The sequence below is a fragment of the Simiduia aestuariiviva genome (assembly GCF_014192475.1).
GTDB lineage: Bacteria > Pseudomonadota > Gammaproteobacteria > Pseudomonadales > Cellvibrionaceae > Simiduia > Simiduia aestuariiviva.
In genome coordinates this window covers 1,022,795-1,080,465 of sequence record NZ_JACHXZ010000001.1, presented here as the reverse complement: position 1 = coordinate 1,080,465, position 57,671 = coordinate 1,022,795, and the positions used below count along the sequence as shown (strand labels likewise).

Sequence of the window (57,671 nt, the reverse complement as noted above, 5' to 3'; positions counted from 1 at the left end):
TCGATATTTTCCACTGCTCGACCCGCCGCTTTTGGGAAACTGAATTCGAGGGCTCAGACCTGAACCTCGCTGGCTGGACCCGCAAGCTCACGGGCAAGCCCGCCATCACCGTCGGGAGTGTCGGTTTAGACAAGGCCTTTGTGGACGACGAAAAGAAAGGTTTCTCCGGTGGACAACCCGCATCGCTCGACAAGTTACTGGAAAAATTAAATAGTAATGAATTCGATTTAGTGGCTGTAGGTCGTGCATTAATATCAAATCCGGACTGGCCTTTGCGCTTAAAGGAAGGCCAGACAATGGCGGCCTATGATCTCGAACAGTTAAAACAGTTGGTTTAACCTGCCTGACAAAAAAGCCCCGAAGCGCGGGGCTTTTTCATAACAACTTCATAACAACGTCATTACACCTTTAAAACGGTTATACGTACACCTGCCTCACCTGACACTCGCCCGCTAAAGTGCACATCCAATCGAAAAACATAACTAAATATTCTTGGCATGAAAAATTTCAGTAGGTGAAACTTATTGTCACATTTTGTGTTGCACGGTATTCAGTTGATGGAAACGAAAACATCCTGACCGGCAATGAAGGACTCATCAAACACTGAACAAGGAACAACCTTATGCGGGTTAAATCAATGTACGTAACGATTCTTACCCTAGGGCTAATCGGTGCAACGACTTCCCTTCACGCTCAAGAAAAATCGGAACTGCATGAATGCACGCAACGGGTATTGCACCAACAGTTGTCAATCGACACCGACCAACACGACGCAATTAGCAATGCGCTAGCGGCATGCCACCATTCACAAGCTATCTATTCCCAACAGTGGATTGCACAATTACAGAGCATGGGATATTCAGCCACTGAACACTTACAAACTTTGGTCTGGGTGCACAGTTACGACACGGCATTAAAATTACTCAACCACTCGTTTCCGAAATCCAGTCGCACGCGCGACGAAAATCCCAACGCTCGAAGGACCGCCCAACAATAAATCTCAATAGAACGATACCTATACTTCATTTAACCAATTGCCGCGACGAAGCGGGGCTATTTGGCAAAAAATGACACCGCCAATTACTGAGCGACAATTTCTACACGGCGATTGAGCTCTCTACCGGCCTCCGATGTATTCGGTGCAACTGGCGACAACATGGCTACGCCCTTTGGTGCCAAACGGTGTGATGCCACCCCATAACTATTTATTAATTCTGCTACTACAGCCTCCGCTCGCCGCTCTGACAGCGACAAATTAGCCTCAATCGATCCCACGTTGTCTGTATGGCCAACCACATAAACCTTCTGCCTTGGATTGGCTGCCAAGTAGTCAGCAATAGTTTGTAGCGTTCGCTCGGACTCTGACTGGACACGAGCGCTATTAAATTCGAAGGTAATCCCGTAGAGAGCCACTCGCCCCTGTGTCGCCAATTTGTCATTGAGATCAGTCACAGTCACCTGCGATAAATCTAGCTCTGTGGATTCAATCACATCGATGCGATAAACAAGACCGGCGGACGGTGATCCCTCGTTGTAACCCACCATCACAGCAACCGTGGTGATTTTATTCCCCTCTACTTTCTCTGCTGCCAAATACGAGGAGGTCGTCATAATATGCGCGTTTGAATTAGCCAGCTTTGGAATATGTCCGCCCGTGGACAACATGCGCGGTACTGATTCAGCTCCAACTGCACAGGACTTCCTATAGCAATCAAACAGTAGGCTGTAGCCCTTTTTCTTTAGTGCATTTTCATAATTTTTATAAACTTGACGTTGCGACCCGCCTTTCGGCAGTCGGTAATCAATAGATGTTCTTATCCCCTCGATAACCTTAAATTTTTCAGTTAGAAAGGCGTACTTCTTTTGCTCTGGGTGGCGCTTGGCATTGAGCGCTACCACATATTTATCAAAATCACTGCTTGAATATTTAATAATCCAAGAACCGGGATAGCGAGTGACAATGGGGCTATCCTTACTGTGGCGAACATCGGTCCCTTCAGACACTGCAAACGATGTATTTCCAATAAACAACGTCGCCAAAAAAATTGCAAAAAAGTGTTTCATGCTAGATATCCTATCTCAATCAATTCCTTCAAAATCATCGCTAGATGGGTGGGAGGGACATATTATCCAAAGTAGAAGTCGATTATTGAGTGACACCTATCAAAACAGCGCAGGAAACCCCAAGCTCCGAATTGCGGACATAAAAAAAGCCCGGCGGGTTAGCGCCGGGCTTGAAATCCCATACAAATTGCAAGGGAGAGTCACAGGAGGAAAAACATATAACGAGGGATTTTACCTTACCCCCAATGCATATCTGACCTTTCGGCCAAGATTGCAATTTATGCTTTCATAAAGCGTTCTTCGGCAATTTTATTTGCCACAATACCCGTTGGAGTGCTTGTTTGTGCCGCACGATCAAAGATTTGAACAAGGGTATCGCCAATGGATTCTACGTGGGTCTTCAGCGCCTCAGCGCTGCCACCGGTACGCTGGTAGTAGACGTCAATGATACCGCCGGCGTTGATCACGTAATCGGGTGCGTAGAGGATTTCACGGCTGCGCAACAATTCGCCGTGGCGCTCTTCGGCAAGCTGGTTGTTAGCGGCGCCAGCCACCACAGCGGCTTTCAAGCGGCCAATAGTGTCATCGTTAATGATCGCGCCCAAGGCACAGGGCGCGAAAACATCCACGTCCTGGTCGAAAATCGCGTCGCCCTCAACAATTTTTGCACCCAGCTCACGGGCCGCGCGCTCGGTATTGTCGGCAAAAATATCGGAAACGATCAATTCGGCGCCGGCGTCGTGAAGGTGCTTGGCCAAGCGGAAGCCCACGTTACCTACACCCTGAATGGCCACTTTCAGCCCTTGTAAGTCAGAGCGGCCCAAACGGTATTGAGCCGCGGCTTTTAAGCCGACAAAAGTGCCATAGGCGGTGGTAGGGCTTGGATCGCCGCCGTGCTCGGTGCCTTCGACGACACCACCGGCGTAGCGAGTGCGCTCACCAATTGTTTTCATATCGGCCACACTAGTGCCGGAATCTTCAGCAGTGATATAGCGACCGCCAAGGCTTTCAACAAAATCGCCCATGGCATGCAACAGCGCTTCAGTTTTCTGGGTGCGGTGGTTGCCGATGATGACAGCTTTGCCACCACCCAGCTTAATATTTGAAATGGCAGACTTATAGGTCATGCCGCGTGACAGGCGCAAGACGTCGCGCAGCGCCTCTTCGTCACTGGCGTAAGGCCACATGCGGCAGCCACCCAACGCGGGGCCAAGGTTGGTGTTGTGAATGGCGATAATCGCCTTCAAGCCGGATTTGGCGTCGTGACAAAAAGCGACATGTTCATGGCCATCGAAGGCCGAATGGGAAAATACCGACATAACTGCAACCTTGTTTATTCTGCGCGCTTTGTGGGCGCAATCTGATACATAAATACGCCTTTTGGGCTGCCAAATTCTAGCGCTGGCGAGAAAAATTAAGGTTGCAAAGAGATTGGCCGCCAGCACTTCTGGCGGCACAAGTCACCACTTTTAAATCGAATTTTAGCAAAACTGACCAATGACCAAAGATTCACAGGCAGTTCTGTTATTTTTAGGGGCTATTTAGCCCCCGCTCCACTGTATTTAACGCCCGGCAGGACGCACAGCATTTCATACAGCAGATTGGCGCCCACAACGGACGTGTTTTTGGTGGTGTCGTAGGGCGGAGATACTTCCACCAGATCACAACCAATAACATCCAGGCCGCGGCAACCGCGTACGATTTCCAGCCCTTGGTGCACCGTAAGTCCACCCACTTCGGCAGTACCCGTACCAGGAGCGAAGGCTGGGTCCAGGCCGTCGATGTCAAAACTTATGTAGACCGGGCCACCGCTGACCTGCTCGCGGACCTCCGCCATGAGCGGGGCCAGAGACTTGTACCAACACTCTTCAGCCTGCACTACGCGAAAGCCCTGATCGCGCGACCATTGGTATTCATCCGGGGAGTAACCGGTGCCCCGCAAACCAATTTGCACCACGCGGTTACCGTCCAGCAACCCCTCTTCCATGGCGCGCCTAAAAGGTGTCCCATGGGCGATGCGCTCGCCAAACATGTGATCATTCACATCGGCGTGGGCGTCCACGTGCACCACCCCAATGGGCCCGTGTTTCTTACTTAGCGCCCGCAAAATGGGCAACACGATCGTGTGATCGCCGCCAATAGACACCGGCGTAATACCTGCTGCAACCACGGCGTCGTAGTGCTTTTCGATGATCTGCACGCTTTTTTGCAGGTTGAACGTATTGATGGGTACATCGCCAATATCGGCAATAGATAAACTGTTGAAAGGGTCGGCGCCAGTGGAGACGTTGAAGGGACGCAACATGCGCGATTCGTCGCGAATTTCGCGCGGCCCAAAACGCGCGCCGGGGCGGTTGGACGCGCCGATATCTAGCGGCACACCAATAATGCCCACATCCAAGGGATCGTCGATAGATTTAGCTGGCAGGCGCATAAAGGTCGCGGGCCCACCAAAGCGGGGCATCTCATTGCCACCGAGTGGCTGGTGTAGTTCTTTCTTGGATTCAGTCATTTGCAGCTCCCACTGTGGCTGGCAATCAGTGCCAGCACCCATGGCCACAGTATGGCTGAAATACCGCACCGCTTGGACGCAGCGAATCAAACACTAAGTTTGAGAGTCTAGAACTGGCCCACGCCAGCCAGTTGGGAGAGCAGCTCTTCTATAACCACCGCCTGATTTTTTCCATCGCACTCCACGGTGATATCAGCGTAATGGCGATATAACCGATTGCGCTCTGCAAATACGTCATCAAACGATTGATCGGGGCTGCGCGCAATACCACGCGATGCATAGTTGTGAATCCGGCGCTGCAACTCAGCCAATGACGCACTCAAAAACACCACAGGGCCGTAGGCTTTTAAGTGCTGCATGCCGGCATCGCCATACACCGCGCTACCGCCGGTCGCTATCACGTGATTGCGCAAATCCGTTGCCAAGATAACCTCCTCTTCTATGCGGCGCAGGTTGAGGTAATCTGTGGCATCCATAATCGCCTGCAGGGTTTTCTGCTCGCGCACTTGAATCAACACGTCTGTGTCGACAAAATCCTTAGCCAGCTCTTTAGCCAGCAACACGCCAATGGTGCTTTTGCCTGCCCCTGGCATACCGATTAGCGTGATACTTTGAAGTTGATTCATTCTGACGACCGCTTGACCCATATTTCGTGCAGGGCATTAAACCTCAGCTGCAAGACTGTCACAAGGTGAAGGAATTAAAGTAAGATTGAGCCAACCTTTGCCCGCTTAGGTCTAAGAATTGTGAAGCAACCCCCCGATCAAGACCCTCGCCTATTGCGGCTCTTCATGGCTGTTGCCGAGTGCGGTGGCCTGAGTGCCGCCGAGCAGCGCCTTGGGCTATCGCGATCCACCATTAGCACCCACTTGTCTGAACTGGAAAGTCGCCTGGGTTTTCGATTGTGCCAGCGCGGTCGCGGCGGTTTCGCCCTGACGCCCGAAGGCGATGCCACCTACCAGGCAGCAAAACATTGGATGGCCGCCGGCGACACCTTTCAGCAGCAAATCACGCATTTACAGCACCGCCAACTGCAAGGTGAATTGGTCATTGCCATCAGCGACGATAGTTTGAACCACCCGAGCTTCAGCTTTTCGGAAGTGGTTCGTCGATTTCGCAAGCAGGCCCCGAGTGCTCACCTGCGGGTAAACGCACTAAATCCGGCCGCCATCGCCGAGGCCATAGGTGCGGGGCAGGCTCAAATTGGATTGGCGCCCCAATCGCCATTAACCGATAAATTTTTTAGCAAAGTGCTGTATCAAGAGCGAAGTTTTCTGTACTGCGGCCCACATCATCCGCTGCTCAGCGGCACTACACCCACCGTCGACACGCTGCACGAGCACGACTTTGTCGGCGCCGGTTACAGCTGGCACACCGAGCTGACAAATCGCGAGGCACCTTTCAACACTTGCGCCATCGCGCCGGAACTGGAAGCGCGACTGGCACTCATCCTATCCGGTACTTACCTGGGTTTCTTGCCCGAGCACGTGGCCGAGCCTTGGGTGACCAAGGGCTTGCTCACCCCCCTGCTTCCCGATGACATGTACTACACCACCGAAATGGCGGCCCACTGCCTCAACCAACAGCGCAGCAATAAGCTATTGCAGTTACTGTTTGCGCTGCTCAACGATGTTCACTATGTCAATGCTCAGAAAAATTAACGATATCGACTTAAAGCTGTTGCGCATCTTTCAAACCGTGGCCGATTGCGGCGGCTTTAGCGCGGCGGAGTCACAGCTCAATATTGCACGCTCCACTATTTCTACTCACATGGCGGACTTGGAAAGCCGGCTCGGTTTAACCCTATGCCAGCGCGGACGCGCAGGCTTCGCCCTGACGGAAGAAGGCAAAACCGTCTATGACGCGGTACAAGCGTTATTTGGCGCACTGGATTTGTTTCGGCGTGAAGTTAATGGTCTGCACGACCAGGTGACTGGCGAATTAAACATCATCTGCTCAGATGCCATCGTCTCAGACCCGCGCTTTAAACTTACGGAAACTCTGGCGCGATTTTGTGAACAAGCCCCCGATGTGGTGATAAACATCTCCACAAACAGTCTCCCAGAGATGGAGCAGGCCTTGATCGACGGGCGCGCAGATATCTGTTTCGCACCGCGCCACCGCGATCTTTCGTCAGTGAAATACACCCCCCTCTACAGCGAAGACTATTTTCTGTACTGCCACAAACGCCACCCGCTGTTCGACGCTGATGAAGCCAGCCTTAGCGACGAACGACTGGCCGCGAGCCCCTTTATCCATCCAGGCATCCAAACCGTGGGGCAGGCGTCGCTGGCCATGGAGGGCCTGCGCCGAAGCGCCAATGCTTATATCTACGAAGTGCGCATGGCGCTGGTGGCCACAGGCCACTTCATCGGGTTTTTTCCCAGTCATTATGTGCAGCCCTGGCTGACCCGCGGGGAAATGCGTGCGCTATGTCCAGCCACGCGCCACTACGCCGTCGATATTGCCGCATTGACGCGACGCGCAGGTGCTCAAGACAAGGTGCTCGCCTTGTTTCAACGCCAATTGGCCACAGCCTACAATTTGTAATACACGACCCACGATTTGTAATAGTGGGAAGCGTTGGAGGGTGAGATGCCCCGCACAGCGACATCCGGTGATGTGTAGACCACACGTAAAACGCCTAGATTACCCACACATAGCAGAAACGACGCGGTCGATCCGTACAAACTTGCCCAAGCGCCTTTGTCGAGCGCGAGGCCAGCTAGAGCGGTCTATGTAAAGGGTGCTTTAGAACACAGCGGGCAGCCCGAACGGGCCGCCGAGCCTTTAACGCGCCGCAACCACGGGTCGCGCGGGTGCACTGCCCAATGCCTGCATTACTTTGCCGACACCCGCGTCGGCCACCAACTTCGCATAGGCTTTGCTTAAATCGCGGGATGCCCCCAGCGCCACCTTGTCGTGCAACAGCTCCAGAAAGTCCGGATCGGACATTTTGAGCGCCACATCAAAATCTCGTTTGATAATCACAATGCATTCACGTGCATGACGAATTGCCAGCGGATGCAACATCCAGGATTTATCGGCCATTTCCCTACCTCGAACAAAAATTGTACATCGTCCATTCAGACTAGTAGACAGTTCCACTGGATAGCAAAGCAATTTAGGGCTTCGGAACGAATCGTTCCGAAAAGGGTGACGGAGTAGCCAAAAGGGCTATTAAAATCCTTACAAAACAGCGTGATAGGCCCATAAACACTGGGGTTATCACCGTACTCAGCTCCGGCCGAACAGCCGAACCCAAGAATTTTTCACAAAAAAAGGCCGTTATGGGTAGAAAATTTGACCAATTTAGCGCTCAATAGCGCCCGCGAACGGTTAAACCCAACAAATCGTTAAAAAATTCCTGTAAATCCACTAATAAACTGCCGCGAATTTCTGTAGACTATCGCGCAATTTTCGCCCTGGCTTATCGAGTATCGCAATGACAGACTTAGCTAAATATAGAAACATTGGTATTTTCGCGCACGTAGATGCCGGCAAGACCACCACCACTGAACGTATCCTGAAACTGACCGGTAAGATCCATAAGACCGGTGAAGTACACGATGGCGCCGCCACCACTGACTTCATGGAACAGGAACAAGAACGCGGTATTACCATTCAGTCCGCTGCAACCACTTGCTTCTGGAAAGACCACCGCTTCAACATTATCGACACCCCCGGTCACGTTGACTTCACCATTGAAGTGTACCGCTCCTTGAAAGTACTGGACGGCGGTGTAGGTGTGTTCTGTGGTTCTGGCGGTGTAGAACCCCAGTCAGAGACCAACTGGCGCTACGCTAACGAATCCGAAGTAGCCCGCGTAATCTTCGTAAACAAGCTGGACCGCATGGGTGCCGACTTCTACCGCGTGGTAGAGCAGGTTAAGAAAGTACTGGGCGCCCGTCCGCTGGTTATGGTGCTGCCAATCGGCATCGAAGACGAATTTAAAGGCGTTGTCGACCTGCTGTCGCGCAAAGCCTACATCTGGGATGACTCAGGTCTGCCAGAAAACTACACCGTTGAAGACATCCCTGCCGACATGGTTGACGATGCTGAAATGTACCGTCAGGAATTGATCGAAACTGCACTTGAGCAGGACGATGACCTGCTGATGGCCTACATGGACGGCGAAGAGCCTTCTATGGAAGACATCAAGCGCTGCATCCGTCAGGGCACCATCAAGCTGGACTGGTTCCCCACCTACTGTGGTTCTGCGTTCAAGAACAAAGGTATTCAGCTGGTGCTGGATGCAGTTGTTGACTACCTGCCAGACCCAACGGAAGCGACCAAGCAGCCATTGACCGACGAAGAAGGTAACGAGACTGGCGAATACGCCATCGTAACGCCTGACGCGCCCCTGAAGGCCCTTGCGTTTAAGATCATGGATGACCGTTTTGGCGCCTTGACCTTCGTTCGTATTTACGCCGGTAAAATCAACAAGGGTGACACCATCCTCAACTCGTTCACGGGTAAAACCGAACGCGTCGGCCGCATGGTAGAAATGCATGCCAACGACCGCAACGAGATTGACAAGGCCACCGCGGGCGACATCATCGCGATCGTGGGCATGAAAGCCGTTCAAACCGGTCACACCCTGTGTGATCCAAAGCACCCTTGCACACTGGAAGCCATGGTGTTCCCAGATCCAGTAATCTCCATCGCCGTTGCGCCGAAAGACAAAGCCGGTGTTGAGAAAATGGGTATCGCCATCGGTAAAATGGTTGCTGAAGATCCATCTTTCCGCGTTGAAACTGACGAAGATTCTGGCGAGACCATCCTTAAAGGTATGGGTGAACTGCACTTGGATGTAAAAGTAGACATCCTCAAGCGTACCCACGGTATTGAATTGACCGTAGGTCAGCCTCAGGTTGCCTACCGCGAATCAATCAGCCGCGAAGTTGAAGATACCTACACCCACAAGAAGCAATCAGGTGGTTCTGGTCAATACGGTAAGATTGACTACCGCATCAAGCCCGGCGAGCCAGGCAGCGGCTACAAGTTCACTTCATCTGTTGTGGGCGGTAACGTACCGAAGGAATTCTTCCCAGCTATTGAGAAGGGCTTCAAAACCATGATGGACACTGGTCCACTGGCGGGCTTCCCCGTGCTGGACGTTGAAGTTGAGCTGTTCGACGGTGGTTTCCACGCCGTTGACTCCTCTGCCATCGCGTTTGAAATCGCTGCAAAAGGCGCCTTCCGTCAAACCATGCCAAAAGCGGCTCCACAGTTGTTGGAACCCATCATGAAAGTTGACGTGTACACGCCAGATGATCACGTAGGTGATGTTATCGGTGACTTGAACCGTCGTCGCGGCATGATCAAGGACCAAGAGAAAGGCGTTACCGGTGTTCGCATCAAAGCTGACGTACCACTGTCAGAAATGTTTGGTTACATCGGCAGCTTGCGCACCATGACTTCTGGCCGCGGTCAGTTCTCAATGGAATTCTCTCACTACTTACCTTGCCCACAGAACGTGGCAGAAGAAGTGATTGCCAAAGAGAAAGAAAAGAAAGCCAACAAATAATTGGCCTTCCAATAAAAAAGCCGGTGATGAAAATCACCGGCTTTTTTTATGCCTGGCTTAATCGGGCCGGCAAAAAAATACCCGGCGAACCGGGCACTTTTTTAATGCAACTCAAATCAATCTGACAGACTGGCGCTGTGATAGACGTTCTGAACGTCATCTACATCGTTTAACATTTCCATCATCTTGTCGAACATCTCCCGGTCCTCGCCTTCAACAGGCGTGGTATCACGAGGCAGAAATTGAATTTCGTCAATATCGAAATCGATGCCTTCAAACGCTTCTTGCAGCGTTGTTTTCGCTTTAAAGTAATCCGTATGTGGGGTAATTACAGTGACCTTTTCGCCTTCGCTCTCAATGTCGATCACATCCACATCGGCTTCCATCAAGGCTTCCAGCACGGCCTCTTCATCGCCGGTAAACACAAATAGTGCACCGTGATCAAACATATGGCTGACAGAGCCTAGCGTGCCTATTTTGCTTTTTGTTTTTACAAAACACTGGCGCACATCGCCAAAGGTTCGGTTAGGATTGTCGGTCAGACACTCTACGATGACCATGCAGTTACCCGGGCCGAAGCCCTCGTAGCGTGCCGGTGAAAAATCCTCACCGCCGCCGCCTTTTGCTTTTTGCAAGGCCTTATCAATCACATGGGCAGGCACCTGATCTTTTTTCGCCTTTTCAATCAGGTTACGCAAGCTCAAATTACCATCCGGCTCTACGCCACCAGACTTCGCACACACATATATTTCCCGGCCATATTTGCTGTAAACCTTGGATTTCGCATCCGCCGTTTTTGCCATGGATTCTTTGCGGTTCTGATAGGCCCTGCCCATAATATTGTCCTACGCATTATCAAAAGCATCGATTCTAACGCGACCAGCGCTAGAGGCCAAGGTAACTCCCTAGACGTATTGGCCTGCACAAAAGCCGCTGGCCCAGGCCCACTGAAAATTATAGCCACCCAACCAGCCCGTCACATCGAGCACTTCACCCACAAAATAAAGCCCGGGCACCTTTTTAGCCTCAAAGGTTTTCGATGACACCTCGTCGGTATTCACCCCACCCATGGTGACTTCGGCAGTGCGGTACCCCTCTGTGCCCGAGGGCGTAATTGTCCAACGGTGAAATTGCGACTGCAAAATATCCAGCTCCGCATCACTGTATTGCTGAACTTGACGACTGCCCACCGACTGCTCCAACCAAGCCTGCACGAAGCGCTTTGGCAAGATAGCACTCAGTAGGGTTTTCAACTCGCCTTTCTGGCCACTGGAGCGCCACTCTGTAATCAATGCGGCCAAATTGTGCCCAGGTAGAAAATCGATTGTTAAGGGGGCGCCCGGCTGCCAATAATTCGATATTTGTAACATGGCTGGGCCACTTAGGCCCCGATGGGTAAACAATAAGGGATCGGAAAACTGTTGATCGCCCACGCCAGCCACAACATCTAACGATACACCGGCCAACGCGCTGATCACCGGCTGCCATTTGTCGGTAATGGTAAATGGCACCAACGAGGCCCAACGGGGTAAACACTGGATGCCGAACTGGCCGGCAACCTCATAGCCAAAACCTGTGGCCCCCATGGTCGGAATTGAGAGGCCACCCGTGGCGACCACCAGCGACTGGCATCGATAATCACCCAAGCTTGTGCGCAACCTAAAGCCCCCGTCCCCCTGTTCTTGTTCAATTTTAACTACAGTGCAATGTGTGCTGATTTCCACACCGGCGTAGTCACACTCAGTCAGCAACATTTGCAAAATATCGCTCGATTTATGATCACAGAACAACTGCCCTTTGGTCTTCTCGTGATAATTAATGCCGTGTCGATCCACCAATTCAATGAAATCTTGAGGCCGATATCGACTCAATGCCGATTTACAAAAGTGCGGGTTGCGCGAAAGGTAATTCGTAGCATCGACAGAAAAGTTGGTGAAATTGCATCGCCCACCGCCGGACATTAAAATTTTCTTGCCGACTTTATTGGCGTGATCCAACACTGCAACCGAGCGCCCTCGATAGCCCGCCGTCGCCGCACACATGAGTCCTGCGGCACCGGCACCGATGACAATACAATCAACTTTCATAGATTACTTCACGAAATAGTTTTATAAATTCAAAAACTCACCGGCTTGTATTATGGCACAGCGCAGGATATAGAACCCAACAGTCACCATTTAATGGGTACTTTCCAGAAAAACCTGTGGACCATCAATATCCGGAATGGCAATTCACTCATCGCAGAGTTGGCCCATGTACGCCCATGACATACGAGCGTGCGTACTACAGCTGTACTAGATGACCTGATATCAGACATCCTGAGCTTCGGGCATATACGATGCATGCAACAGTTAGCCAAAGTATGCTGCCCAGCGCGGTATAGACTAATGGCAATGCCACTCAAAACTGCCCCGTGTAAGGTAGTTTACGCGTCAAATCCGCCCTACTGCCATTCGCATTCCCGTCAACATTTATAAACTGCTTCGTACTCAGGCATTTGATCTGTCGCAATTACACAGCATTTAGCAATACAAGGAATGGGCATGGGCACGGAATATCCAAATTGAATAAACCTGATGAACCAAAAGCACCCTGGGTTAAACCAGCTAACTTTGGCGCAGGAACAGGAGATTGCCAAAGATGCTACCACCCTCTTGATTACAGTTTGCGTGTTAAATCGCTGGTCCATGCAAGATATTGCGAATTTTTACGATTTGGAGGAAACGGCCATTATTCAGAAGTTAGCGCTGCTGGATCGACTGGGCATCATTGAACTGCTGCCAAATAGCCGCATTAAGCTCAAGGTTGCCGCTAATTTTCACTGGCACACAGGCGGCCCAATAGCGAACTTCTTTAAGCGCACAATTGAACGTGAATTATTTGACGCGGATTTTTCAGAACCACCGAATCAACTGTTCATACTTAATGGCATGTTCTCACCTCAATCAGCACAGGCACTTGGACGCAAGCTGGAGAAGTTAGCCCACGAATTTAATCAGCTTAACGATGCCGACGCTGGGCTAGAAATTAATGCGCGCAACGGGGTCACACTGGTGCTGGCCATGCGCGACTGGCAGTACAATGCCTTTAAACCGTTTTACGTAAAAAAGCCGCGCACAAGGCGCGGCGTTAATGCGGCTTCAATATTTCATGGCGTAGCCTGAATGTTTACCGTAACACCTGAGGCCGCCGAGTAGCCGCGCACATCGATGTGCCAGATCCCGCCGGCTGGCGCATTGAAGGTGCAGGTTTCACTATTGCCATTTTTGTAGGGGCGACAGTCATAACTGCTGGTCGTGGACTTTGCGCCGTAACGGACATAGAGGTCCGCATCACCGGAGCCGCCGCTCATTGTAACAACCAGCAATTGATAGCCAGCGCCCAACAATTGCGTATAGTTAGCCCACTGACCACGACTTAAGTTTATGCCCGTAATGGTTTCGTTGATGGGCTCATTGGTATTGCCGCCACCTTCCGTATACCGACCCACCAAGCTGACACCACTGAAACTACTGTACGCTTTGACGCGCACATAGTAGGTACCTCCACTACTGCTGCCACTGCAGGTTTCATTGTTGCCATTTTTATAGGGACGGCAATCGTAGCTGCTATCAGTGGGGGCGGCACCAAATTTCACATACAGATCGGCATCACCAGTGCCGCCACTCATTGCAAAACTGATGTTGGTTGCACCGGCTGGTACACTCATGGTGTACACCAAATCATTGCCGGTACTGGCACTGAGATTCGTTTTAGCGACATCGTTTTCCAGTTCATTACTTGGCGGAGGCGGTGGGGGCGGCGTGCTGCCATCGCCGCCTTTACCAAGCTCTGCCACAAAGGCGGCCGCCAGACGCGCAAAATTTATAGAGTGACTAGCATCAAACGTATTGTCGTACGCCGTATGGATACTGCTGTTGTAATCGCTCATATTGGATTCGAATGGCATAGACGCCGGGTAGCCTTGTGCGTGCCAGGAGGCGTGATCTGAGCAGCCGTAGCCACACTGATCAAAACCGTAGACCACGCCCTGTAGGTAGGTGTCGACCAATTGCGCCATAAACTGATTTTGTGCATTGTTGGTGTAGTCAGTCATGAACACGATGTCGCGATTGCCCGTGCCCTTGTACCCGCTCATATCAAACTGAGCGACACCCAATACATTAACGCCCTGCGCTTTGTAATCCTCAGCAATGGCTTTAGAGCCTCGTAGGCCCACCTCTTCTGCGGCATACCCCATTATCTTGACGGTTCGCGCCGGCTTAAATCCACTGGCCACCATGGCTCTCAAAGTTTCAGTGACCACTGCGATACCCGATGCGTTATCGTCTGCCCCTGGAGCACGGCCACCGGCCGGGTTACTGCCGTTAATGGAATCGAGATGCCCGCCAATGATCACCACTTCATTGGGATAGGTAGTGCCGGTGATGGTCGCCACCACCGAGGCCTGCAGCCAGCTGTGGTTGTACAGTGCCACGCTGATATCACTGCGCCCACTGGCAATGCTGGCCCATTGGCTACGTATCCAATTGGCCGCATCGGCACCGGTTTGCTGAGTGTAATAACGATTGTGATAGGCACTCAGGTTATTTACCGTGCTGGTTAAATTATTGGACGACATTTCATCCAGTAACATGCCGACGCCAGTGGGGTTATCAATGGTGTAACTAACGGCCATTTGTGCAGTGGCTGGGGCGGCTGCTTGAGCAGAGAATTGCTGCGCGTCTGCCTGTGACTCATGAAAAACAAAGCCTCCGCAACGATGAAATTCATCGTGCATTACTTGGCTAAGCAACTGGATTTGATTTTCTGGAATTGTCGCAACGGTAATACCTGTACCAGTGATGGATTGCACCGGTCGCAAGTCTACGCCACGAAAGCTTTGCTGATTAATTTTAGCGACCGCGTCGCTGCCAATAGAAATCCACTGGCGTTGAGATTCTGCCAACGCATGTGCTGAGCACAAGCCCGTTAGCAAAGCCGTAGTAAGCAAATAAAATAAGCGATTCATAAGGACACCCTGTCTAAAGACAATGCGCAATAAAGATAGGAGAAAAAAGAGGAGCCGAAGCTCCTCTCATTCCATTGAGTAGCTTTTGAAAAAACTACTTAGGCGTTGCGGTATAGCGAAGCGTTACACCTGATGCTGCTGTGTAACCACGAATACCGATATGCCACGTAGTACTTGCTGGGTTGGTGAAGTTACAAGTTTCATTATTCCCATTCAGATACGGACGGCAATTGTATGAAGACGTAGTGGGCTGAGCGCCCTGACGCACATACAAGTCTGCATCACCTGAGCCGCCGCTGATAGTGACCTTGAGGTCTGCATAATCGCCATTGAGTGTCACGGAATAATATTTCCACGCTCTTCTCGCAACAGAAATATTGGAAACCGTTTCGTCAATGGGATCCGCACCCGTGCCGGGCTCGGTATAACTGCCTTTAATGGTGACACCAGAAAAGGTGCTATAGGCCTTGATACGCACATAGTAGGTACCACCCGTGGCAGACCCAGTACAGGTTTCATTGTTGCCCGAAGAGTACGGGCGACAGTCGTAGGCGCTGTCGGTAGGTGCCGCGCCAAAACGCGTATACAAATCGGCATCGCCGCTACCACCACTCATTTCAAATTTAATGTTGGTGGCACCCGCGGGCACATTCATGGTGTAAATCAAATCATTGCCAGTTGAAGCTGAAAGATTCGAAACAGGCACGCCGTTCGCTAACTCACCTGGCGGTGGTGGTGGTGGCGGTGGTGTGCCACCACAATCTGGATTGCTCGCCGAAGAGGAGATGCCCACAGCCACTAGCGAAGCCGTTACGTCGTCAATGTTGTAACCAAGATCACAGGCCGCATCTAATACGCCATTACCCGCCACATCCCAATTGGTATTGGCAGTCCAATACATCTGGTTTGCTCGCGCATAGATTTTAAAGGCCTTTTCAGTATTCCAGCCGCTAGTGGTGGCCAACAAATAGAATGCCTTGTTATACACCCCGGAACTGTAGTGAACATCCATGCCAGAAGTGTAGTCAGACTGATGGCCAATGGATTTTCCATCTTTCGCTGGATCGTCCATATAACGCAGTGCGCCATTGCCCTTAAAGATTTGGGCTCCTACCATCCAGTCGTTACTGCCATGCATAAAGTACTCAGCCGCTTCACCGGACATGTCGGAGAATGCCTCATTCAAGCCACCCGATTTTCCGGAGTAAACCAGACCTGAATTTTGCTCTGTAAATCCATGGCTCACTTCGTGCGCCGACACATCCAAAGAAACTAATGGGTAGAACGTATTGGCACCATCACCAAAGGTCATAGCGCTACCATTCCAGAATGCATTCTCGTAGTTATTCGAGTAATGCACGCGCATTTGTAGCTGGAATGTAAGCGGTGGTGATCCCACATAGGCATTGAACATATCAAATACCACACCGCCAAAATAATGGGCGTCATTCAGCGGTGAATAGGCGCCATTGATTGTTTTAACTGTATTTTCTGGGCAGGTAAAACTGAAGGCCGTGCTACCGGAGGTACCGTGATTTAGGTTCACAGTTTTTACATTGGCATTGCTCATGGTACAGGTACTACCCGACTGCGCCACATTCATATAACCAAAGTCAGTGCCGTAATAATATTGACCGGTTTTTTGGTTGCCACCGGGGCCAGAAGCATCGGCGGTCTGTAGGTTGTCTCGCTCGAGCAGAATGGCTCCGCTTACCGCATCGACGATCACATAAGGCCGCGTCGGGGTATCGCCGTATTGAACATACGAAACTTCATATACCAAGCGAGCTCGACCATTTTGATCCTGCCAGATGCCCAACCGTGAGGTCTCGTTTTCGTAAGCGACAGGTGTGCTGCCAGCCATTACAGTTGCGCCCGCCATGGTATGCGCCTTGGCCTTTTGCATGGCATTATCGGCATTTAAGCGCGCATTGGTATTCACCACATCAGCCGCGATGCCACTGAGCATGGCCCCGTGCGCGAGTCGTAGCGCACCATTATTGTGGCGACTGATAATCACATCATCTCCCAGTACTGGCAGCCCTTTGTACATTTGCGTATAGCGCGTGGTGACTGAGCCATCTGCATTGGTGTACTGCTTGCGTACCTGCAATGATTCAGACGCACTCAGGCCTAACATTTGCGCCGTAGCAGATTGCTGCATAAGCGCAGGCCCAGCGGCCAGATTGTTGACAATATCTGGGCGTTCCTGCAAAAACACCCGATCGGCAGCTTGGGCTGACATGCAGCCAGCAATGCCCAACGCCAATGCGGTAAACGTTAAATTATTTTTGTTAGTCATCTCGCTATTTCCTAAGTAAGAGAGGTAGCCTGGAAAGTAACTTGTCAATTACTTCCCGTGGTCCTTGCGCGACAACAAGGCGATCCTACTTAACGATTCGATCTCATCATTTAGTATTAACCCACCTTCCCGCAGGAAAATTCAGGCTAGACCAAATAAAAATTACAGAGGCATGACCCCAGAAAAAATACGCACAACATCTCAATGTTTTTATTCAAAAAAAATAAATGCAAATTAATAAACCTGTTTTTAATAAGTTGTGCCAAGCTGAGCGGAACGTTGGTTCCATACTATGCGTGCCATAAGTGTATTAATGCGCCACGATAAATCCCGCTCCATATATTTAGGCGCGTCAATCTAGACCCCAAACCAGTAACTAGCATGAGGCTTTGACACCTTGACTCCTACCTTTGGCCCAGCCAAAGCAGTAGGTGTACAATCAATCTGACCACCCTACCGAGAGCAGGCCACCGACTATGCCTAATGACACGCCCGTTGGCGGCGGCTTAAAAAAAATTCTTTACACTTTGTCAACGGCTAGGCGTATCGGCCTGCGCGCCTCAGGTAAGGCCCTGACCAGTCGCAACACCTGCAAAGCGTGCGGGCTCGGCATGGGCGGGCAGCGCGGTGGCATGACCAACGAATTGGGCGAGTTTCCCTCGGTGTGCAATAAAAGCGTTCAGGCGCAGTCCACGGATAATCAATCAGCGATACCATTGGACGTTTTCAAATACCCCATCGCACAATTGCAATCCCTGACGGGGCATGAGGTCGAACACCTCGGTCGACTTAACACCCCACTATATAAGGCGCCGCATGGCTTGCACTTTGAACCCATTAGTTGGAATAGGGCGATGGGGCTCTGCGTCGACAAGCTCGCAAAATGTCCTGCCGAGCGCTCCTTCTTCTATGCCTCGGGCCGCTCATCGAACGAGGCGGGCTATTTGTTGCAACTTCTAGCCCGGGCAAAGGGCACGAATAACGTCAACAATTGCTCGTATTTTTGTCACCAAGCCACAGGCGTGGCGCTACAAAATACTATTGGCACAGCGACGGCAACAGTACAGCTCGCGGATTTACAACACGCGGATTTAATCTTCGTCATCGGTGCCAACCCCGCATCAAATCATCCGCGCCTGTTACACGCGCTCAAAGCGTGTCGAGATCGAGGCGGGGAAGTGGTGATCATCAACCCCGTCAAAGAGCCCGGTCTCGTGCGCTTTGCGTTGCCGAAAAGCCCAAGCTCCTTGATCGCCGGCGGCCATGAAATTGCATCGCTCTATCTGCAACCCAAGGTGGGCAGTGACGCATGGGTATTTGCCGGCATCGCCAAACTATTGCTCGAACAGGGCCTGCAGGATCGCGCCTACATCGCCGCCCACTGTGAAGACTTTGACGTTTTTCAAAAGAGTATTGCGACGCTCACATGGCCGGACATCTTGCTACACACCGGGTTAACACAGGCAGAATTTGAGGCGGTTACCGCACGTTACACCACCGCACAGGCCGCTGTATTTACCTGGGGAATGGGCCTCACGCACCATATCAACGGCGTCGATACACTAGAGGCACTCACCGGCCTCGCATTACTGCGCGGCATGGTGGGCAAGCCCGGCGCAGGTTTATTGCCGCTGCGCGGGCATAGCAACGTGCAGGGTATGGGCACTGTGGGTGTTAAACCTCAACTCGCCAGCCATGTCATTGACGCCATGGCGCAAGAACTGGGCATCCCCTCTCCCTCCGATGTGGGGCTCGATACTATGGCGTGTTTGAAGGCGGCCCATGAAGGTGCCATAGACTTTGCATTGATGTTAGGCGGCAATTTACTGGAAGCAGCACCCGACACCCAGTGGAGTAAGGCCGCATTGGATCGCATCGGCTTCAAGCTGTACCTCACCACCACCTTAAATCGCGGCCATTTACACAGCGCCGATCACAGCAGCTGTTTAATTTTACCGGTGGCGGCACGGGACGAAGAATGGCAGGCAACCACGCAGGAATCCATGTTTAGCTATGTCCGCATGAGTGATGGTGGCATTCACCGCATGAGCAACGTGCACTCAGAAGTGGCAATACTGTCGGAATTGGCGGCGACGGCCTTGCCCGATTTCCGAAAAATTTTTGAAGAATTTAGCAACCACGCAGCAATACGACAGGCCATGTCACGCACACTTACCGAGATGGCACCACTGAAAACCTTAGACGAAACACGAGAGGAATTTCACATTGCCGGCCGACACCTGCACACACCCCATTTCAATACCCCCACCGGCAAAGCGTATTTCAAGCCACTTAAACCCATTGGCCAAGCAAATTCAGAGCAATTCCCGCTGCGGCTTATAAGCGCCCGCAGTGAAGGTCAATTCAACACCATTGTCTACGAACAAAAGGACAGCTATCGCGGTGTAATGAATCGCCAAACGGTACTGATGCACCCCGATGACATGGCGGACCTCGATCTGTGTGCAGGTGACTGTGTAGAATTGCGCTCAGCCGCAGGCCACCTATCCGGATTTCAGGTACAACCCTTTAACATAAAGCGCGGCGCCGTATTGGGTTACTACCCAGAAACTAACCCGCTGATCGGCCGCGAAGTAGATCCCAAAAGCCAAACGCCCGCCTATAAATCAGCGCCGGTGGCTATCAAAAAAAAACCAACCCAATAAATTTCGATAGTCCTGCCAAACGATAGCCGATGGAGTTCATGTCGCGCGCTCAAGTAAACACAGCGACTAACGTGAGCGTCCAATAGCGCAATGCATGGACGCTGGTACTAGTTGACCACTTCGTAGCCGACATTCCCGCCGTATTGCTCTACCCTAGCGCTGACAACGATTGGTTAAATGCCTTAAAACTCGAAAGGATGCCGAAATGAAGAAAATCTTTTACCGTGGCGATGAACGATCACCCGAAATCATAAAGCGCGATGGCTTTGATCTATGGAATGATGCCAAAGGCGAAGTCCAACGGCTAGGCGGTATCGCGGGCTATATTAATCAAAGGGTCATTCAAATGTTCCGTAAAGCGCTAGATATTGAGCGCTGGGCCGTGACCGAAAAAAACCGCAGCCGGCCTACAATATCGACTTCACTAAATGAAGGGTGTGGTGGATATGATGGTGCCTATATTTATCAAATTGAATACATGGATTTAGCATCCGCCGACATCGCAAAGAGCCCCAAGGGCGTATCATGGCTGCTAAGTGGGCAAACGCTCCAAGCATCCAAACACATTGCCTTGGACTTGGAAATAGCCACCAAGGAAGTGGTCTTTTTTACCCATATTCCGCCTGCGCGAATTACCCATTACAAAGGGAAAAATGACAAGTCATTTAAACCCATGTCGGAAATAGATGCCGCACAAGTGGCACAGCGTAAAAAAGTCAAAATCCCGGCGGCATTTGGCAACTAGCTACAGGATATTTTCGTTAAATGGATGCCGTAGGTTTTATGGGAAACACGGCATCCATTACACACATCAACCTATAGACAGCTGCTTTGATACAGGCAAAGTGCGAATGCGTGGGCCGCCTGCCGCCGCGATAGCACTAGTAACGCTTGGCGCAATAGGTGGCACACCCGGCTCACCGACTCCGCCATGCTTTTCATTGCTGTCAATGAGCGTTACTACAATGTTGGGGCTTTGCTGAATACGCAATAGCGGGTAGTCATCAAAATTTGATTGCACCACGGCCCCGTCTTCAAAGGAAATTTCGCCCATCAGCGTCAGCGATAAACCAAAAATGACTGCGCCCTCCATTTGCGCATGCACACGATCTGGATTGACCACTTGACCACAATCAAGTGCGATGTGTACATCGGTTACCCGCACGCGATTATTTTCGATCACCACCTTCGTGGCCACGGCCACATAGCTCAAAAAGCTATGGTGAACGGCCACTCCCCATCCTTCGCCTTGTTTTACCTTCGCAGGCCAGCCCACTGAAGCTTTAACCCGCTGCAGGGCATTTTTCATGCGCGCGATGCTGTAGGGGTATTCTGGGTTATAGCCCTTTTCGAAACCTTCGTTGCGCGTATCGACAACCCGGTCGGCCCCTAGCATCGCCAGCTGATAGGCCAGCGGATCTTGACCGGCCAAGTGCGCGGCTTCATCAATAAAACTATTTACCCCAAAGGCATGATTGATATTGTACACCGAGCGCAACCAACCAATGCGGGTGTGTGCTGGCGTTGCGTGTACCGAGGCCTGCTGGTGGGGAATGTCATAGGGCATATTGGCAAAGCCCTGCCCCACTTCAAAATCCTGCAAATAAACTTGATCAGGCGCAAAGGTAGACATAATCGTAGGCGACGCCACCTGCGCTTTTAATGCAATCAATTGGCCCTTTTGATCTAAGCCACCGGAAAAATGCTGAACGCTAAACGCATGATAATAGCCGTGCCGTACCGCGTCTTCACGACTCCAAATGACTTTCACCGGTCGATTAACCGCCTTTGCCAAAAAGGCAGCCTCCGCAGCGAAATCGGGCTTTGATTTACGACCGAATGCGCTGCCCAACAAGGTCACATTCACCTTGACTTGTTCGGGTTTTATACCAACTGCTCCGGCCACCACTTGCTGGGTTCTTTGCGGCGCTTGTACGCAGGCCCATACTTCACAGCCGTTCTCGGTCATACGAGCTGTGGCGGCAGGCGGCTCCATAGTGGCGTGCTCTAGATGGGGCACGGTATAAACCGCGGACATTTTCTGCTGCGCGCCATTAAGGCCTTTTGCAATATCGCCGCGACTGCGGACAATTTTAGATGCTGCAGGCAATTGCGTTGCAAGTGCTCGCATCGAGGCCTCTGAATCAAAATTTTGATGGCCTGAATTGGTCCACGTGATGTTGAGTTTTTTGCGCGCCTGCTGCGCGGACCAGGTATTTGTGGCCAGTACGGCAACTCCGGACAAGGGCACAAATGCTGGCGGCTCCACACCGCCATCAAGGCGAATAATGTCGACCACGCCCGGCACTTTTCTCGCCGCGCTATCCTCGACACTTTGAATCTTGCCGCCTAGCCACGGGCAGCGCTCGATGCTGGCATGCAACATATCCGGCAGCACCACGTCCACACCATAGGTGGTATCGCCTCGTACAATGTCGGCCAAATCCACCATAGGCACTGGCTTGCCAATGTATTTAAATTGGTCGGGTGATTTATACTTTAGCGTTTTAGGATCGGGTAGTGGCAACTGAGCGGCACGCTCGGCGAGCTCGCCATAACGCAGAGCGCGCTGGCTTTTGGGGTGTGTGACCCTGTGATCGACCGCCACACATTCTTCTGGCTTTACACCCCACGCTTGCGCAGCGGCCAAAATTAACATGGCCTTAGCAGAAGCACCCATCTCGCGCATGGTGTGATAGAAACCAACGACACTGCGCGAACCGTCGGTGTTTTGATCACCGTATTGTTTATCACCTAACGCCTGAACGATGTTGACTTTATTCCAATCAGCGTCCAATTCATCAGCCACAATTTGCGGCAGCCCAGTGCGAATCCCCTGCCCCATTTCCGAGCGATGCGCAACAATCGTCACTTGATCATCAGTTGCAATATGCACAAATACATTCAACGACAACGCCGATCCACTGGCACCGGTCCACTCTGCGTGGACCGGTAAACTCGCTTGCAATGCCAGACCGGTGGCGCTAATACCCACGGCACTTAAACCCGACAATTTTAAAAATTCTCGGCGATTCACCACTTTGAAGTTAGCCATGATTACTTGCCTCCCTGCGCGGGCTGTATTTGTACACCCGCCGCCGTTTTAATAGCGGCCTCAATGCGTGGATAGGTTCCACAACGGCAAATATTGCCCGACATCGCATCGCGAATTTGTGCAGCGGATGGTGTTGGGTTGCGGGCCAATAGCGCGGCCGCGCTCATCAATTGTCCCGACTGGCAATAGCCACACTGAGGCACTTTATGTTCAGTCCACGCGCGCTGTAACGGGTGGTCGCCATTCACCGACAGCCCTTCAATGGTGGTAATTTTACCGCCCACTGCCGCCGCTACCGGCAGGCTACAGGCGCGCACAGCAGTTCCGTTTAGGTGCACGGTGCAGGCACCGCACAGCCCTTTACCGCATCCGTATTTGGTGCCAGTGAGTTGCAGTAAATCCCGAAGCACCCACAACAGCGGCATATTGGGATCGGCATCTACTGTGCGAGATTCTCCGTTAATCGTTAGCTGTAGCACTGGCTATCTCCCTCTGTTGTTGAAAATTTTCAAAGTCGGCAACGGTGTCGATATCCACCGCCGCCGACGGCATGGCAACGGTGCGCGCCACTGGGTGTGTTAGCAATGCTTTTGCACCCTGATCGCCACGCAACGCCGCTAACTCTGAGAAAAAATGATTGGAAAAATACGCAGGCGCACCTCTCACGCCTTCGTATTCTGCACAAACAATTCTGGGTTCAATTGAGGTGCCCGTGGGCATCAACGCTCGCAGGTCGTCTAGGCTCACGGCCACTTGATCTGCCAATAAGACAATGACTCCGCGCGCCTGAGACGGTAATTGGGACACACCAAACGCCAGGGAGCTACCCATCCCCTGCTGCCACTGCGCATTGATGAGCACCTGTTGCGCGGACAATAGCGGACGCAATTTAGTCGCATGGGCGCCGAGTACCACTCGCACTCGGCCGGGTGCGACGGCTTCAGCGCGCTCCGTCATGTGCGTTAACAGCGGCCGCCCCTGCCAATGCTGCAGGTGTTTTGGCGCGCCAAATCTGTGACTGGCACCCGCCGCCAGCAACAGCACATAAACGCTCACGCGCGCTGCCCTGTAGATTGCAGCACGTCACTATGGCATAGACCGTCACTCTGACGCCCCATGACCAAGGCGCGGTGGCACTGCGCAACCGCCGACAACGCCACTGACTCTGGCAACTCACCACCGAGTGGAATGCCCATGGGGCCATCTATGGGTACCGACAGCGAATGCTCTGCGACGCCAGAGGAGGCCAACACACGCGCTTTGCGGTGGGCGGGCCCCAGCAGCCCAATATAGCTGAGTGTCCGCCCCCGCAGGGCCTGCAGCGCTCTAGCATCCAAATCTATGTTGTGCGTCATCACCATCACCGCTTGCGCGTCAGCAAGTCGTGACACTACCTGTGGCGCGTCAGCCTGCAGGCGGAGCCATTCGGTGCCAGCGGGAAAGTCTTCGGGGCGGGTCATGCCCACTCGGTGATCCACCAGCGTTAGATACCAGCCCAACGCCGCCACCATCCGAGCCAAGGGCACCACATCCACGCCAGCGCCAAATACCACCAACCGATATTGTGGCTGGAGCGGGACCCACAAACGATCGCCCGCGACATGCGCACTGGGTGTAGCATCGCCAAACGTTAACGGCGTCAGCTCAGCCTGCAGCATGTCGTTGTGAAGCGGCAATTTTAACCAAAGCGCGCTTCCGGCCAGCAAGCTAGCATGCACCTTTGCCAGCGCCATATGATCGTTTTCACGGGTCAAGGGATAAAGCCGAATGGTGACGCGGCCGCCGCAACCTAGCCCGAATTGCCAGGCCACATCCGCCTGTTGAGTGGCGTCGAAGGTGATCTGCCGCGGGCGACTAAAGGCCAGCACACGCTTGGCCTCAGCCAGCAATGCGCGCTCCAAGCAACCGCCACTAAGCAGGCCTAAGCACTGGCCCAGCTCACTAATCAGCATCATGGCACCCGCCTTTCGATAGCTAGAGCCCTGGGTTTCAGTGACCACGCCCAATACCCAGCGATGCTGTTCACGCAGCGGCAACCACTCGGCTAGAACAGATTGAATATGATTATGCATACCAGTCCCTTGACACTCACCAACCGCTTGGGCGCATTAGAACGCCTGCAATTTTTATGATAAAACCCGCAATCTATAGGGCCGATCTATAGGGCCTATCTATACGACGAGGGGCGCCAGCCAGATTAACGATTGTGTAGTTTATATAGCTTGCGATGTCCGAATATAGACTTTAATCCTGCTTCATTCGTAGCGTACCGGCCTCTTCCTGCATGGCGTATTCCGCCAGTATTTCACTTAACTTCCCAGAATCTCGGGCGGCGTTCACCCCTTCATTAATGGCCTCCACCAATGCGATGGCGTTGGGAAGTTGTTTGGAGACTGCGGCATAGAGGCCTTGCGTCGCAAGCGGCTGATCAGCCTGCACCAACACTTGCTCGCTGATGCCTGCCGTGAGCATCGCGTTGCGGACCACAAACTCCTCCCCCACTAAACCATCAACCCGACGCGCCACCAGCATGCGAACCAACTGCTCGTAACTGCTTACCTCAACTTTAATGATTTCACTCGCGCGATCAAATTCATCGCTAACCCTCGCGCCGCGCATCACGGCTATCTTTAAACGGGCCAAATTGGCGACCTGCTCAAACGCTATAGGCTTTTGGTGGTGGTAAAAAATTGCCGTTTGAGAATATGCCAATGGCTCTGAAAAAATCATTAGCTGTTCACGGGCGGGGCTTTTATAGAGCGGTGCCATCGCGTGCACTTGCCCCTGTTGCGCTGAAGACAATGCACGGCGAAAAGGCATAAAAACCACGTTTGTCTTGTATCCTCGCTCCGCTAAAGCATAGCTCAGCAGGCGAGGCACCCAGCCCTTGTTAGGCACCTGCTGACCAGCGTGGGGCGCCAGCTCTGCCGCCGCCACAGTTAACTCCTCAGCGCTGACCGACGTTAACGCCAAACTACAACACAGGGCGGCCAACCAAGACTTCATCATGGCTCATCCAAATAGACAGACTCTTCAGCCTAGCATCTGTAGACAGAAGGTTGTACCGCAGAGGCATGAAAAAAGGGGGCTAGATGCCCCCTCTTTGAGTCAACGCCTTGTACAGCAACAAACACTCCGTTAGAAATCGCCCATATCTGCTGCGCTAGTGGTTTTGGCATCCACTGTTTTATCGGCGACCATCACCTCGGTTGTCAACATTAACCCCGCAATAGATGCTGCGTTTTGCAAGGCGGTTCGGGTGACTTTTGCAGGATCAATGATGCCCATGTCCAACATATTGCCATAGGTTTCCGTTTGCGCGTTGTAGCCATAGGTATCGTCGGTCGCGGCTCGCACTTTTTCCAACACCACAGAGGGCTCAACACCTGCATTGCGTACAATTTGCCGGAAGGGTTCTTCCATGGCGCGCAAAGCAATTTTAACGCCCACTTTCTGGTCGTCATTGGTGATCTTTAACGCCGCCTTTCGCACCGCGTCCGCCGCGCGCACAAGGCTGATACCACCACCGGGCACTATGCCTTCCTCAACAGCGGCGCGCGTTGCGTGCAATGCATCATCCACAAGATCCTTCTTCTCTTTCATCTCTACTTCAGTGGCGGCCCCCACTTTTATGACAGCAACACCGCCGGCGAGTTTAGCCACACGCTCGAGCAGCTTTTCCTTGTCGTACTCGGACGTAGTCGCCTCAATTTCAGCGCGGAGCTGTGCAACCCGTGCGTCAATGTCGGCCTTTTGTCCGGCGCCATCAACCACCGTCGTATTGTCTTTGTTGATAACCACGCGCGCAGCACTACCTAACTGCGAAAGCTCAACTTTTTCGAGTGACAAGCCAATGTCTTCTGAAATAACCGTGGCTCCTGTCAGAATAGCAATGTCTTGTAGCATGGCTTTTCTACGATCACCAAAACCTGGCGCCTTTACGGCTGCCACTTTTAAAATGCCGCGCAAATTGTTAACCACCAGAGTTGCCAATGCTTCGCCCTCTACCTCCTCGGCAATCAACAACAAGGGCCGACTGGCCTTGGCAACAGCTTCCAAAACAGGCAGTAACTCTCGAATATTGGTTACCTTTTTGTCGCACAGCAGCAAGTAAGGGTTGTCTAGCTCCACCTGCATTTTGTCTTGATTGGTGATGAAATAGGGCGATAGGTAACCGCGATCGAATTGCATGCCCTCGACCACTTCAAGTTCGTTTTCAAGCGACTTGCCCTCTTCCACCGTGATGACACCATCACGACCCACCTTATCCATGGCCTGCGCTAGAATTTTTCCGATATCTTCATTCCAGTTGGCCGACACCGTACCCACCTGACCAATAGATTTACTGTCATTGCAGGGTTTCGCAAGGGGTTTCAAGGTATCAATGGCCGCCTTAACCGCGGCATCAATGCCGCGCTTGAGATCCATAGGATTCATACCGGCGGCGATGGCCTTGTGGCCTTCGCGCACCAGCGCCTGCGCCAAAACAGTTGCCGTGGTAGTTCCATCACCGGCCACATCAGCGGTTTTAGAAGCCACCTCTTTTACCATTTGGGCGCCCATATTTTCGAATTTATCTTTTAAGGTGATTTCCTTTGCCACCGAAACGCCATCCTTGGTAATACGGGGCGCGCCATAGCTTTTTTCTAGCACTACATTTCGACCTTTAGGTCCCAAAGTTGCCTTCACTGCATCGGCGAGAATATTTACGCCTGCCAACATGCGCTCGCGCGCATCTTTAGAGAAACGAATGTCTTTTGCACTCATGCCGCCTGCTCCTGTTGTTGTGTTTGCTCTTCAACAATGGCGAGAATATCTGACTCTCTTAATACCACATGCTCTTCGCCACCTACCTTTATTTCGGTGCCGGCATATTGACCAAACAATACGCGGTCACCCCGATTTACCGCCAGCGCGCGCAGGTCTCCATTGTCTAATATTGCGCCCTGACCCACTGCAACTACCTCACCTTGCGTGGGCTTTTCAGCGGATTTCTCTGGAATAACAATGCCGCCTTTGGTCTTGGTTTCTGCGGCCAGCCTTTTAACCAGCACGCGGTCGTATAGCGGTTTGAACTGCATAGGAATTCCTCCCATTTAAATACAAAAATGCACAGATGAAAGGATGGCCAGAGGAGTGCGTCCCCTGCCTCCAAGGCGGAAAATAAGCGCGGCCCAAAAAAAATCAAGGGGGATATATGGCTCTCGCATAAGAATTAATATTTATAAAAACAGGAGTCTTTATGCTCTTGCCAATACCTTCAATGACTAACTATAGTTATCAATAGACGCTGCTTTTAGAAGCCATAGCAACAGTCGTAGGAGGACAGCAATTGCAACAGGCTACCTTTCACATGACCTTGGCGGATTACTTTCGGGATCGGCTGCACGATTTAGTTGACGAGATACCGGAGCGACCGCAAACGGATACGCTTTGGTATCTGGGCAGCATGATGGCGCGCTTAGGCGATAGCCGAGAACTGTTCAGTTATGACGATGGCCGATTGAATATTCGACCGCTGGCACTTCTCTATCAGGATGCGCGCGACACCCAAGCACACTGGGAACGCTGCCAGCTGTTGCGCCAACTGGGTGATCTCGCACTGTTTTTAGGCGCACTATTTCCGGAGAATTTTAGCCGTCGTGGCATCGGGAAAGATTACCTAATCGGCATGGGAACGAATGCCTACGACTACCTCGCTGATCACGCTAACGATAATCGACACATTTTTTCGGAGCTGGCCGCAACCTTTGCCAGGCTTTTGGAATTGGTAGCCAGAGCCTGTAATCGAGAGGGCACACTCAACGCTGAGGACCTACTCGCGATGTATCAGCGCTTTTGCCAAACAAAAGATCCTCATTTAGGCAGACAATTACAGGCCGTTGGCCTATGTCTCCCTGAAACCGAAGTGCTGCAATGACACTAGGCTCGCTTGCTGTCTAGCTGGCTGCTCAATGGCAATGAACTCATTAAATTGGCGACTTCAATATTAATCTCTTGCTGATTGGAGGGCCGACCTCCTACTGGCCTTTTAGCCATGAGATGCCACACGACCTTTCCAGTAGTTACGTCCTTGGCTTGAATGATTAGTCGGCCCTCCTCCGCCTCTGCATGCTCGGCATCTAGATCGAGCTCTTCCGGCGCTCCCAAAATATGTTCGTGGCACAGGCCAAAGGCAAATGTGACGGCAAGATCGGGCTGCTCAGTTACCAGCGTATATCCCCGTTCTCTGAACCCCACCGCTATGGCCTCTTTTAAAATATCACTCATATCGGGGCGGCGGGTCTGGCTGCCACGATGCACATCGATACAGACCCGCGCATAATGGTTGAAATTTGCCGCTTTCGAGAGCCAATGTTTCTGGGGCGACAGATACCGTTGCTCCACGTCTGCGCGGCCCATTTTAAAACGCAATGCCAAATCAATGCGCGATTCGGCAAGGCGCATGCCTTCCGAACGACTGATGCGACCCGCAGAAATTAATTGGTAAAGGGAATCGTCAAAGGTTTGGCAATTGACATTCTCGTCACCGCTCATGGCTTCTTTGATTTGCGCATGACGACCCTTTTCAATCAGCTCTGCAATGTAGGGAGTATTGAGCATCATTTCGATTGGTGTCACTCGCTCACCGTGAATACCACGAGCAACGCGCTGACTCATAATCCCCAAAAGGTATTGAGATAAATCCTGTCGCACGCGCACTTGCTCTTCTACATTGAAAAAATTCAAAAATCGATCGAGCGCTTGGTAAGCGTTATTTGCGTGCATGGTAGACACACACAGGTGCCCTGTTTCCGCGTAACGAATTGCCTGTCGCGCGGTTTCAGAATCGCGGATTTCACCAATCATTATAACGTCGGGCGCTTCGCGCAACCCGAATCTTAGCGCGTCGGCGTAACTGTGAGTGTCTATGCCGATTTCACGTTGGCTAATGAGCGATTGCTTGTGCGAGTGGGTGTACTCAATGGGATCCTCAATGGTGAGGATATGCCCCGCTCTGTGGGTGTTACGATAATCAATCATCGCGGCCAATGTGGTGGACTTTCCGGTACCGGTAGCCCCAACAACCAACATCAAGCCTCTATCAGCCATAGCCAGATCGTGCACCACATCCGGCAAACCCAGTTCTTGAATACTGGGAATTCTGTCCTTGATATAGCGCACCACCATGGCCAAGGTGCCTTTTTGAAAATAGACATTGACCCTAAACCGACCAATACCAGGGAATCCTAGCCCAAAATCAATGCCTTTATCTTGCGTTAGCTGCGCTTGCTGCTCATCGGACAGAAGCGAGAGTATGAGATTCTGGGTTTGTTCGCGATCCAACGGTGGGCTGGCCAACGTGTGAAATTGCCCATCAATTTTCAAGGTCGGGCGAGCATCCACATTCACATACAAATCCGACGCTGAGCGCGCCACCATCACCGACAACAGTCCTTTTAATTCATTCATCTGCCGCTCCTTGCCATTATCGAATGCGCTCAACTCAAATTACCTTGGCCTAAGACTCTCAATAAATGCGGAATTACTTAGTCAAATATCGCGATTTTTGGCGCAGCGAAACCCACCAATGTTCAACTATATGCCATCTATACCTTAAATGATGAATCTTTCGCAACCAGCAACCATTCCCTGACCACCCTGTGAGCGCGCCGCCTGACACCCAACCCACGGGCCATAATTTACGGATGCAACTACCCGTACGCAGTAATCAGTACCATTCAACGCACACTGCAAAACCAGACCTGCTACCCTTACTAGCTCACAGGGTCAAAATCTTAACAATAGCCGGGCACAGTGCCTGTATTAACGGAACCAACATATTGCCCTTTTGGTTAAAAATCAGCTGCATTGCAATTTGCCTAGCTCACGCCTCATTGGTATCGGCGCAATCTTCGGCATCCGATGTATTTGATACAACAGCCAAAACGCTCCGCTACGGCTGTATAGAGTTCTCCCCCTATTGCTATATTGATGAGTTCGGCCGAGCACAGGGTTCTCTCGTAAAACTAGCGACATTTCTGTGCCATCAAGCGGGCTACCAGATTGAAGTGCTGGTTCTACCACCAAAACGGGCAATTCGGATGGTGGCAGACGGCTCAGTGGATCTTTGGATTGGGCTGCCCAATATCGAAAGCTATAGAGATGCCGTCTTACGATCAGCGCTCCCCATTACCACCTTTGCACTAGATATCTATAGCCTCAACCCCATGGACAATTTCACTGGCATCAACGAATTACACAGCAAAAGAGTGGCTGTTATACGGGGGTATACCTATGGTGGCCTAATCGACGATCTAAAATTGCCAGTAAGACGCATATCATTTATGGAAGTTGCCGATCATGTTCAAGCCACCAATGCACTGTATCGTCGCAACATCGATTATATGGTGGGTTACCGTGCCGGTGTCATCGAAGCCGCCAAGAGTCTCAACAGGCCAGTGCCTTTTAGGTACCCGATCAAAACTCTGGATGTATTCATTATGGTGCCGAAAGCGGCAAGCAATGCTACCTTGCTGCTCAAAAAATTAGAGGCTGCACACACGGCTAGCAAAGCTGTTAACGAGACTAACGGGCCAACAGCAAATTAATCAGTTGCCAACTCAACTATTCTGGCAGCCCTACTTTTTATAGGGTTAATGGCAATTTTCTGCCCGCGCTACACATGCGAAGCGCAGACTTAAATACCCCTTACCAGTGATTCGCGACCGGTGTCGCAAAGTCAGTGATTATCGTCGACAGATACGCTAATCAAGCGTAGGATTTTCATTTCTGCAACCACTGAGTAACCACCATGAAAAAATTCCTGATATCCATTTTCGCAATTACTGGGCTACTGGGATCTGCCACCAGCATGGCCGGCGATGAAAGCGGCTTTTATGTTGGAGGCTCTATCGGCACCTCTCAACTCAGTTATAGCGGCGATGGTAGTGATTTTGACGATGACGACGTCGGCTATAAGGGCTTCGCAGGCTATAACTTCGGCCTTATCCCGTTTTTGAACCTAGCGGTAGAAGGCTCCTACGTGGATTTCGGCACCCAAGCGGGAACAATCGCAAATATTGATGTGTCGCAAACATCGTCAGCGTTTATGGGATCCGCATTGGCTGGCGTTAACCTCGGCCCAGTCGGCGTATTTGCCAAGGCTGGCGTCATTAATTGGGATAGCGATATCACCGTTGACGGACTCAAAGCCTCTGGCTCCGGCTCCGATCCCGCCTATGGTATCGGCGCCAAATTCCAATTGCTTTCATTTCAGCTGCGAGCTGAATATGAGCGTTTGGAAATAGACGACGCAGACATCGACATGTTTTCTGTAGGTGCTGCCTACACCTTTTAATTTCCATTCGAGTAAACAAAGGGCGCCGAGGCGCCCTTTTTTGCTGGTCGATTATTCAGACCAAGGTTCGAGTCTGAAACTATCCGAAAGAAACTGCCCTCGCCACTTAAAGGAGCTCAAGCACTATCAACGTTAGCTCTCAGATACGACCAAGTTTTTCTGGAAAAAATTAAGCATTTCAGTATAGAGCTCTCTTCTATCATCCAAGTTTCTGACCCCGTGCCCACTGCGACCGTATATCAGCCATTCTGGCTTATTACCAACATTTTCCAACGCCTCTTTCATAGCTTCGGCATGCTCGAGCGGCGCGCGGTTGTCCTTTGCTCCATGAATTAACATAACCTGAGCTTTGATATCTTTGGCGTAGTTAATTGGGCTATATTCTGCCAATTGTTTTGCATCCCTTCCCAACACCATTTCTAAATAGGAAACGCCGCCCCAACGAATAGGAATATCCCCCGACGTGTACATCAAATTCAGATCATAGATACCAACATAGCCCACTGCACATTTCAAAAAATCTGGATAGCGAGCAGCTAGCATTAATGATGCGTAGCCACCAAAGCTGGCTCCGTATGAGCAGACACTTTTCCGATTTAGCTTGTACTTATTGATAATCTCGCCACTTGCTTGGTAGATATCATCAATAATTTTACCGCCCCATTCACCGTAACCTGCCCGAGCGAAATTAGCCCCAAAGCCATCACTCCCCCGAAAATTGACCTGTATGACTGCATAACCTCTATTTGCAAGCAATTGCACTTCTGGGTCAAACCCCCAGTGATCAGACACACCGTGAGGGCCGCCATGAACCACTAAAACCACAGGGGCATTCTCTGATTGCTCGGGTAGAGTAAGGCGTACAGGCACCTCTACGCCATCAGAGACCTCGATTGCTTCCGAAAGCATCGGCAGCATTTCTCGAGGATCAATCCAAGACGAATTCGCCCAAACAAAATCTGCCTTGTTGTTAGTCCGATTGAAGGCGTAATACTCCCCGGGATTCACATCACTTGTCACACGAATTAGATAATGCGAATTATCGTGCGTTCGGCTAACCACGGAAATATTTTGGCCCTTGAATGCACGAGATAATCTCTTATAGGCTTTTAAGAAGCTGCTGTCGGTATTTGCAAAGTGATAGCGGGCCTTTTTCTTAAATGAAACCCCCGCGACAACCCGTCCGGTATCGGGATCAAACTCCCAATCAGATATATCTGCATCGAGATCAGTGAACATTGGAGCGAGCACTTTCGATTGAATGTCCAGCTCAAAGATGGTCCGATAACCCGCCTCTCCAAATGCACCCATGAAATAGGCCTTCTCACCCAAGTTGTCGATTTTAAGCGCGACAAAACCAGATCCAATCGATATCCCGTCTCCCTTGAGCACCTCCCAATCTGACTCGGCTGACTCTCGAAAAGACACTTGTTCGTCTCCCGCCTCATCCTCCCAGATCGCAAACGTTAGGACTCCATTCGCATCGACAAGCAGCTGGGGATCTCTGAAGGGCAATGTCTCCGATCGAGTTTTCTTTCCGCTGCGAACATCAAGCCTACTGACGATCGGAAAACGTTTCCTAGTGTCATACCAAGTATTGCCCTCGAGAGTCCAAGGGTATTCGACCACCAAAATTCGATTCGAATCATCTGGCAAAGAATGTAGCATCCGAAAAGTGGACTTATCATACTGCCGGCCTTTGATGAAGGTCCCAGTGGTTAAGTCTCCGGCACGATAGCCCGCAAGCAGCTTCGCACCTTGGCCGGTATAGCTAGCCGTAAATATTTCGCCAGTGGGAATTGGGGCATCAAGATAGCTTACCCGCTCGGCAATTTGGTAGGTAACCTGCTCATTATTCACCCAAATGATTCGATGAATCTCACTGCCAAGGGTCGGTTTTAATCCACCGATAATTTTTCCAGTCTCACGCTCAACGAAAATAGCCGCGACTCGGTCGTCATATCGCATACGAGCGACAATATATTTTCCATTGGGGGACAAGGACATATCTAGGTAGTCCCCCTGCTGTATAAAGGAGTCTAAGGGTAGCTCTTTTGCGCTTAAAAGAGTGGGCAGTATTAATAAAACCACCAAGATTAGAAATCGCATCCAATGCCTCAACTTAGGGGCCCAGCCCAAATCCAATAATAATTATGTTTAACTTGCGATTGGATACTATCAAAATCCACAGGCTGAAACAGCTCTAGATTTGCAATTGTATCTGGGGGTAATAGTGCACAAACAGCGCCTACTAAAAAGGGCGCCGAGGCGCCCTTTTTTATTAAAATGCAATCTACAACAACAGCTTGCGAATATCCCCTATCACACCGGTAAGGAAGGTAAAAAACCTACCTGCATCAGCGCCGTTAATGGCTCGGTGATCGTAGGACAGTGCGAGTGGCAACATATTGCGCGGTACAAATTCGCTACCATTCCACACGGGCTTCATCTGGGCGCGCGATACGCCTAATATACCCACCTCTGGAGTGTTAACGATCGGTGTAAAGCCGTTGCCGCCCATGGCGCCAAGCGAAGAAATGGTAAAGCATCCGCCCTGCATGTCCGCAGGCATCAGTTTTCCGTCGCGCGCTTTTTTGGCCATCGCGGTGGCTTCTTCCGCCAACTCCCACAAACCTTTTTTGTCCACGTCACGGATAACCGGCACCATCAAACCGTTGGGGGTATCGACTGCCATGCCGATGTGCACATAGTCCTTTTGCACAATGTGCTCACCGTCGTGATGCATGGAGACATTAAAGCTCGGCTCCGCACGCAATGCTGCGGCACAGGCTTTTAGCAAGAAAGGCACAGGCGTCAACTTTATACCGCGCTTTTCACCTTCCGCTTTCATGGACTTACGGAACGCCTCAAGATCGGTGATATCCGCGTCATCCCACTGGGTAACGTGCGGCACATTTAACCAACTGCGCTGCATATTGACCGCAGTAATTTTTTTGATCTTGCTCATTTTGACCATTTCTACGGGGCCAAATTTGGCAAAATCAACCGCTGGCACTTGCGGAATGCCACTGCCTGCGCCCGCGGACATCTTGCCCGTTTGCACGTCATTGATAATGGTTTTCACGTAGCTACGCACATCGTCTTTTGTAAGGCGATTGCGCGGGCCACTGCCTTTAATCTTGGCCATGTCCACGCCCAGCTGACGCGCCAACTTGCGCACTGCGGGTCCCGCGTAAACGCTGTCTCCGAAGCCCTTAGTTGCAGCAGTCTCAACATCTTGGTTCTGCACACCGGGCGATACTGCGCGCTCAGATGTGGAGGGAGCGGACGCCGCAGCGACTGGTGCAGGTGTGGGCGCAACATCGCCCTCAGCCGCTATCACGCCAATAACATCGCCGGCGGATACTTTATCGCCATCTTTGACCGACAAACTTTTAATCGTGCCGGTGAACGCCGATGGAATTTCCATTGAAGCCTTGTCAGTTTCCAACACGATCAGCGAATCGCCTTCGCTTACGCTATCGCCAGCACTGACACACACCTCAATCACATCCACACCTTCGGCTCCGCCAATATCTGGCACCACCAAATTTTGATCGCCGGCGGGCGCGGTTTGCTGAGCAGGCGCACTTGTTTCAGCTGGCGCAGCCTCTTCACTTGCCGCAGCACTGACAACAGGTGCCTCAACCGCCTCGCCGTCATTCGTGAGCATCACGCCAATAACAGAGCCCTGTGACACTTTGCCACCCTCTTTAATAGCCAAACTCACTATTTTGCCCGATGCAGGCGCAGGCACTTCCATAGAGGCCTTGTCGGTTTCCAGTACGATCAGTGAGTCGCCTTCGCTCACTTCATCACCCACCGTCACGCATACTTCAATCACATCCACGTCTTCAGCGCCCCCAATATCGGGCACCTCAATGGTCTTTTCCGCGCCCGCCGAAGCAGTTTGCGCATTGGGCTTCGGCGCAGCTTGGACTGGCTCTGCAGTGGGTTCTGGTGACTTCGGCGCTGGCGCTTGGGTAGCCGCTGCTGCAGATTCAACTTCTACCAAAACGCTACCTTCCGAAACCTTATCGCCTTCGCTCACCATTAACTTGGTAATCTTGCCCGCAACGCTTGCGGGCACTTCCATCGAGGCTTTGTCAGTTTCCAACACCACGAGGGATTGCTCCAACTCGATGGTATCGCCAACTGCAACACACACCTCAATCACTTCTACATCTTCGGAACCGCCAATATCCGGCACCGCGATCGTTTCAATAGCCAAGGTCTACTCCTTGAATAATCCTGTCAATCCACCCAATCCAGAGCGCTTACACGCTCATGGGATCGGGCTTTTCGGAATCAATGCCAAATTGCTTAAGGGCTTTGCTCACCACCGAGGCTTTAATAGCCCCTTGATCTGCCAGCGCCTTAAGTGCCGCTACGGTGACAAAGTGACGGTCGACTTCAAAGAAGCGACGCAATTTACCGCGCGTATCAGAGCGACCGAAACCTTCGGTACCCAAGACCACATAATCACCGGGAATAAACGCACGCAATTGTTCGGCGTATGTTTTTAGGTAATCAGTGGCCGCAATGACCGGCCCCTCTTGGTTTTCCAAGCATTCCGTCACATAGGCTTTTTTCGATTTTTTCGCTTCAGGATTTAACATATTCCAGCGCGAAATCCGCTGACCATCGCGGGTCAATTCATTGATCGAGGTCAGGCTCCAAATATCAGATTCCACACCAAAATCTTCCCGCAAAATTTCAGCGGCTGCTTCCACTTCACGCAAGATAGTACCGGCGCCCATCAACTGTACGCGCAGCCCTCCCTTCTTGCTCTTCTTGCCTTCTTTGAGCAGATACATCCCTTTCACGATGCCTTCTTCAGCACCTACGGGCATGTCGGGGTGCACGTAGTTTTCATTCATGGTGGTGATGTAATAGAAGCAGTTTTCTTTGTCTTGGAACATGCGCTTCATGCCGTCGTGCATGATCACAGCCAGTTCATAACTGTAGGTAGGATCATAGGTTTTACAGTTGGGTATGGTGTTCGCCAATACGTGGCTGTGTCCATCCTGATGTTGTAAACCTTCACCATTCAAGGTGGTTCGACCTGCGGTGGCGCCAATCAAGAAACCGCGCGCCTGGCTATCACCCGCTGCCCATGCCAAGTCACCTATGCGCTGGAAACCGAACATGGAGTAGTAGATGTAGCAGGGAATCATTGGGCAGTGGCTATTGCTATAAGCGGTCGCTGCTGCCAACCAAGCGGCCATTGCGCCCGCCTCATTGATGCCCTCTTCCAGAATTTGGCCCTTTTTATCTTCCTTGTAGTACATGATCTGGTCATGATCGTGTGGCACATAGTGTTGGCCACCAGAAGAGTAAATGCCCAATTGACGGAACATACCTTCCATACCAAAGGTGCGCGCTTCATCGGGCACGATAGGTACAACGCGCTCGCCGATGTTTTTATCTTTTACCAAGGTAGAAATAAAGCGCACCCACGCCATGGTGGTAGAAATTTCGCGCTCACCGGTACCTTTAAGTTGTGCTTTAAACGTTTCCAACGGCGGAATTTCCAGCGCCTCAAAATCAGCCTGACGAGCCGGCAAGTAACCACCCAGCGATTTGCGGCGGGCGTGCATATACTGCATTTCCGGACTGTCTGGTGCGGGTCGGTAGTAGGGCACAGTTTTCAGATCTTCATCTGAAATCGGAATACCAAAGCGATCGCGGAATCCTTTGAGTGACTCAATATCCAGCTTTTTCACCGAGTGAGTGATATTAGCGGCCTCGCCGGCTGCACCCAAACCATAGCCTTTAACGGTTTGTGCAAGTATCACTGTGGGCTGCCCCTTACACTCCATCGCCTCTGCATAAGCCGCGTAGACTTTGTAGGGATCGTGGCCACCGCGATTGAGCTTCATGATCTCGTCATCGCTCATGTCTTTCACTAGCTCAAGCAACTCTGGGTATTTACCGAAGAAATGCTTGCGCGTGTAGGCACCGCCATTGGCTTTGTAATTCTGCAACTCACCGTCGCACACTTCGTCCATGCGTTTTTGCAGCAGGCCGGTGGTGTCCTTTTCTAACAGCGCATCCCAGTGGCGACCCCAAACGACTTTAATTACGTTCCAGCCGGCACCGCGGAAGATACCTTCTAATTCCTGCATGATTTTGCCGTTACCGCGCACGGGGCCATCAAGTCGCTGCAAATTACAGTTAATTACGAAGATTAGATTTTCCAAGCCCTCGCGACCGGCGAGACCGATTGCACCCAAAGATTCTGGCTCATCACACTCGCCATCACCTAAAAAGGCCCACACTTTGCGATCACCGCGCGGCGCCAAACCGCGCGCCGACATATAGCGCATCACGTGTGCTTGATAAATTGCCTGAAGTGGCCCCAGGCCCATGGACACAGTGGGAAATTGCCAATAGTCGGGCATCAGCCAAGGGTGCGGGTAGGACGACAGACCTGCGCCATCCACTTCGCGACGGAAGTTGTCTAATTGATCTTCACTCAAGCGTCCCTCAAGGAAGGAGCGAGCGTACATACCTGGCGCACTGTGGCCCTGGTAGTAGATCAAATCACCTAGCTCTTCACCATCATTACCACGGAAGAAGTAGTTAAAGCCCACATCGTATAGTGTGGCGGCCGAACTAAAACTGGAGATGTGACCACCCAGCCCTTCATCATTGTCATTGGCACGCATCACCATGGCCAATGCATTCCAGCGAATCAAAGAGCGAATACGGCGTTCCATAAACAGGTCGCCAGGCATGCGCTTTTCTTTTTTCGGGGGAATGGTATTGCGGTAGGGGGTAGTAATCGCAGCGGGCAACTCCACACCGGCCATGGTGGCCCGGTCAAACATCTGCTTGAGCAAATAGGCCGCTCGGCCATCGCCACCGTAGCGAATTACCGCATGTAGAGCATCGAGCCACTCGCGCGTTTCGAGGGCATCAATATCCTCTGTCATTCAACTCTCCTTTCACCCGGTCGTGCCGGTTGTAGTCAACGTGTGAAATAAACAATCGAAAGAGTATAGAAGTGGCGCAATGATCACTCAAAAATAAAGAATTGAGCGCTAATCTCGCCATCTAATGTCATTCTTGTAGTTTTTTTACAGAATCAAATGCATTGTTTTAAGCAACCATTTGATAATTGGCGGCCATAATACTGAGTAAAAGGGACTTTTGCGAGTTTTGCGGCGTAAATACCTAAAATAATTGCCAAAATGCCCACCCAAAGAAATTAGTTTCATCTGTAATATTTCTACAGAAAGGACCTACTGGAATACGACTAGCCCCTTTCGGGTCGACATTTAAAGCCATCTAAGGCACAAAATAGTGCGGCCCCTGTGCCTTAAAGGCATGCACATCGTTGATTCTCACAACGGGTTCAGGCGCTTTTACCGTCGTTTCAGTACCTAACAATAAGCGACGCTGTGGATCAAACACCTGATACGCAAAGGTGCGCAAGGTCACCGCATTAACATCGGACAAGGCCTTGAGTAGGCGTTGTCGCCGGACAAAATCTACCTTGCCACCAGGCCCGGCAGCAGCAATATCATCCCAGTAACGGCTCGCCTGCTCCGCTAAATTTCGGGGCTTTTGCTCCAATTCGGCCATCACCGCTGCGCGCTGAGCCGGCAAATCATCGGCAAGCCAACTGGGCATGTTATCGATAAAATCTTCAAAGGCCGCACGCAATTGCGGCGCGCTGGCTGAGGGCGATTGCACCACCAGCACCAGTCCCGGAAAATCAGCGACCGGCATTTGCCCTGCAAATACCACGTAACCCAACTGCTGCTCCGTTCGCAAACTATTGAAGAATGGGGCGCGAATACTTTGCGCTAACACCATCAAGTGAGCGCGGGCGGCGTCGCTATCATCAAGCGCTTGATGATACATCACCAGTGCATGGTCATCGTGTTTTACATCCACCTGGCGCTCGTAGCCGCCCCACGTGGGGGTCAGTAATTTGAGTTGTCCCGGCAAGGGCTTGGGCGCTCCGCGAACCAGCTGCTGTCCCACTAAAGTGGCGAGCTGACGCGCCTCGGCAGGCAGTAAATTCCCATAGGCAAACATATCGACCTGACTGCCATACACGAAGCTTCGGCTAAATCGCTTTACATCCGCCAACCCGGTATTGGCCATGGCCTCTACCAGCTCTTCGGCCGTCCATGCAGGTTGATACATGGTCGGCACCAATTGACGAATCAGCTGTATGTAAGGCGGCTGTCGATCTCCATTTTCTGTGCGGCGCATTATTTCCGCGCGAATATTGGCAAAACGGGCGGGCTCTAATCGCGGGCTGATCAACGCCTCCAAGATTTCTGTCAGTAACAAGCCTTGGCGATCATTGTAGCCAGCCACGGTAATATCGAAACCTCGCGCAGTGGCGCGAATATCAAAGCCCAAACCTGCCAGAAATGCGGGGTAGCTGTACTCATTGAGTTCATCGAGCACCATAGCGGCGTACAGGTCTGCTTGCACCCGGCCCTGTAAACCGTTGGCGGCAGCCGGTGACCGCAATTGCACGCGAATAACACTGCGCGGCAATCGGAATATCTCATCTTGCTTGAACCACATTCGCAGTGCGGGCTCATTAATCATCAGCTCGGGAAACTGCCCTTGATCGGCAACTTCACGCACCTGCAACCGCGAGGGGATAAAAGGATTTGGAGCCGGCAACTTGATTTGTGTCAACAGATTTTTAGGTAGCGGCTTAAAGGGCTTTGGCGTCAGCACCTTATACGGTGTGCCATAGAGTGGAGCTCGTTGATCAAATTGACCGTCAGCAGCAGACACTAGGGATAGTGCATTTTCGGGGGTCAAATACTTTAGATACATGGCCAGCAGCCCTGCATCAAACTCATCGTAAAGGTACGGGGCTCGCAACACTTCATGGGGCGGATAACGATGCATCGCACTTGCCAGCCCCTGCACTAAACTGCTGGGGTTGCGCACATCCTGAAAGCGAAAATTGATTTCTGCCAACTGTTTTAATTCTTCAAATCGCCAGGCCTCCAATCCTTGCTGGCGAATCAATTCAATGGCAGCAAAAATCCATTGGCGTGTGCGTGCGCGCTGCGCCTGCCCTTTTTCAGTCAGTGACACTGAGATGACAAAGGTGCTGCCGTAGGGGCCCATGTCGCTCTCACCTGCCCATAACGCCTCCGCCAAACCCTCACGCTTTAATGCCGACAGCAAGCTATTGCGACCTTCATGGCCCAGCATGTTGGCCAGCTGGGTTAAGGGCTTTTCGCGAAAATATGTCCCACTGGCCGGCACCGGAAACATCAAGCGCAACTCACGCAGCTGCTTTAAAGGTTGATAAACGATTTCACGTGGCAGCTGATCGGGCAAAAATAGCGGCGCATCATTTTGTTGAGGTGCGCGATCGTGATTTGGCACGCCGCCATAATGATTGACTACCTGCGTTTGCAAATCATCTAGCGACTCGCGACCCAACACCACCAAAGCCATACGGTTGGCAGAATAGTGTTCCGCATAAAACGCGAGCAACGCATCGCGCACGGAATCATCCTTACGGTCGGCCAAGGTATCCAGATTGCCCACCGAAAATCGAGCGGATGGATGCGCAGGGTTGCTAACCTGGGTTAATACCGCATTGGCGCGCCGACCATCATCTTGGATTTTCGCCAAATATTCTGCGTTAACAGCCGCTCGTTCACGCGCCACGTAATCCGCACTGAACAACGGCGCCTTAAAGAACTCAGCGAAACGCGCTATCGCCTGCGGTAAATGCTCTGGCCGAATAGTGAAAAAATAATTGGTGTGATCGAGGCTTGTATAGGCATTGTGGCTACCGCCACTTTTACTGATAAATTGCTGATAGCTATCTGGCTCAGGGTATTTCTCTGTGCCCAAAAAAAGCATGTGTTCCAAAAAGTGCGCCAAACCTTCGCGCCCTTCAGGGTCCGCAGCACTGCCTACCGCTACCTGCATAGACGCCGCCGCTTGCTCAGTATTGGGATCCGACACCAACAGTACACGCATTTGATTAGGCAGGGTGATATAGCGGTACGCTCGAGGATCACTCGGGCTCTTCGCAGGGCTGACAATGCGCAGTGCGCTGTCATCGGTTGGCGCAGTTACCGCGCTGACGCCGATTGAGAACGCGGTTGCTACAAGGGCAAAGGGCCAAAGCAACCCAGCTAAACGGTTCAAAAACAATTCCTTAATCAAGGCATTCAAACGGAGGTAGCAATGGCATCATTCGCGCCTTTGGTAGGCCAGGCATTGAGCACCGCTTTGATTAACGTCGCAAGAGGAATGGCAAAAAACACGCCCCAAAAGCCCCAGAATCCGCCAAATACCAATACGGCTAAAATAATCGCCACAGGGTGTAAATTCACTGCTTCGGAAAAAAGCACGGGTACTAGCACATTGCCATCGAGCGCTTGGATCACGGTATAGATAAACAACAACCAATAGAATTCAGAGCCAATTCCCCACTGCCACAATCCCACTAACAGCACCGGTAAGGTCACAACTGCAGCGCCGATGTATGGCACGAGCACCGACAATCCCACGGCAATGGCTAACAGCAATGAATAACGCAGTCCAAGGAATGCGAACGCGACATAGGACACTACACCGACAATCAAGATCTCCAGTGCCTTACCGCGAATGTAGTTAGCAATTTGTTCATTCATCTCCAACCACACGCGTTGCATAATTGGGCGCCGCCGCGGCAAGAGTCCGCCTAGCCACTGTAAAATAACACCGTGATCTTTAAGGAAGAAAAACACCAATATGGGTACCAATACCAAATAGATTAATGCCGCTAAGAGCATGGGCACACTGGCCACTGAATAAGTAACCAGGCTTTGGCCCACCTCACCTAGCTCTATATTGGCCAGTTTGGTGATTTGCAGAATGTGTTCTTCAGACACGATATCGGGGTATTTGCTGGGTAGTTGAGCTAGCTGGACCTTGGCCACACTGACCATACGCGGCAGTTCTTCAACCAGATTGCCCACCTGACGCCACAATATCGGCATAACGATCAACACCAGCGAGGCAATAAAACTCACAAGCATCAAAAACGCCAACCACAGCGACGCCCCCTGCGGCAGCCCAATGTGCGTCAATCGCACCACCAATCCTTGTAGCAAAAACGCCAGAATCAAGGCGGCGATCATAGGCGCCAGAATCGTGCCCATGGTTACTACCACCAGCAATCCTATCGCCAATAACAACAGCAACAACACCGCCTCTTCATCAAAGAAGTAACGCTGCGTCCAACTGCGAAAAATATTTAACATAGGTGGTCTATTCCAGGGCAATTTTGCTCGTTTGGGGTGCGAATCCTAGCGCTTTTGCAGCCAATAGGAAAATACTGAATCGCGCGCTTCAGATTGCAATAGCCGATGACCGCTGATGGCGCAAAATGCAGGGATATCTCTTTCAGCGCCAGCATCTGTGGCTCGCAGTTCTAAAATCTGGCCACTGGCCAGCGAATTCAAGCCTTGCTTTGCCTTTAACAGGGGCATGGGGCAGGCCAGCCCAGTGGCATCAATCACCAAATCGGGCGCTATGTCTGTAGGAGAGTCCATATCTAAAACTGCTGTCTGCTTGAGTAAACAAATGTAAAAAGGCTGAACCCTTGACCGATTAACGCATCTAAACTGTCGGTACTGATCCCGTTCGGCGACCTCACATATTCCCGCCGCCGCTGGTGGCTAACACCTGAACCGGATACAGTGGCCACAGATTACGATTAGGAGAGCCTGTAGTGCCCACAAAGATTGGCCAATGTCGCCCGTTAATGCTATTCACAGGGCTGGTGTTGAGCCTTAGCCTCCAAACCACTGCCCTTGCGCAGAACAATGACGTAAAACTTCCCGCGCTGGGCGATGCATCGAGCGGCATTGTATCACCCCAGCAGGAACGTGCATTGGGCGAAGCATGGGCCCGCGCGTTTCGAGCGCAGGTACCTACCTCTCACGACCCATTGATGATTGACTATTTGGAGCGACTCTTGGCCCGGCTGGCAGAGTACAGCCAACTACCGGACAAACGCTTACAACTGCTATTGGTTAAAAATCCCACCATGAATGCCTTTGCCGTGCCCGGCGGCGTGGTTGGCGTGCATACGGGCCTACTCACCACTGCCGGCACAGAGAACCAACTGGCCTCGGTACTTGCACACGAATTGGGCCACCTTTCGCAGCGCCATTTCGCGCGCGGCGTCGAAGCACAAAAAAATGCCAGCATCCCCACCACTGCCGCCATGCTGGCCAGCCTCGTGCTGCTGGCCACCGTCGGTGGTGACGCCGGCATGGCCGCAATGGCCGCGACCCAGGCCGCCGCGCTCGACAACCAGCTGCGATTCTCTCGGCAAAATGAACAGGAAGCGGACCGAGTGGGCATGGACACCATGGTCGCCGCGGGACTTGATCCCTATGCCGTGCCAGAAATGTTTGAAGCAATGCAGCGTGGCACTCGCTACTCGCGCCGACCGCCGGAATTCTTGCTCACGCATCCAGTGACTGAATCCCGTATCGCCGATTCGATGAACCGCGCCTCGCGCCATCCGCGACAGCAGCCGGGCGACAACCTCACATTTCACCTGATGCGCACGCGCGTGCTGCTGATGCAAGAGGAAAGCCCCCAATCCGCAGTTAAGCGCTTTACCAGTGAAATCGAGGGCGACAGCCTGAACAAAGATGCCAGTCGCTACGGGCTGGCGCTGGCTTACGTCAAAACAGGACAGGCCGACCGCGCGCTGGAAGCCCTTCAGCCCTTGCTTGAGAAACAACCCAATCAGCTGGCCTATCAACTGGCGCTGGCAGAGATTTACACCGCTCAGCGACAGTATGACCGCGCCATCGCACTGTACCAGCAGCTATTGCAACAAGAACCTGCGAGCCACCCCATCAACATGGCCTATGCAGATACCCTTATGAAGGCCGGTTTCTACCTGCAAAGCGAGCAGATTCTTGTGCGCCACTCCCGCCGGCGCAAGGCTGATCCCTTTGTATGGTACCAATTGGCAGAAGTCCATGGTCTAGCGGGCAATATTCTGGGCGTGCACGAGGCGCGCGCTGAATACTTTATTCTCAACGGTATTTACGACGCCGCCATGGTGCAACTGCGCAATGCACTCAAATTGGCAGAGGACAACTACCACCTCAAGGCCATCCTGCAGGAGCGCGTGCGCGACGTGCGCGAAATGCAGGCCAGAGCAGACATGCGCTAGCTGTCACACCGCTGTCATCCGGGGTCGGCACACTGGATTTGTGCCGCCGCACCAAGCACCCTGTGGCGGCATGACCTACCGCACTACCGCTTGCCCCCAATCAAGGGGGCTTTTCTTTTGGGATTACTGCGCCTGTATTCGTCCTTTACACTGCTAAGCACTGCCCTTTGCAGTGATATCCAACCGCTAACCACTAACAATAAAGAGCGCTTATGTTGCCTATTACCAATGATGCCGTGGAGCTGGGCCTGTTGGCCGCAATTCTCGGAGGCGTCTTCTACTCCTCGCAGAGCAACCACCCGTGGGCGAGAGCCTTTTATCGCTACATACCGGCTTTGCTGTTGTGTTATTTCCTGCCGTCGTTGTTGACCACCTTTGGCATCATCGATAAGCAATCACAGCTGTACTATGTGGCATCGCGCTACCTGTTGCCGGCCAGTCTTGTATTGCTAACCATCAGTATCGACTTCAAAGGCATTATCAATTTAGGCCCCAAGGCCCTGATTTTGTTCTTTACGGGCACCTTGGGTATCGTCATTGGCGGCCCTGTTGCCCTACTGTTTATGTCGTGGGCGATGCCCGATGTCTTGGGCGCAGATCTCGATCAGGTTTGGCGCGGCATGACCACCATTGCCGGCTCTTGGATTGGCGGCAGCGCCAACCAAACTGCCATGAAAGAAATCTTTGGAGCCTCAGATCACATCTTCTCCGCCATGGTGGCCGTGGATGTCATCGTGGCCAATGTGTGGATGGCGGTCTTGCTGATCATGGCCGGCCGCAGCGACAAAATCGATAAGTCCATTGGCGCCGACAATTCAGCCATCGGCGAATTGCGTGCACGGGTTGAGAAGCGTCAAGCGGAAATTTCCCGCATCCCATCACTGCCGGATCTCATGCTGATCTGTGCTGTTGGCTTTGTGATCACCGGTGTCGCCCACTTCGGTGCTGACATTATTGCACCGTGGTTTAGCACCCATTACCCAGGTACCGCGCGCTTCAGTTTGACCAGCACCTTTTTCTGGTTGATTGTGATCGCCACCACCTTGGGCATGCTGTTGTCATTTACGCGCGCCAAACACTTAGAGGGTGCGGGTGCGTCCAAAGTAGGATCGGTGTTCATCTACGTGCTGGTGGCAACCATTGGCACCCACATGGACATCAAGGCCATCTTTGAAAGCCCGGGTTACTTTTTACTGGGCGGTATTTGGATGTCCGTGCACGCGGCTATGATGTTAATCATGTGTCGTATCTTAAAGGCACCGGTGTTTTATATGGCAGTGGGATCGCAAGCCAATGTGGGCGGTGCGGCATCTGCCCCAGTGGTCGCCGCAGCCTTTCACCCGTCGCTGGCGCCCGTGGGCGTACTGCTAGCGGTGCTGGGCTACGCTGTCGGCACCTATGCGGCGTGGTTCTGCGGGCAGATACTGCGCTTGGTCGCCGGTTAATAAACGGTATTTATAAAGATCAAAAAAGTCGGCCCTTGGGCCGGCTTTTTAATTGGGCTTAAAGCCAAGCTCGTGATATTGCCACACAAGCTGTTCAGGACCGTCTTGCGATGTGTAAAGATTTACCCAGCCCTCGCGAATGACCTGTGCTGGCTCACTGAAAAGCCGTTGAAAGGTATCTACGTGCTCCAGCCCTTCTACCCCAGTCATGCCCACCCATTGGTTGCGACCACTGCGTTTTGCGGCGTATAAACACAGGTCGGCAATATCGACCACCTGAGTCCAGTTGTAGTGCCCTGGGCGATCCGTATAAAACGGAAAACAGGCAAAGCCTACAGACACCGTAAGCATTAGGCCTTCGCCTTCGGCTTGTTCGAAAGGCGTACTTTGCACCAGCGCCCGTAAACGCTCGGCTAACAGTGCCGCGTTTTCGCGTTGACTAAAGCGAGAGACAATTAAAAATTCTTCGCCGCCCCAGCGCACCAAGTAATCGGTTTCGCGAAACACCTGCGTCAACAATGCACGCATCTGTGCCAATACCTGGTCACCCGCCTGCTGACCAAGCCGGTCGTTGACAGCCTTAAAGTGATCAATATCTACGAGAAAAAATACTAAATCAGACTGCACCGGCAGCGGCGCCTTCTGCTGTAGCCAATTGAGATAGTCGCGCATGCTTTTCGCGCAATCTTGCTCAATATTCGCGATCAAAAATGGCCGGTTAGATAGGCCCGTTAGGGTATCGGTATCGCGCGTTCGCCCAAGCTGATCCTGTGCGGCCAGCAACGCCAACTCTTTAACGCGCAATTGATCTTGTTGCTCGGCCAATCGATTTTTTAAGTTGAGATTGGCGCGCCGCAATTGAAAGCGTCCCAGCAATACCATCCCCAAACACAGGATCAACACTAAGCTCGCGAGCATGACGTTGCGCTCGAGTGTGCGACGCGCAGATTTTTCAACCGCTAATGTTTTGTCTCGCGATAGCAATTGCAATTGCTGCTCGCGCTGCAAAAACTCAACACTGGCGCGCACCTTGGCGAGCGACTCGTTGCGAATTTCAGTCATCCGTTGGGCGCGCAACCGATTATGTTCTTTCAGCGTTGCTAACGCCGCTGCCATATCCCCCTGAGCTTCATAGATTTCAGCGCGCACGCGATAAAAGGTGAGCAGAGAATCAGCATCTAGCAATTCAGGCATCGACAAATTCTCTGACACCACTTCTGCCGCCTGCTCCAGCGCATTGCGGCGCAATAGAATGCGTGCGTAATAGAGGTTCAGCTTGCCCTGTATTTCAGGCGCAGCACTCAGCGGCATCTCTGACCGAGCCTGCTTAATATAAGTAAGTGCGGCATCCAAGTCGTCAGCGCGGTATTCCAATTTTGCTAAATTGGTCAATACGTGGGCCACATTTTCAGCCGCCCCCAACTCCTGAAACAACGCGAGTGCCTGTACGCCGTTTTGACGGGCCAAATCAAATTTATCGAGAGCGCATTGAATGTCGGCGAGCTTATACAAACCGTAAGCTTCGTTACCGCGATTATGGAGCGAACGATCCAGCTCAATGCTTTCCGATAAATAGCCCTCTGCAGTGGCGAAATCTTGCAGTTCGCGATAGATCTCGCCAATGTTGTACAGCGAATCCGCCACGCCCGAGCGGAGATTTAACGCACGGCGTATTTCCAAGGCCTGCAAATGAGCCGCGAGCGATTCTTCTAAATCGCCCATGCGCTCAAGTATTACGCCCATGGCGTTAAATGCTTCGGCCATCTCGCCGGTAGCGCCCACTTCCCGAAACAGCGCCAGGGCTTTGCGAGCGTTGCTTAACGCGGGGCCATATTCATGCAGCGCCCGCTGGGCATGAGCGGTGGCGTTTAAGGTTAAGCCCCGTTCACGGCGATGGATATCCTTGTCGAATGTGGCCATGGCTTGCTGGTACAAATCCAACGCGTCTTGGTAGCGAGTTTGCACAGCCGCAATAGCGCCTTGTTCGCGCAGGGCAACACCCTGATAACGCAAATTGCCCTGGCGTCGCGCCGCCGTGAGCAGCGCGCTGGCCGTGGCCCCGGCTTCTGGTAGGCTAGATTGCATTACGTAGGCGCGCGTGAGCAATGCCAGTAGCGCCAAGTGTTGCTCGTCGGACTCCGCGCTACGAGCGGCAGCCGGCGCCAACATCTCAATTACCCGCGCCGGCTGGGAAGATAGCAATTGCTGGGCTTGGTCGAGATCAACGGGGGCTTGCGTCGCATGTACACTCAGACAAGCGCCCACACACAGCCCCAACGCAAGGCGTCGAAGTCGGGATATCTGGGCTGAAAATGGTGTCATTGTAAGGGCGCAGCTCGGCAAAGCGCTGCATTGTAGCAGAGCATGCCGACGCGCCGTGAGGACAAAGGCTTACAAATCCGAGCGAATTAACTGGAAGTTAAGCCTTAATTTAAGAATAGATTAAGTGAAATTAAGCCAATCGGCCTAGGAAAGAGCGACCCGTAAAGATCGCTCCAGCAACTAGCCCTCAGCACTTCCGCGCCCCAGTTGTGTTGACCGCACCCTCACCGAGCCCCAAAACCCGCCCAATTTCTTGCGAATGTCACCGCCGGCCACATACAGACAGGGAATCATCACGAGCGTAATCAAGGTGGCGAACAGGACGCCAAAGGCCAGCGACACCGCCATTGGAATCACAATTTTCGCCTGCATACTGGTTTCCAACAGGATTGGGAAGACGCCGATAAAGGTGGTGAGCGAGGTCAGGATAATCGCCCGGAAACGCCTGCAACCCGCATCTAGTACCGCCTGCGTGATGGGAATGCCCTCGCGCCGGGCATTATTGACATAGTCCACCATCACCAGCGAATCGTTCACCACCACACCGGCCACCGCGATCAAGCCAAATACCGACATGACGCTCATATCCAAGCCCATGATGATGTGGCCAATCATGGCGCCAATGAGACCGAAGGGAATCACTGACATGATCATCAAGGGTTGGGTGTAAGACCGCAGCGGGATCGCCAGCAGCGCAAACACCACTACCATGGAGAGGATGAAATTGCGCAACTGCTTGGCTTGATCTTCCATTTCCTCCTGCACGCGTCCAGACACAGAACTCGACACACTCGGGTAGTTTTTCAGCATCGCCGGCAAGAAGTTATCGCGAATATCACCGGCAATTTTTTGCGGCTCGGCCTGGGTGGCATCCACTGCCGCCCAAATATTTATGGAGCGCTTGCCATTTTCGTGACGAATTTCAGCCGGTGCATTGACGATGGTAAAGTCTGCCACTTCCGACAGCGGCACATCGGCGCCATTGGGTGTGCGAATTAATGTTTCCTCCACCAAACCGATGGCATTGCGCTGGTCTTCGGGGTAGCGCACCATCACGCGAATTTCTTCACCGTTGCGCAAAATACGCTGCGCTTCAATGCCGTAAAAGCTGTAGCCCACTTGGCGCGCCACATCCGCGAGCGTCAGGCCCATGGAATAGGCAAGTGGCTTTAATTCAAGCTGTACTTCTTGCGTTTGCTGGCGACGACTGTCGTTGATATCGCCGACGCCCACCAAGGTACTCAGCTTATCGCGCAGGTCCATAATGGCCGCTTCCAGCTCGTCCTGATTGGCGCCCTCTAAACGAAAGCTAATATCGCCATCGTCGCGATCATTACCCATTAAATTGTCTTGAATATTGAGCGACTTCACACCGGGTAGCGCCGGCAGTGCTTCGCGCCACTTGGCCGCCAATTCAAAGGTATCGATGGGCCGAAGCTCTGGGTCAACCAACATGGTCATGATACGTGCACGGGTGCGCGACTGCAGATCCACGTGCATGCTTTTAATCATGCTCTGGCCGTACTCAGCAAGAATTTGCGCATCCACATCTTTTATCATTTTTTCCACGGCGAGTGCCGTGTCGAGCGTGGCCTGCTCCGAGGCCGTCACTTGCATTTCAATCCTTACATCGGGGAAGTCGCTGGGCACTTTCGGTGTGCCAATAAAGCGAATCAAACCGCTATTAAATAAGCCGATGCTAACCATCAAAATTCCAAAGAAAGTTGCCAGCACCGCATAGCGGTAGCGCAACAACACTTCTAGTTTCGGTCGATAAATTTCACTTACGAAACGCTTTAAACCACTGTCAATGTGACTGCGCGCCCAGTGAAAGGGATTTTTTGGATTGTGCGGTCGATATTTCATGTGCGCCAAGTGCGCCGGTAAGATGAGCTTGGATTCCACCAGCGAAAATAACAAACACAAAATCACCACGCCGCCGATGGCGATGGAAAAGCCCTTGGCAGGGCCATCGGCCATAAGCATAGGCATGAACGCGGCCACTGTAGTCAATACACCGAAAGTCGCCGGCATCGCCACCCGCTGGGCACCGCGAATTACATTCTCGACACTTTGCCCTTTATCCTCAATTTCTTGGTAGGCGCTCTCACCAATCACAATGGCGTCATCCACCACGACACCGAGTACCAGGATAAACCCAAACAAACTCGCGACGTTAATGGTGATACCCACCCAGTCCATGGGCATAAACATCAGCGTACCGAGGAAGCTCACAGGCAGTCCAACCATGACCCAAAAGGCCAGTCTCACCCGCAAAAACAGCGCCAACATAAAGAACACCAATGCGGCGCCCATGTACATATTGGTCAACATCATGTCCAAGCGACCCTGCAAGTAGTAGGTAAAATCGACCCACGTCTCAAGGTGCACACCGTCGGGCAGTTGCTTTTCCTTATCTGCCACATAGTCTTTAACCACTTTGGCAACATTGGTGATGCTTTGATCGCGCGTGGCACCGATAAAAAATGCCACGGAATTCTTGCCGTTAAATTTGGAGTATTGAATGCCGTCTTCAAAACCATCATGAACGGTGGCCACATCGCCTAATTTAACTACCGTGCCGTCGTGCAAATTGATCAGTGGGATTTGCTCGTACTGATAACCGCGATAGGCTTGGTTTTCGACGCGCAGAGAAATATAACCGTCTGCAGCTTTAATTTGGCCCGCCGACATATTGCTCGATTCACTGCGAATGGCCTGGGCGATATCCTGGAACGACAAATTGTACTCACGCAATTTGTCCTTGCTGACCTCAATGCCGATTTCATACCCCAGCCCGGAATAGTATTCGCTGATACTGACGGTTGGCAGCGCCTGAATTTCTTCGTGAATGCGTTTGCCCAAATCCTTCAACTGGGTGGGCGTCATGTCGCCATAGAGCGATAAATACAATACCTCTTGCTTGTATTTAAAGCGCTCAACGCGCGGCCGCTCGATGCCCGCGGGAAAACTTGAGATGGAGTCGATCTCGCCCTTAACTTCGTCCAGCACTTCCTGCGGATCGTAACCCTTGGCCACCTTGATGTAGGCCTGCGATGCACTGCGACGAGAATAGGTGATCACACGCTCCAAGCCCTGGATGCCTTTAAATGCCTCCTCGACTTTAAGGGTAATCCCCTCTTCGACTTCCTTGGGCGCAGCACCCGGGTAGTAAATTTGCACCTGCAACCAGTCGATTTCGATTTCTGGAAACATTTGCTGGCGAATACTGAAGGCTGAGATCAATCCACCAAGAATGATAAAAATCATCAACAGATTGGCGGCCACAGTATTGCGGGCGAACCAAGCGATGATGCCCTTGCGCGTAGGATCGTCGCGGCTGGGCAGGTCGGGCGTTAAGTCTGTCACGTGTGCGGTCCCTTGAATTCGATTCGATTAGTCTTTGGATTTGGCCAGCTCGGCCACAACGGTTTCACCTTCTGGACCACTTCCGGGAGCAGATTTAACCGCAGGCAAGCGCAACGTCATGCCTTCAACGGGATACTGCAACGCGGACACAATCAACTGATCTTGGTCTTGGACGCCATCGATCACCACCACCTTTACGCCCTGGTCGCGCAATGTTGTCACTTTCTTAAATTGCAATTTGCTCTCGCTATTGAGCACGGGCACCTGGCCTTCTACGACCAAGTGACGCGGAATCAATGCCGCCTTGGGTAGGGACATGCCTTTAATGTCGGCGCGCACGTAGCTGCCAAATCGCAACGCGTGGTGCGTTTTTTGATCCAGTGGCGCATCGCCTTCCGAGGGCGCCGCTAAACCATAGGGGTTCAGCACTTGCGCAACCAAGTAGGCCATGCGGCTCTTTTCATCAATCACACCTTCGGTGCGAATAATGCGAGCCTTCCATTCGGCGGGTTCACCCTCGAGCTGGCCCCTCAACACGACCTCCGCGCCCACGCCCTGCTGCTCTAAAAATTTCAGCTCATTGTCGGCCACCGGCAAGCGAATTTCGGCCTCGGAGACAGACAAGACTTTGGCGATGGGTGCGCCGGGGTTGACGTAGCTGCCCATACCTATATCGCGAGTTTCCACCAGCGCGTGGAACGGCGCGCGAATGCGGGTGCGTTCAAGATTTTTTTCAGCCCGCGCCAGCGCCGCCTCCGCGGCGTTTACGCGCGCTTGCTCTTGAGCCAGCTGCGGCTCGCGCAAGCTCAGTGCGGTGGGTTTGCGATTTTTGATGCGGCTCCACTCATCCTTAGCCACTGCACTTAACGCCTCTTCCTGTTGCAGGCTGGCGCGTGCAGACAGCAATGCGGCCTTGGCTTCCAATACCAGTGATTGGTAGTCAGCTGCTTCAATCTGCGCCAGAATTTGGCCTTTTTTAACAAAACCACCGCGCACAAATTCGGGCGCAATAAACGTCACCGCACCGCTCACCTGTGCCACTAATTGGGTGTTAAATTTTGGTTTCACCAGCCCTTGCGACGTCACAGAAAGCTGCATGGGTTCAAAGCGAATGGGCTCCACTTTTACCAGCGGGGCCACATCGTCTGCCACCTTTTCCTCAGGCGGCTTTTCCATGCCGCCTAACACCATGGTCAGCCCGATGCAGGTGGCAATAATAACAATGGGGAGATAGACACGTTTGTCCGCTAACTTTTGTAACACCACAGTGATCTTCCTGTCGCTGGTTCAATTGATTTGGGTGGAGGCTATAGTAATTCAATGACTTAGAAAGTCACCATTGACCGAGCCCTTATGCGATAGACGGCCAGACCAGCGAGATTGAGCGAAGCAACCCCACTGAAAGCAGGCCCTTTTTCTGAATTTGCACTGCCTAAATCGCGAATCTCTCGGTTAGTTGCTGCCGGCGCTCAACAGTGCATCTATCCGCGCAATTGCTGCTCGAATAGGTTGATCTTCAGGCGTTTTAAAATAGTACTCTGCCATGGCGCTGATATTACTATTGGCTGGAAGCGCGCCACCGCCATCGCACAGCGCGCGAAATCGAGGAATGCACACAAACTGTAACCATTCGGGAAAACTCAGGGTATCTACGCAAAAGGGCGCGGCGCTGGCTAAGGCCTCGGGGGTAGGTGCCATAGTGGCCCAGTATTGCCTCGCTATAAGCGCCGACTGGAGCGATTCTAACGCGTGGCGCAGCAGTTGTTTTTGATCGTACATGTGTGCTAGTTGAGCTCCCGCCGAAACGGCGGTAACGAATTTAATATGGCTTTGCCATAGCGGCGCGTCAACAGGCGATTATCGAGCAAGGTAATGGCGCCAGAATCCGCTTCCGTGCGCAGCAAACGCCCGCACGCCTGCACCAACTTAAGCGCTGCATCGGGCACAGTGATCTCCATAAAGGGGTTGCCACCACGCGCCTCAATCCACTCCGACAGCGACGCCTCTACCGGATCATCAGGTACTGCGAAGGGAATCTTCGCGATGATCACGTGCTGGCAATAGCCGCCGGGCAAATCCACGCCCTCGGCAAAACTCGCCAAGCCAAACAACACGCTCGGTTGGCCGTCATCCACGCGCTGCTTGTGCGCGCTGATCATCTCCTGCTTCGACTTGTCGCCCTGCATCAAAATATGTTCGCGCCACGCAAGTGGCAAGCCATCGTAAACATCGAGCATCTGCCGGCGCGACGCAAACAACACTAAGCTCGCATTGTGTTCAGCCAAAAGATCTGGCAAACCCTCGATGATCGCAAGCGTGTGGTTGACACTGTCACTGGCATCCTGTGCCATTTTGGGAATGCGCAACACGGCCTTATTAAAGTCAAAGGGGCTCGGCACGATGGCATAGTGGGCGTTATCGGGCGTACCTGCGCGCATTTTCAATCGATCAAATTTTCCAAGTGCCGTGAGCGTTGCCGACGTCACCACCGCCCCACAACAGCGATTCCACAAACTGTACTCCAGTGTGCGCGCCGCCAATATGGGGCTGGAACAAATTTCATAATCGATACTGCCACCAAAATCGACCAGCGTTATCCAGCGCGCTTTTGGCAAGGCACCGTCCATTTCGGGCTCGGCATAACTGGCCCAGAGCGCCAAATTCGCTTCAGCACGGGATTGCCAAACGCCGATCTGCGGAAACCACGTTTCCAAATCCACTTTGGGCACGTCGCAGTGGCTAGACTCCAGCGCCTCCTCAACCTCGCGATTCATTTTGCCCAGCAATTCAGCCAGTCGATCGAAAGTTTGTTTCAGCTCGACACTCACTTCGCGCAACGGCTCAGGGACGCGACCCTGTTCAAACCGGTAGCGCGGCGAGCGATCGGGGTCTTCAATTCGCTCGGCGAGTTGGGTAATCATTGGGTAGACCAATTCCAAATTGCGCTTGACGTCCTGTATGGCCGACGGCAATTGCTCGGCAAAGCGATCAATATTGCCCGCGCCACTGATCTCACCCAACATAGCACCCTGCACTTTGTTGGTTTGTTCCAGCCATTTGAGCGTGCCAATTAAACGGGAGTGTTCGGCAAAATGATTGAGGGCTTTGTCTGGCAGGTGATGGCCTTCATCAAAGATGTAAAAGGTATCGGCCGGGTCGGGCAATATGGCGCCGCCGCCCAAGGCCAAATCTGCGAGCACCAAATCGTGATTGGCGACAATCACATCAAAACTGCCCAGCGAATCACGCGATTTAATAAAACTGCAGGATGCCACATTGGAACAGCGCCTGCCCGTGCACTGGCGATGATCCGTGGTCACTCTCGACCACACCTGTGGCTCAATTTCGTCCGCCCATTCGTCTTTGTCGCCGGCCCATTTATTGGCCGCGAGCGCGTCCATCATGGACTGGTATATGGTCAAGGCCTGCTCATCGACCTGCGGGTATTCGTCTTCATAGAGCGCTTGATCACTGGCGTTGGCGGCATCCACATCGGTGAGAATCCGATCGAGTTTAGACAAACACAAGTAGCGACCGCGGCCCTTGGCAAGCGCGAAAGTAAAATTCAAACCCGATTGGCGTTTTAGATCGGGTAAATCTTTGTAAACAATTTGTTCTTGCAGCGCGACGGTGGCCGTAGACACCACCAACTTTTTACCTAACGCTTTCGCCACGGGAATAGCGGCCAGTAAATAGGCCACGGTTTTACCGGTACCGGTACCCGCTTCAACCACGCAGATGTGCCGCTCTCCCACGCGCACGCCTTCATCATCCAATTCAATGCCACCCAAGGTGCGCGCAATTTCCGCGATCATGAGTTTTTGCCCATAGCGCGGTTTAAGTTCACGGGCATCTAAAAACTGACTGTAGGCCGTTTGAATGGTTTTTTTGATGTCGGCGTTCAGCGCCATTAGCGATAGACTCGATTGCGATTCATGCGTGTAAAAATGCTCGGAAAAAAGCGCTTAACGGTAGGCGCGAGTGCACTGATACCTTTGCCAATAACCACCTGATCCCGGCCCCGCTCAATGGCATCCAAAATAGCCACTGCACAGGCCTCAGCACTCAGGCCATTGGCGATCCCTGGCTCCATCACCCCCAATGCATCACCGGCTGGGGTGAGCGAGTTAACGGAAATTTGTGTTTTGACCCAACTTGGACAGGCAACTGTCACCTGCAATTTGCCGTGCATTTCAGCGCGCAAGCTTTCCATAAAGCCCATCAGCGCATGCTTTGAGGCACTATACGCGGAGCGTCCCTGTGACCCCAACAAACCGGACACACTGGCCACAGATGCCACCACCCCACGGCCCGAGGCCACCAGTGCCGGCATCAGTGCCTTGGTCATCGCCACCGCGCCCAGATAATTCACTTCCATAACGCGGCGGTCGACGGAGAAGTGCGTTTCATCGGCGCGCCCACGCTGAGCAATGCCCGCGTTGTTGATCAACATGTCGACGGGATCTGTTTCCGCGCGCCCTTGCACCTGTGCCAATACGTCTTCCGGCGCCGCTAAGTCCAACACCACAACCCTGTGGCGCTCGGGGTGCGCCAAGCCGGCTCGCACTTGCTCTAAAACCGATTGGCGCCGTGCGCACAGCGTCAGGTGAGCACCGCGCTCGGCGAGCAACTGAGCCAGTGCCGCGCCTATGCCAGACGACGCACCCGTGAGCCAGATATGTCGCCCTGCAAAAAAATCTGCCATAAAAAGTTCCCTCTAGAATTGACTCCATCCGCTGGTTTGGCGCGCATGCATTGCAAATTGTGGGTATTTGTTATCGGATCGCGCACCCTTAATCACTCTTAGTCACTCTTAATCACTTTTAGTCACTCTCAGGCACCCTCAGCCGCGCTCCAGTGTAC

The 57,671-nt window shown here is 52.3% G+C and carries 42 protein-coding genes (1 of these 42 cut by a window edge); 13 read left to right on the top strand and 29 right to left on the bottom strand.

The genetic code is table 11. From position 1 onward, the window contains the following. Positions 1 to 338 carry the 3' end of an NADH:flavin oxidoreductase gene (locus tag FHS30_RS04780; protein ID WP_183908831.1) on the top strand. The gene continues 763 nt to the left of window position 1, outside the view, so 338 of the gene's 1,101 nt are visible here — the last part of the coding sequence; the start codon falls outside the window, past its left edge; its stop codon occupies positions 336 to 338. A gap of 284 nt (positions 339 to 622) precedes the next feature. Beyond that, the gene (locus tag FHS30_RS04775) at positions 623 to 997 is read left to right on the top strand and encodes a hypothetical protein (protein ID WP_183908829.1); all 375 of its coding nucleotides are present in this window, start codon (positions 623 to 625) and stop codon (positions 995 to 997) included. Between the two features lie 83 nt (positions 998 to 1,080). Here the strand turns inward: FHS30_RS04775 and FHS30_RS04770 are convergent, their stop codons facing one another. The 4 genes from FHS30_RS04770 to FHS30_RS04755 form a co-directional block, all read right to left on the bottom strand. Next, on the bottom strand, positions 1,081 to 2,064 hold the full coding sequence (locus FHS30_RS04770) for an OmpA family protein (protein ID WP_183908827.1): 984 nt from the start codon (positions 2,062 to 2,064) through the stop codon (positions 1,081 to 1,083). A gap of 278 nt (positions 2,065 to 2,342) precedes the next feature. Then, on the bottom strand, positions 2,343 to 3,383 hold the full coding sequence (locus tag FHS30_RS04765; protein ID WP_183908825.1) for a Glu/Leu/Phe/Val dehydrogenase: 1,041 nt from the start codon (positions 3,381 to 3,383) through the stop codon (positions 2,343 to 2,345). Between the two features lie 218 nt (positions 3,384 to 3,601). Then, a complete protein-coding gene (gene speB / locus FHS30_RS04760; RefSeq protein ID WP_183908823.1) occupies positions 3,602 to 4,576 on the bottom strand; it encodes an agmatinase in 975 nt (324 codons plus the stop codon). Between the two features lie 107 nt (positions 4,577 to 4,683). Further along, positions 4,684 to 5,202, bottom strand: coding sequence for a shikimate kinase (locus FHS30_RS04755; RefSeq protein ID WP_183908821.1), 519 nt, complete (start codon positions 5,200 to 5,202; stop codon positions 4,684 to 4,686). A gap of 120 nt (positions 5,203 to 5,322) precedes the next feature. Between FHS30_RS04755 and FHS30_RS04750 the strand changes: the two genes are divergently transcribed. Both FHS30_RS04750 and FHS30_RS04745 read left to right on the top strand, forming a co-directional pair. Then, entirely contained in the window at positions 5,323 to 6,237 is a 915-nt protein-coding gene (locus tag FHS30_RS04750; RefSeq protein WP_183908819.1) for a LysR substrate-binding domain-containing protein, read from the top strand. Then, positions 6,215 to 7,126 (top strand): LysR family transcriptional regulator, encoded by a 912-nt coding sequence (locus tag FHS30_RS04745; RefSeq protein ID WP_183908817.1) that lies wholly within the window; start codon positions 6,215 to 6,217, stop codon positions 7,124 to 7,126. Before FHS30_RS04750 ends, FHS30_RS04745 begins: the two co-directional genes overlap by 23 nt. 240 nt (positions 7,127 to 7,366) lie before the next feature. Here the strand turns inward: FHS30_RS04745 and FHS30_RS04740 are convergent, their stop codons facing one another. Continuing rightward, positions 7,367 to 7,627 carry a hypothetical protein gene (locus FHS30_RS04740; RefSeq protein ID WP_183908815.1) on the bottom strand — a complete coding sequence of 87 codons (261 nt, stop codon included), beginning with the start codon at positions 7,625 to 7,627 and terminating at the stop codon, positions 7,367 to 7,369. Between the two features lie 394 nt (positions 7,628 to 8,021). Between FHS30_RS04740 and fusA the strand changes: the two genes are divergently transcribed. Further along, positions 8,022 to 10,106 (top strand): elongation factor G, encoded by a 2,085-nt coding sequence (gene fusA / locus FHS30_RS04735; RefSeq protein ID WP_183908813.1) that lies wholly within the window; start codon positions 8,022 to 8,024, stop codon positions 10,104 to 10,106. A 116-nt stretch (positions 10,107 to 10,222) separates the two neighbouring features. Here fusA and FHS30_RS04730 read toward each other — a convergent pair whose 3' ends face one another. Together FHS30_RS04730 and FHS30_RS04725 are read right to left on the bottom strand one after the other, a co-directional pair. Beyond that, a complete protein-coding gene (locus FHS30_RS04730; RefSeq protein WP_183908811.1) occupies positions 10,223 to 10,942 on the bottom strand; it encodes a YebC/PmpR family DNA-binding transcriptional regulator in 720 nt (239 codons plus the stop codon). Between the two features lie 69 nt (positions 10,943 to 11,011). After that, positions 11,012 to 12,193 carry a BaiN/RdsA family NAD(P)/FAD-dependent oxidoreductase gene (locus FHS30_RS04725; protein WP_183908809.1) on the bottom strand — a complete coding sequence of 394 codons (1,182 nt, stop codon included), beginning with the start codon at positions 12,191 to 12,193 and terminating at the stop codon, positions 11,012 to 11,014. A gap of 489 nt (positions 12,194 to 12,682) precedes the next feature. Here FHS30_RS04725 and FHS30_RS04720 point away from each other — a divergent pair, with 489 nt between their 5' ends. Next, positions 12,683 to 13,270, top strand: coding sequence for an XRE family transcriptional regulator (locus FHS30_RS04720; RefSeq protein WP_183908807.1), 588 nt, complete (start codon positions 12,683 to 12,685; stop codon positions 13,268 to 13,270). Here FHS30_RS04720 and FHS30_RS04715 read toward each other — a convergent pair. Both FHS30_RS04715 and FHS30_RS17275 read right to left on the bottom strand, forming a co-directional pair. Then, positions 13,255 to 15,117: a M20/M25/M40 family metallo-hydrolase gene (locus FHS30_RS04715; protein WP_183908805.1), complete on the bottom strand. Its 1,863-nt coding sequence runs from the start codon at positions 15,115 to 15,117 to the stop codon at positions 13,255 to 13,257. The genes FHS30_RS04720 and FHS30_RS04715 overlap by 16 nt on opposite strands. A 94-nt stretch (positions 15,118 to 15,211) precedes the next feature. After that, positions 15,212 to 17,419 (bottom strand): M4 family metallopeptidase, encoded by a 2,208-nt coding sequence (locus tag FHS30_RS17275; protein ID WP_221197134.1) that lies wholly within the window; start codon positions 17,417 to 17,419, stop codon positions 15,212 to 15,214. Between the two features lie 476 nt (positions 17,420 to 17,895). Here FHS30_RS17275 and FHS30_RS04705 point away from each other — a divergent pair, with 476 nt between their 5' ends. Both FHS30_RS04705 and FHS30_RS04700 read left to right on the top strand, forming a co-directional pair. After that, positions 17,896 to 20,085 (top strand): FdhF/YdeP family oxidoreductase, encoded by a 2,190-nt coding sequence (locus tag FHS30_RS04705; RefSeq protein ID WP_183908803.1) that lies wholly within the window; start codon positions 17,896 to 17,898, stop codon positions 20,083 to 20,085. 205 nt (positions 20,086 to 20,290) lie between these two features. After that, positions 20,291 to 20,830 (top strand): hypothetical protein, encoded by a 540-nt coding sequence (locus FHS30_RS04700; RefSeq protein WP_183908801.1) that lies wholly within the window; start codon positions 20,291 to 20,293, stop codon positions 20,828 to 20,830. A 66-nt stretch (positions 20,831 to 20,896) separates the two neighbouring features. Here FHS30_RS04700 and FHS30_RS04695 read toward each other — a convergent pair whose 3' ends face one another. The 7 genes from FHS30_RS04695 to groES form a co-directional block, all read right to left on the bottom strand. Further along, positions 20,897 to 23,140 (bottom strand): xanthine dehydrogenase family protein molybdopterin-binding subunit, encoded by a 2,244-nt coding sequence (locus tag FHS30_RS04695; protein ID WP_183908799.1) that lies wholly within the window; start codon positions 23,138 to 23,140, stop codon positions 20,897 to 20,899. A 2-nt stretch (positions 23,141 to 23,142) separates the two neighbouring features. After that, positions 23,143 to 23,619: a 2Fe-2S iron-sulfur cluster-binding protein gene (locus tag FHS30_RS04690; RefSeq protein ID WP_183908797.1), complete on the bottom strand. Its 477-nt coding sequence runs from the start codon at positions 23,617 to 23,619 to the stop codon at positions 23,143 to 23,145. After that, positions 23,600 to 24,196 (bottom strand): NTP transferase domain-containing protein, encoded by a 597-nt coding sequence (locus FHS30_RS04685; protein ID WP_183908795.1) that lies wholly within the window; start codon positions 24,194 to 24,196, stop codon positions 23,600 to 23,602. The genes FHS30_RS04690 and FHS30_RS04685 overlap by 20 nt, the downstream gene beginning before the upstream one ends. Continuing rightward, positions 24,193 to 25,212 (bottom strand): XdhC family protein, encoded by a 1,020-nt coding sequence (locus FHS30_RS04680; RefSeq protein WP_183908793.1) that lies wholly within the window; start codon positions 25,210 to 25,212, stop codon positions 24,193 to 24,195. Before FHS30_RS04680 ends, FHS30_RS04685 begins: the two co-directional genes overlap by 4 nt. A 172-nt stretch (positions 25,213 to 25,384) precedes the next feature. After that, positions 25,385 to 26,149, bottom strand: a complete 765-nt coding sequence (locus tag FHS30_RS04675; RefSeq protein ID WP_183908791.1) for a substrate-binding periplasmic protein — start codon at positions 26,147 to 26,149, stop codon at positions 25,385 to 25,387. A gap of 129 nt (positions 26,150 to 26,278) precedes the next feature. Next, positions 26,279 to 27,907, bottom strand: coding sequence for a chaperonin GroEL (gene groL / locus FHS30_RS04670; RefSeq protein WP_183908789.1), 1,629 nt, complete (start codon positions 27,905 to 27,907; stop codon positions 26,279 to 26,281). After that, positions 27,904 to 28,221 (bottom strand): co-chaperone GroES, encoded by a 318-nt coding sequence (gene groES, locus FHS30_RS04665; protein ID WP_183908787.1) that lies wholly within the window; start codon positions 28,219 to 28,221, stop codon positions 27,904 to 27,906. The genes groL and groES overlap by 4 nt, the downstream gene beginning before the upstream one ends. A 251-nt stretch (positions 28,222 to 28,472) precedes the next feature. Between groES and FHS30_RS04660 the strand changes: the two genes are divergently transcribed. Next, a complete protein-coding gene (locus FHS30_RS04660) occupies positions 28,473 to 29,060 on the top strand; it encodes a hypothetical protein (protein WP_221197133.1) in 588 nt (195 codons plus the stop codon). 2 nt (positions 29,061 to 29,062) lie between these two features. On the opposite strand, the gene FHS30_RS04655 is transcribed toward FHS30_RS04660, so the two are convergent. Continuing rightward, complete coding sequence (locus FHS30_RS04655; protein ID WP_183908785.1) at positions 29,063 to 30,592, bottom strand: PilT/PilU family type 4a pilus ATPase; 1,530 nt, start codon at positions 30,590 to 30,592, stop codon at positions 29,063 to 29,065. A 371-nt stretch (positions 30,593 to 30,963) separates the two neighbouring features. Between FHS30_RS04655 and FHS30_RS04650 the strand changes: the two genes are divergently transcribed. Then, complete coding sequence (locus tag FHS30_RS04650) at positions 30,964 to 31,731, top strand: substrate-binding periplasmic protein (protein ID WP_183908783.1); 768 nt, start codon at positions 30,964 to 30,966, stop codon at positions 31,729 to 31,731. 203 nt (positions 31,732 to 31,934) lie between these two features. Continuing rightward, positions 31,935 to 32,480: a porin family protein gene (locus FHS30_RS04645; RefSeq protein ID WP_183908781.1), complete on the top strand. Its 546-nt coding sequence runs from the start codon at positions 31,935 to 31,937 to the stop codon at positions 32,478 to 32,480. A 132-nt stretch (positions 32,481 to 32,612) separates the two neighbouring features. On the opposite strand, the gene FHS30_RS04640 is transcribed toward FHS30_RS04645, so the two are convergent. The 6 genes from FHS30_RS04640 to FHS30_RS04615 all read right to left on the bottom strand — a co-directional run bounded on the left by FHS30_RS04640 (position 32,613) and on the right by FHS30_RS04615 (position 44,026). Continuing rightward, positions 32,613 to 34,487, bottom strand: a complete 1,875-nt coding sequence (locus FHS30_RS04640; protein ID WP_183908779.1) for an alpha/beta hydrolase family protein — start codon at positions 34,485 to 34,487, stop codon at positions 32,613 to 32,615. A gap of 286 nt (positions 34,488 to 34,773) precedes the next feature. After that, on the bottom strand, positions 34,774 to 36,711 hold the full coding sequence (aceF, locus tag FHS30_RS04635; protein WP_183908777.1) for a pyruvate dehydrogenase complex dihydrolipoyllysine-residue acetyltransferase: 1,938 nt from the start codon (positions 36,709 to 36,711) through the stop codon (positions 34,774 to 34,776). 46 nt (positions 36,712 to 36,757) lie between these two features. Then, positions 36,758 to 39,418: a pyruvate dehydrogenase (acetyl-transferring), homodimeric type gene (gene aceE / locus FHS30_RS04630; RefSeq protein ID WP_183908775.1), complete on the bottom strand. Its 2,661-nt coding sequence runs from the start codon at positions 39,416 to 39,418 to the stop codon at positions 36,758 to 36,760. Positions 39,419 to 39,773: 355 nt separating this feature from the next. Beyond that, a complete protein-coding gene (locus tag FHS30_RS04625; RefSeq protein WP_183908773.1) occupies positions 39,774 to 42,635 on the bottom strand; it encodes an insulinase family protein in 2,862 nt (953 codons plus the stop codon). 23 nt (positions 42,636 to 42,658) lie between these two features. After that, on the bottom strand, positions 42,659 to 43,735 hold the full coding sequence (locus FHS30_RS04620) for an AI-2E family transporter (protein ID WP_183908771.1): 1,077 nt from the start codon (positions 43,733 to 43,735) through the stop codon (positions 42,659 to 42,661). A 45-nt stretch (positions 43,736 to 43,780) separates the two neighbouring features. Then, entirely contained in the window at positions 43,781 to 44,026 is a 246-nt protein-coding gene (locus tag FHS30_RS04615) for a sulfurtransferase TusA family protein (RefSeq protein WP_183908769.1), read from the bottom strand. 179 nt (positions 44,027 to 44,205) lie between these two features. On the opposite strand from FHS30_RS04615, the gene FHS30_RS04610 reads away from it, so the two are divergent. Beyond that, positions 44,206 to 45,672 carry a M48 family metalloprotease gene (locus FHS30_RS04610; protein WP_343048915.1) on the top strand — a complete coding sequence of 489 codons (1,467 nt, stop codon included), beginning with the start codon at positions 44,206 to 44,208 and terminating at the stop codon, positions 45,670 to 45,672. 212 nt (positions 45,673 to 45,884) lie between these two features. Continuing rightward, a complete protein-coding gene (locus tag FHS30_RS04605; protein ID WP_183908767.1) occupies positions 45,885 to 47,117 on the top strand; it encodes a DUF819 family protein in 1,233 nt (410 codons plus the stop codon). 48 nt (positions 47,118 to 47,165) lie between these two features. On the opposite strand, the gene FHS30_RS04600 is transcribed toward FHS30_RS04605, so the two are convergent. From FHS30_RS04600 to FHS30_RS04575, 6 genes are all read right to left on the bottom strand, one after another. Further along, positions 47,166 to 49,439 (bottom strand): tetratricopeptide repeat-containing diguanylate cyclase, encoded by a 2,274-nt coding sequence (locus FHS30_RS04600; protein ID WP_183908764.1) that lies wholly within the window; start codon positions 49,437 to 49,439, stop codon positions 47,166 to 47,168. A gap of 180 nt (positions 49,440 to 49,619) precedes the next feature. Then, positions 49,620 to 52,808 (bottom strand): efflux RND transporter permease subunit, encoded by a 3,189-nt coding sequence (locus tag FHS30_RS04595; RefSeq protein ID WP_183908762.1) that lies wholly within the window; start codon positions 52,806 to 52,808, stop codon positions 49,620 to 49,622. A gap of 27 nt (positions 52,809 to 52,835) precedes the next feature. Continuing rightward, positions 52,836 to 54,074, bottom strand: a complete 1,239-nt coding sequence (locus FHS30_RS04590) for an efflux RND transporter periplasmic adaptor subunit (protein ID WP_183908760.1) — start codon at positions 54,072 to 54,074, stop codon at positions 52,836 to 52,838. A gap of 186 nt (positions 54,075 to 54,260) precedes the next feature. Then, positions 54,261 to 54,587 carry a YqcC family protein gene (locus tag FHS30_RS04585; protein ID WP_183908758.1) on the bottom strand — a complete coding sequence of 109 codons (327 nt, stop codon included), beginning with the start codon at positions 54,585 to 54,587 and terminating at the stop codon, positions 54,261 to 54,263. A 5-nt stretch (positions 54,588 to 54,592) separates the two neighbouring features. Then, a complete protein-coding gene (gene dinG, locus FHS30_RS04580) occupies positions 54,593 to 56,719 on the bottom strand; it encodes an ATP-dependent DNA helicase DinG (protein ID WP_183908756.1) in 2,127 nt (708 codons plus the stop codon). Then, on the bottom strand, positions 56,719 to 57,513 hold the full coding sequence (locus FHS30_RS04575; RefSeq protein WP_183908754.1) for an SDR family NAD(P)-dependent oxidoreductase: 795 nt from the start codon (positions 57,511 to 57,513) through the stop codon (positions 56,719 to 56,721). Before FHS30_RS04575 ends, dinG begins: the two co-directional genes overlap by 1 nt. Positions 57,514 to 57,671 lie beyond the last annotated feature (158 nt).

Excerpts from the sequence above, each read along its gene's own strand:
- FHS30_RS04730 (WP_183908811.1), bottom strand. The coding sequence starts at position 10,942 with ATGGGCAGGGCCTATCAGAACCGCAAAGAATCCATGGCAAAAACGGCG.
- FHS30_RS04675 (WP_183908791.1), bottom strand. The coding sequence starts at position 26,149 with ATGATGAAGTCTTGGTTGGCCGCCCTGTGTTGTAGTTTGGCGTTAACG.
- FHS30_RS17275 (WP_221197134.1), bottom strand. The coding sequence starts at position 17,419 with ATGACTAACAAAAATAATTTAACGTTTACCGCATTGGCGTTGGGCATT.
- FHS30_RS04770 (WP_183908827.1), bottom strand. The coding sequence starts at position 2,064 with ATGAAACACTTTTTTGCAATTTTTTTGGCGACGTTGTTTATTGGAAAT.
- FHS30_RS04765 (WP_183908825.1), bottom strand. The coding sequence starts at position 3,383 with ATGTCGGTATTTTCCCATTCGGCCTTCGATGGCCATGAACATGTCGCT.
- FHS30_RS04695 (WP_183908799.1), bottom strand. The coding sequence starts at position 23,140 with ATGGCTAACTTCAAAGTGGTGAATCGCCGAGAATTTTTAAAATTGTCG.
- FHS30_RS04755 (WP_183908821.1), bottom strand. The coding sequence starts at position 5,202 with ATGAATCAACTTCAAAGTATCACGCTAATCGGTATGCCAGGGGCAGGC.
- FHS30_RS04655 (WP_183908785.1), bottom strand. The coding sequence starts at position 30,592 with ATGAATGAATTAAAAGGACTGTTGTCGGTGATGGTGGCGCGCTCAGCG.
- FHS30_RS04700 (WP_183908801.1), top strand. The coding sequence starts at position 20,291 with ATGAAGAAAATCTTTTACCGTGGCGATGAACGATCACCCGAAATCATA.
- groES (WP_183908787.1), bottom strand. The coding sequence starts at position 28,221 with ATGCAGTTCAAACCGCTATACGACCGCGTGCTGGTTAAAAGGCTGGCC.
- speB (WP_183908823.1), bottom strand. The coding sequence starts at position 4,576 with ATGACTGAATCCAAGAAAGAACTACACCAGCCACTCGGTGGCAATGAG.
- FHS30_RS04740 (WP_183908815.1), bottom strand. The coding sequence starts at position 7,627 with ATGGCCGATAAATCCTGGATGTTGCATCCGCTGGCAATTCGTCATGCA.
- FHS30_RS04680 (WP_183908793.1), bottom strand. The coding sequence starts at position 25,212 with ATGCATAATCATATTCAATCTGTTCTAGCCGAGTGGTTGCCGCTGCGT.
- aceE (WP_183908775.1), bottom strand. The coding sequence starts at position 39,418 with ATGACAGAGGATATTGATGCCCTCGAAACGCGCGAGTGGCTCGATGCT.
- FHS30_RS04720 (WP_183908807.1), top strand. The coding sequence starts at position 12,683 with ATGAACCAAAAGCACCCTGGGTTAAACCAGCTAACTTTGGCGCAGGAA.
- FHS30_RS04575 (WP_183908754.1), bottom strand. The coding sequence starts at position 57,513 with ATGGCAGATTTTTTTGCAGGGCGACATATCTGGCTCACGGGTGCGTCG.
- dinG (WP_183908756.1), bottom strand. The coding sequence starts at position 56,719 with ATGGCGCTGAACGCCGACATCAAAAAAACCATTCAAACGGCCTACAGT.
- FHS30_RS04585 (WP_183908758.1), bottom strand. The coding sequence starts at position 54,587 with ATGTACGATCAAAAACAACTGCTGCGCCACGCGTTAGAATCGCTCCAG.
- groL (WP_183908789.1), bottom strand. The coding sequence starts at position 27,907 with ATGAGTGCAAAAGACATTCGTTTCTCTAAAGATGCGCGCGAGCGCATG.
- FHS30_RS04640 (WP_183908779.1), bottom strand. The coding sequence starts at position 34,487 with ATGTCCTTGTCCCCCAATGGAAAATATATTGTCGCTCGTATGCGATAT.
- FHS30_RS04645 (WP_183908781.1), top strand. The coding sequence starts at position 31,935 with ATGAAAAAATTCCTGATATCCATTTTCGCAATTACTGGGCTACTGGGA.
- FHS30_RS04605 (WP_183908767.1), top strand. The coding sequence starts at position 45,885 with ATGTTGCCTATTACCAATGATGCCGTGGAGCTGGGCCTGTTGGCCGCA.
- FHS30_RS04620 (WP_183908771.1), bottom strand. The coding sequence starts at position 43,735 with ATGTTAAATATTTTTCGCAGTTGGACGCAGCGTTACTTCTTTGATGAA.
- FHS30_RS04615 (WP_183908769.1), bottom strand. The coding sequence starts at position 44,026 with ATGGACTCTCCTACAGACATAGCGCCCGATTTGGTGATTGATGCCACT.
- FHS30_RS04775 (WP_183908829.1), top strand. The coding sequence starts at position 623 with ATGCGGGTTAAATCAATGTACGTAACGATTCTTACCCTAGGGCTAATC.
- FHS30_RS04725 (WP_183908809.1), bottom strand. The coding sequence starts at position 12,193 with ATGAAAGTTGATTGTATTGTCATCGGTGCCGGTGCCGCAGGACTCATG.
- FHS30_RS04600 (WP_183908764.1), bottom strand. The coding sequence starts at position 49,439 with ATGACACCATTTTCAGCCCAGATATCCCGACTTCGACGCCTTGCGTTG.
- fusA (WP_183908813.1), top strand. The coding sequence starts at position 8,022 with ATGACAGACTTAGCTAAATATAGAAACATTGGTATTTTCGCGCACGTA.
- FHS30_RS04745 (WP_183908817.1), top strand. The coding sequence starts at position 6,215 with ATGTCAATGCTCAGAAAAATTAACGATATCGACTTAAAGCTGTTGCGC.
- FHS30_RS04705 (WP_183908803.1), top strand. The coding sequence starts at position 17,896 with ATGCCTAATGACACGCCCGTTGGCGGCGGCTTAAAAAAAATTCTTTAC.
- FHS30_RS04715 (WP_183908805.1), bottom strand. The coding sequence starts at position 15,117 with ATGAATCGCTTATTTTATTTGCTTACTACGGCTTTGCTAACGGGCTTG.